The sequence below is a fragment of the Aquimarina litoralis genome (assembly GCF_039523995.1).
GTDB classification, from domain to species: domain Bacteria; phylum Bacteroidota; class Bacteroidia; order Flavobacteriales; family Flavobacteriaceae; genus Aquimarina; species Aquimarina litoralis.
On record NZ_BAAAGE010000001.1, the window covers coordinates 173,015 to 230,685 of the forward strand.

55 protein-coding genes (1 of these 55 cut by a window edge) are annotated in these 57,671 nt (G+C 32.6%); 30 read left to right on the top strand and 25 right to left on the bottom strand.

Going from position 1 to position 57,671, the window contains the following annotated elements; all coding sequences use genetic code 11:
- Positions 1–15 precede the first annotated feature (15 nt).
- The gene (locus ABD077_RS00540; RefSeq protein WP_343909448.1) at positions 16–1,686 is read right to left on the bottom strand and encodes an alpha-glucosidase; all 1,671 of its coding nucleotides are present in this window, start codon (positions 1,684–1,686) and stop codon (positions 16–18) included.
- 691 nt (positions 1,687–2,377) lie between these two features.
- On the opposite strand from ABD077_RS00540, the gene ABD077_RS00545 reads away from it, so the two are divergent.
- Positions 2,378–3,409: a LacI family DNA-binding transcriptional regulator gene (locus tag ABD077_RS00545; RefSeq protein WP_343909449.1), complete on the top strand. Its 1,032-nt coding sequence runs from the start codon at positions 2,378–2,380 to the stop codon at positions 3,407–3,409.
- 185 nt (positions 3,410–3,594) lie between these two features.
- Positions 3,595–5,643 carry a kojibiose hydrolase gene (locus ABD077_RS00550; RefSeq protein WP_343909451.1) on the top strand — a complete coding sequence of 683 codons (2,049 nt, stop codon included), beginning with the start codon at positions 3,595–3,597 and terminating at the stop codon, positions 5,641–5,643.
- Positions 5,644–5,645: 2 nt separating this feature from the next.
- Here the strand turns inward: ABD077_RS00550 and ABD077_RS00555 are convergent, their stop codons facing one another.
- The 4 genes from ABD077_RS00555 to bglX form a co-directional block, all read right to left on the bottom strand.
- Positions 5,646–6,659, bottom strand: coding sequence for a LacI family DNA-binding transcriptional regulator (locus ABD077_RS00555; RefSeq protein ID WP_343909453.1), 1,014 nt, complete (start codon positions 6,657–6,659; stop codon positions 5,646–5,648).
- A gap of 21 nt (positions 6,660–6,680) precedes the next feature.
- Entirely contained in the window at positions 6,681–9,467 is a 2,787-nt protein-coding gene (locus tag ABD077_RS00560) for a helix-turn-helix and ligand-binding sensor domain-containing protein (protein ID WP_343909455.1), read from the bottom strand.
- Positions 9,468–9,604: 137 nt separating this feature from the next.
- Entirely contained in the window at positions 9,605–11,926 is a 2,322-nt protein-coding gene (locus ABD077_RS00565; protein WP_343909457.1) for a glycoside hydrolase family 3 N-terminal domain-containing protein, read from the bottom strand.
- 7 nt (positions 11,927–11,933) lie between these two features.
- Positions 11,934–14,225: a beta-glucosidase BglX gene (gene bglX, locus ABD077_RS00570; protein WP_343909459.1), complete on the bottom strand. Its 2,292-nt coding sequence runs from the start codon at positions 14,223–14,225 to the stop codon at positions 11,934–11,936.
- A 643-nt stretch (positions 14,226–14,868) separates the two neighbouring features.
- On the opposite strand from bglX, the gene ABD077_RS00575 reads away from it, so the two are divergent.
- The 7 genes from ABD077_RS00575 to arsM all read left to right on the top strand — a co-directional run bounded on the left by ABD077_RS00575 (position 14,869) and on the right by arsM (position 20,063).
- Positions 14,869–15,204 (top strand): arsenosugar biosynthesis-associated peroxidase-like protein, encoded by a 336-nt coding sequence (locus ABD077_RS00575; RefSeq protein WP_299605680.1) that lies wholly within the window; start codon positions 14,869–14,871, stop codon positions 15,202–15,204.
- A gap of 45 nt (positions 15,205–15,249) precedes the next feature.
- Positions 15,250–16,305, top strand: coding sequence for an arsenosugar biosynthesis radical SAM (seleno)protein ArsS (gene arsS / locus ABD077_RS00580; RefSeq protein ID WP_343909462.1), 1,056 nt, complete (start codon positions 15,250–15,252; stop codon positions 16,303–16,305).
- A 2-nt stretch (positions 16,306–16,307) separates the two neighbouring features.
- On the top strand, positions 16,308–16,985 hold the full coding sequence (locus ABD077_RS00585; protein WP_343909464.1) for a TIGR04282 family arsenosugar biosynthesis glycosyltransferase: 678 nt from the start codon (positions 16,308–16,310) through the stop codon (positions 16,983–16,985).
- A 144-nt stretch (positions 16,986–17,129) separates the two neighbouring features.
- The gene (locus ABD077_RS00590; RefSeq protein ID WP_343909466.1) at positions 17,130–17,630 is read left to right on the top strand and encodes a rhodanese-like domain-containing protein; all 501 of its coding nucleotides are present in this window, start codon (positions 17,130–17,132) and stop codon (positions 17,628–17,630) included.
- A complete protein-coding gene (locus tag ABD077_RS00595) occupies positions 17,627–18,244 on the top strand; it encodes a TIGR04282 family arsenosugar biosynthesis glycosyltransferase (protein WP_343909468.1) in 618 nt (205 codons plus the stop codon). The genes ABD077_RS00590 and ABD077_RS00595 overlap by 4 nt, the downstream gene beginning before the upstream one ends.
- Positions 18,237–19,049 carry a purine-nucleoside phosphorylase gene (locus ABD077_RS00600; protein ID WP_343909470.1) on the top strand — a complete coding sequence of 271 codons (813 nt, stop codon included), beginning with the start codon at positions 18,237–18,239 and terminating at the stop codon, positions 19,047–19,049. The genes ABD077_RS00595 and ABD077_RS00600 overlap by 8 nt, the downstream gene beginning before the upstream one ends.
- A 45-nt stretch (positions 19,050–19,094) precedes the next feature.
- The gene (gene arsM / locus ABD077_RS00605; RefSeq protein WP_343909472.1) at positions 19,095–20,063 is read left to right on the top strand and encodes an arsenosugar biosynthesis arsenite methyltransferase ArsM; all 969 of its coding nucleotides are present in this window, start codon (positions 19,095–19,097) and stop codon (positions 20,061–20,063) included.
- 63 nt (positions 20,064–20,126) lie between these two features.
- Here arsM and ABD077_RS00610 read toward each other — a convergent pair whose 3' ends face one another.
- Positions 20,127–21,344: an NADH:flavin oxidoreductase/NADH oxidase family protein gene (locus ABD077_RS00610; protein WP_343909474.1), complete on the bottom strand. Its 1,218-nt coding sequence runs from the start codon at positions 21,342–21,344 to the stop codon at positions 20,127–20,129.
- A 210-nt stretch (positions 21,345–21,554) separates the two neighbouring features.
- On the opposite strand from ABD077_RS00610, the gene ABD077_RS00615 reads away from it, so the two are divergent.
- The 10 genes from ABD077_RS00615 (at position 21,555) to ABD077_RS00660 (ending at position 28,547) form a co-directional block, all read left to right on the top strand.
- On the top strand, positions 21,555–22,268 hold the full coding sequence (locus ABD077_RS00615; RefSeq protein WP_343909476.1) for a DUF547 domain-containing protein: 714 nt from the start codon (positions 21,555–21,557) through the stop codon (positions 22,266–22,268).
- 28 nt (positions 22,269–22,296) lie between these two features.
- Positions 22,297–23,007 carry a TIGR04283 family arsenosugar biosynthesis glycosyltransferase gene (locus tag ABD077_RS00620; RefSeq protein WP_343909478.1) on the top strand — a complete coding sequence of 237 codons (711 nt, stop codon included), beginning with the start codon at positions 22,297–22,299 and terminating at the stop codon, positions 23,005–23,007.
- Positions 23,008–23,031: 24 nt separating this feature from the next.
- Positions 23,032–24,147, top strand: coding sequence for a helix-turn-helix domain-containing protein (locus ABD077_RS00625; protein ID WP_343909480.1), 1,116 nt, complete (start codon positions 23,032–23,034; stop codon positions 24,145–24,147).
- 124 nt (positions 24,148–24,271) lie between these two features.
- Complete coding sequence (locus ABD077_RS00630; protein WP_343909482.1) at positions 24,272–24,661, top strand: hypothetical protein; 390 nt, start codon at positions 24,272–24,274, stop codon at positions 24,659–24,661.
- Between the two features lie 2 nt (positions 24,662–24,663).
- On the top strand, positions 24,664–25,152 hold the full coding sequence (locus tag ABD077_RS00635; protein ID WP_343909484.1) for a hypothetical protein: 489 nt from the start codon (positions 24,664–24,666) through the stop codon (positions 25,150–25,152).
- 7 nt (positions 25,153–25,159) lie between these two features.
- Entirely contained in the window at positions 25,160–25,735 is a 576-nt protein-coding gene (locus ABD077_RS00640) for a YceI family protein (RefSeq protein ID WP_343909486.1), read from the top strand.
- 74 nt (positions 25,736–25,809) lie between these two features.
- The gene (locus ABD077_RS00645; RefSeq protein WP_343909488.1) at positions 25,810–26,676 is read left to right on the top strand and encodes a helix-turn-helix transcriptional regulator; all 867 of its coding nucleotides are present in this window, start codon (positions 25,810–25,812) and stop codon (positions 26,674–26,676) included.
- Between the two features lie 89 nt (positions 26,677–26,765).
- Complete coding sequence (locus tag ABD077_RS00650; RefSeq protein WP_343909490.1) at positions 26,766–27,635, top strand: NAD(P)-dependent oxidoreductase; 870 nt, start codon at positions 26,766–26,768, stop codon at positions 27,633–27,635.
- A gap of 4 nt (positions 27,636–27,639) precedes the next feature.
- The gene (locus ABD077_RS00655; RefSeq protein ID WP_343909492.1) at positions 27,640–28,245 is read left to right on the top strand and encodes an FMN-dependent NADH-azoreductase; all 606 of its coding nucleotides are present in this window, start codon (positions 27,640–27,642) and stop codon (positions 28,243–28,245) included.
- Positions 28,246–28,343: 98 nt separating this feature from the next.
- Positions 28,344–28,547, top strand: coding sequence for a hypothetical protein (locus ABD077_RS00660; RefSeq protein ID WP_343909494.1), 204 nt, complete (start codon positions 28,344–28,346; stop codon positions 28,545–28,547).
- Between the two features lie 60 nt (positions 28,548–28,607).
- Here ABD077_RS00660 and ABD077_RS00665 read toward each other — a convergent pair whose 3' ends face one another.
- The 9 genes from ABD077_RS00665 to ABD077_RS00705 all read right to left on the bottom strand — a co-directional run bounded on the left by ABD077_RS00665 (position 28,608) and on the right by ABD077_RS00705 (position 36,846).
- A complete protein-coding gene (locus ABD077_RS00665; protein WP_343909496.1) occupies positions 28,608–29,579 on the bottom strand; it encodes an alpha/beta fold hydrolase in 972 nt (323 codons plus the stop codon).
- 23 nt (positions 29,580–29,602) lie between these two features.
- Complete coding sequence (locus ABD077_RS00670) at positions 29,603–30,013, bottom strand: DUF1348 family protein (protein ID WP_343909498.1); 411 nt, start codon at positions 30,011–30,013, stop codon at positions 29,603–29,605.
- 54 nt (positions 30,014–30,067) lie between these two features.
- Entirely contained in the window at positions 30,068–30,628 is a 561-nt protein-coding gene (locus tag ABD077_RS00675; RefSeq protein ID WP_343909500.1) for a TetR/AcrR family transcriptional regulator, read from the bottom strand.
- Positions 30,629–30,713: 85 nt separating this feature from the next.
- Complete coding sequence (locus ABD077_RS00680) at positions 30,714–31,976, bottom strand: POTRA domain-containing protein (protein ID WP_343909502.1); 1,263 nt, start codon at positions 31,974–31,976, stop codon at positions 30,714–30,716.
- 58 nt (positions 31,977–32,034) lie between these two features.
- The gene (locus tag ABD077_RS00685; protein WP_343909504.1) at positions 32,035–33,297 is read right to left on the bottom strand and encodes a POTRA domain-containing protein; all 1,263 of its coding nucleotides are present in this window, start codon (positions 33,295–33,297) and stop codon (positions 32,035–32,037) included.
- A gap of 62 nt (positions 33,298–33,359) precedes the next feature.
- A complete protein-coding gene (locus tag ABD077_RS00690; RefSeq protein WP_343909506.1) occupies positions 33,360–34,097 on the bottom strand; it encodes a hypothetical protein in 738 nt (245 codons plus the stop codon).
- Positions 34,090–35,088 carry a glycoside hydrolase family 113 gene (locus tag ABD077_RS00695; protein ID WP_343909508.1) on the bottom strand — a complete coding sequence of 333 codons (999 nt, stop codon included), beginning with the start codon at positions 35,086–35,088 and terminating at the stop codon, positions 34,090–34,092. Before ABD077_RS00695 ends, ABD077_RS00690 begins: the two co-directional genes overlap by 8 nt.
- 45 nt (positions 35,089–35,133) lie before the next feature.
- Positions 35,134–36,069: a hypothetical protein gene (locus ABD077_RS00700; RefSeq protein WP_343909510.1), complete on the bottom strand. Its 936-nt coding sequence runs from the start codon at positions 36,067–36,069 to the stop codon at positions 35,134–35,136.
- A gap of 66 nt (positions 36,070–36,135) precedes the next feature.
- The gene (locus tag ABD077_RS00705; RefSeq protein ID WP_343909512.1) at positions 36,136–36,846 is read right to left on the bottom strand and encodes a DUF547 domain-containing protein; all 711 of its coding nucleotides are present in this window, start codon (positions 36,844–36,846) and stop codon (positions 36,136–36,138) included.
- 310 nt (positions 36,847–37,156) lie between these two features.
- Between ABD077_RS00705 and ABD077_RS00710 the strand changes: the two genes are divergently transcribed.
- Together ABD077_RS00710 and ABD077_RS00715 are read left to right on the top strand one after the other, a co-directional pair.
- The gene (locus tag ABD077_RS00710; RefSeq protein ID WP_343909514.1) at positions 37,157–38,458 is read left to right on the top strand and encodes an NAD(P)/FAD-dependent oxidoreductase; all 1,302 of its coding nucleotides are present in this window, start codon (positions 37,157–37,159) and stop codon (positions 38,456–38,458) included.
- A 3-nt stretch (positions 38,459–38,461) separates the two neighbouring features.
- Positions 38,462–40,099 (top strand): 4Fe-4S binding protein, encoded by a 1,638-nt coding sequence (locus tag ABD077_RS00715; RefSeq protein ID WP_343909516.1) that lies wholly within the window; start codon positions 38,462–38,464, stop codon positions 40,097–40,099.
- A 77-nt stretch (positions 40,100–40,176) separates the two neighbouring features.
- On the opposite strand, the gene ABD077_RS00720 is transcribed toward ABD077_RS00715, so the two are convergent.
- Together ABD077_RS00720 and ABD077_RS00725 are read right to left on the bottom strand one after the other, a co-directional pair.
- Positions 40,177–41,454, bottom strand: coding sequence for a sensor histidine kinase (locus ABD077_RS00720; RefSeq protein ID WP_343909518.1), 1,278 nt, complete (start codon positions 41,452–41,454; stop codon positions 40,177–40,179).
- A 439-nt stretch (positions 41,455–41,893) separates the two neighbouring features.
- On the bottom strand, positions 41,894–43,168 hold the full coding sequence (locus tag ABD077_RS00725; protein ID WP_343909520.1) for a sensor histidine kinase: 1,275 nt from the start codon (positions 43,166–43,168) through the stop codon (positions 41,894–41,896).
- Between the two features lie 214 nt (positions 43,169–43,382).
- On the opposite strand from ABD077_RS00725, the gene ABD077_RS00730 reads away from it, so the two are divergent.
- Genes ABD077_RS00730 through ABD077_RS00755 form a run of 6 tightly spaced genes read left to right on the top strand, consistent with a single transcriptional unit; the run spans position 43,383 to position 48,677 of the window.
- Positions 43,383–43,880: a toxin-antitoxin system YwqK family antitoxin gene (locus ABD077_RS00730; RefSeq protein ID WP_343909522.1), complete on the top strand. Its 498-nt coding sequence runs from the start codon at positions 43,383–43,385 to the stop codon at positions 43,878–43,880.
- Positions 43,881–44,573, top strand: a complete 693-nt coding sequence (locus ABD077_RS00735; protein WP_343909524.1) for a glycosyltransferase family 2 protein — start codon at positions 43,881–43,883, stop codon at positions 44,571–44,573.
- The gene (locus ABD077_RS00740) at positions 44,573–46,045 is read left to right on the top strand and encodes a cellulose synthase family protein (RefSeq protein WP_343909526.1); all 1,473 of its coding nucleotides are present in this window, start codon (positions 44,573–44,575) and stop codon (positions 46,043–46,045) included. The genes ABD077_RS00735 and ABD077_RS00740 overlap by 1 nt, the downstream gene beginning before the upstream one ends.
- Positions 46,045–47,427: an MptA/MptB family glycosyltransferase gene (locus ABD077_RS00745; RefSeq protein ID WP_343909528.1), complete on the top strand. Its 1,383-nt coding sequence runs from the start codon at positions 46,045–46,047 to the stop codon at positions 47,425–47,427. Before ABD077_RS00740 ends, ABD077_RS00745 begins: the two co-directional genes overlap by 1 nt.
- 41 nt (positions 47,428–47,468) lie before the next feature.
- Positions 47,469–47,840, top strand: a complete 372-nt coding sequence (locus tag ABD077_RS00750) for a hypothetical protein (RefSeq protein WP_343909530.1) — start codon at positions 47,469–47,471, stop codon at positions 47,838–47,840.
- A complete protein-coding gene (locus ABD077_RS00755; protein ID WP_343909531.1) occupies positions 47,841–48,677 on the top strand; it encodes an alpha/beta hydrolase in 837 nt (278 codons plus the stop codon).
- Positions 48,678–48,681: 4 nt separating this feature from the next.
- On the opposite strand, the gene ABD077_RS00760 is transcribed toward ABD077_RS00755, so the two are convergent.
- From ABD077_RS00760 to ABD077_RS00770, 3 genes are read right to left on the bottom strand one after another with little or no spacing between them, the layout of a single operon-like run.
- Positions 48,682–49,419: a protein phosphatase 2C domain-containing protein gene (locus ABD077_RS00760; protein ID WP_343909533.1), complete on the bottom strand. Its 738-nt coding sequence runs from the start codon at positions 49,417–49,419 to the stop codon at positions 48,682–48,684.
- Positions 49,420–49,449: 30 nt separating this feature from the next.
- A complete protein-coding gene (locus ABD077_RS00765; protein ID WP_343909535.1) occupies positions 49,450–50,289 on the bottom strand; it encodes a pseudouridine synthase in 840 nt (279 codons plus the stop codon).
- Positions 50,290–50,340: 51 nt separating this feature from the next.
- The gene (locus ABD077_RS00770) at positions 50,341–51,297 is read right to left on the bottom strand and encodes a carbon-nitrogen hydrolase family protein (RefSeq protein WP_343909537.1); all 957 of its coding nucleotides are present in this window, start codon (positions 51,295–51,297) and stop codon (positions 50,341–50,343) included.
- A gap of 452 nt (positions 51,298–51,749) precedes the next feature.
- Between ABD077_RS00770 and ABD077_RS00775 the strand changes: the two genes are divergently transcribed.
- Positions 51,750–52,094, top strand: coding sequence for a hypothetical protein (locus tag ABD077_RS00775; protein ID WP_299605580.1), 345 nt, complete (start codon positions 51,750–51,752; stop codon positions 52,092–52,094).
- Between the two features lie 83 nt (positions 52,095–52,177).
- Here ABD077_RS00775 and ABD077_RS00780 read toward each other — a convergent pair whose 3' ends face one another.
- The 3 genes from ABD077_RS00780 to ABD077_RS00790 are packed head-to-tail and all read right to left on the bottom strand — an operon-like array spanning position 52,178 to position 55,170.
- Positions 52,178–53,086 (bottom strand): geranylgeranylglycerol-phosphate geranylgeranyltransferase, encoded by a 909-nt coding sequence (locus ABD077_RS00780; RefSeq protein WP_343909540.1) that lies wholly within the window; start codon positions 53,084–53,086, stop codon positions 52,178–52,180.
- Between the two features lie 15 nt (positions 53,087–53,101).
- Positions 53,102–54,037 (bottom strand): mevalonate kinase family protein, encoded by a 936-nt coding sequence (locus ABD077_RS00785; protein WP_343909542.1) that lies wholly within the window; start codon positions 54,035–54,037, stop codon positions 53,102–53,104.
- 47 nt (positions 54,038–54,084) lie between these two features.
- Positions 54,085–55,170 (bottom strand): diphosphomevalonate decarboxylase, encoded by a 1,086-nt coding sequence (locus tag ABD077_RS00790; protein ID WP_343909544.1) that lies wholly within the window; start codon positions 55,168–55,170, stop codon positions 54,085–54,087.
- A gap of 101 nt (positions 55,171–55,271) precedes the next feature.
- Here ABD077_RS00790 and ABD077_RS00795 point away from each other — a divergent pair, with 101 nt between their 5' ends.
- Together ABD077_RS00795 and ABD077_RS00800 are read left to right on the top strand one after the other, a co-directional pair.
- Positions 55,272–55,745, top strand: coding sequence for a TspO/MBR family protein (locus tag ABD077_RS00795; protein ID WP_299605570.1), 474 nt, complete (start codon positions 55,272–55,274; stop codon positions 55,743–55,745).
- A 27-nt stretch (positions 55,746–55,772) separates the two neighbouring features.
- A complete protein-coding gene (locus tag ABD077_RS00800) occupies positions 55,773–56,330 on the top strand; it encodes a TetR/AcrR family transcriptional regulator (protein WP_299605567.1) in 558 nt (185 codons plus the stop codon).
- Positions 56,331–56,406: 76 nt separating this feature from the next.
- On the opposite strand, the gene ABD077_RS00805 is transcribed toward ABD077_RS00800, so the two are convergent.
- Together ABD077_RS00805 and ABD077_RS00810 are read right to left on the bottom strand one after the other, a co-directional pair.
- A complete protein-coding gene (locus ABD077_RS00805; protein ID WP_343909546.1) occupies positions 56,407–57,186 on the bottom strand; it encodes a hypothetical protein in 780 nt (259 codons plus the stop codon).
- 74 nt (positions 57,187–57,260) lie between these two features.
- Positions 57,261–57,671 carry the 3' portion of a DUF1697 domain-containing protein gene (locus ABD077_RS00810; protein WP_343909548.1) on the bottom strand. The gene runs 147 nt beyond the window's last position, so 411 of the gene's 558 nt are visible here — the last part of the coding sequence; the start codon falls outside the window, past its right edge; the stop codon is at positions 57,261–57,263.

The window sequence follows — 57,671 nt, forward strand, 5'->3', positions numbered from 1 at the left end:
TGTTTTAAAATTATATTAATCTATATCTAAAACTAAACCCTGATAAGGTCTAAGGATTAATTCATTTTCTTTAGTATTAAGATCTGCATAATTATTTATCAAAACTTTGTACTCGTTCGCCACACCAGAAGCTTTAAAAACCTGATCCGATTCTGTAAAGTTAAGAGCAACTATGATAGACCTATTTTCCAAGGTCTTTTTGTAGATATATAGATTAGGGCTATTAAATTCTATTTCCTCAAATTCTCCAAAAACGAACACATCATGTTCTTTTCTAGTTTTAAGCAAGGATCTATAAAAATTCAGAATAGAATTAGGATCATTATCTTGATGCTTAACATTTATTATTTCACTATTGGGATTTGATTTGAGCCAGGGATCTACTATTGAAAATCCACCATTAATTTCATCATTCCACTGTACCGGAGTTCTAGCATTATCTCTTCCTTCTTTATTAATCATTTCCAGCGCCATTTCCTCAGAAAATTTAGAATTAATTAAATTTTCTTCATAAAAATTCAAAGACTGAACATCTTTCACCTCTTCTATAGTTTCTAAAGTTATATTGGTCATACCAATCTCATCTCCTTGGTAAATATTCAAAGTGCCATTTTGGGTAGCTAACATTGTTATTAGCATTTTTGCAGACTCTGAATGATACTCCTTATCATTTCCAAATCTTGATACCATTCTAGCGAAATCGTGATTTCCCATAGCGTTTGCAATCCACCCGGTATTATGTACTGCTTCCCTCCATTTTTTAAAAATTCTTTTCATTTGCACTAAATCGAAAGGGGAAACCTCTTCAAATTTCCCATTGACAATTGTACATTCAAGGATATCAAAATGATACAACATATCTAATTCCTTTCTGTCTGTGTTTACATACAAACCGGCTTTAGTTTCATTAATACCAACTCCTTCAGCTAATGAAAACGCATCATACTTACTAATCACCTTCTCATTCATTTCATTCAGATACTTATGAACAGTTGGCCCATTGGCATATACCTCTTCTATAATTTTTCTAAAACCGACTTCTGGAGCATCTGGATACCCTTTTGGTTTAGATATTAATGGAATCACGTCCATTCTAAAGCCATCCACTCCTTTATCCAACCAAAACCTCATGGCATCGTAAATCTCCTCTCTTACTTTAGGGTTTTCCCAATTTAAGTCAGGTTGCTTTTTTGTAAATAAGTGGAGATAATATTCTCCAGAAGCCTCGTCCCATTCCCATGCACTTCCTCCAAAGAATGACTTCCAATTATTCGGAGGACCTCCATCATCCGCAGGCTTATGCCAATGAAAATAATCTCTGTATGGACTATCCTTAGACTTTTTAGCTTCCTCAAACCACATATGTTCATCAGAGCAATGATTCGCAACCAAATCCAATATTAATCTCATACCCCTATCATGAATTCCTTTTAATAGCTCATCAAAGTCTTCCATGGTTCCAAATTCAGGCATAATTTCACGATAATCACTTATGTCATATCCATTATCATCATTTGGTGAACTAAAAATTGGACTTAACCAAATAATATCAACATTCAAACTTTGAATATAATCTAGCTTCTCTATGACACCTCTTAGGTCACCAACTCCATCATTATTACTATCATTAAAACTACGAGGGTATATCTGATAGATCGTACCTTTTTTAAACCAAGTTAGTTTCACTTAAATCTGTATTATGTTTTTAAATAATTTCATTTTACTAGTCTTATTCGTTTTGGTATTGAAATCCTTCAAAAACACACCTAACAATCGATTTAATAAAAAAATAGTTAAAAAAATCTAGTATTACTATTTATTACATCGTTTGATTACCAAAACTACAATATTATTTATATAGAATTTCAAAAACACAAATCTTTACATTACCTATACAATGCCAACCTAACAACCTTATTAATATTATAACAATTTATTTATCAGATACTTAACTATTAATTTCAAAATAAAGAATTCAATAACAAATAAAGAATTCAATCGATTAAGTATAGATTTTATATAGACAAGTGCTTTACAAATTTCTATACAATTAAGAGAAAACAAACAATAAGCATCTTATCAAACCTATTTTCAATTTCTCTAAGAAACATATGCTTTAATTTTATTTATCATAAATTAGCGTAGGTGGTACAAATACAAAATTTGACTATTTATTTTGGGGAAGGTTGTGTAAAATGTGCGTTTTATAATACTTTACTTAATGTTAGCTTAGTACACTTTTTTACGTCTATACAAAATACATAACAAATAATCTCCTTAGAAAGTAAATCAAGAACAAATAATAATACAAGCGTTTGTATTATTATATTTTTAGCAAAATTAAAATTTTATTGATAATTTTTTAATACTTAATTTGATGGTTTTTAAAAAAAGAAGGGTTAAACTTGAAGATATCGCAAGAAAACTGAATATTTCTATTGCAACAGTATCAAGAGCATTGGATAAAAACCCTAGAGTTAAAAAGAGTACTCAAGAAAAAGTATTTAAAACTGCTGAAGAAATGGGCTATATGCCCAATCAGATAGCTAAAAGTTTGAGCTCTGGAAAAACCAACATCATAGGAGTACTAATACCAAGATATGATGAACCTTTTTTTATCGAAGTGTGTAGAGGGATAGATCAATATGCTAGAAATCACAATTATAAAATTCTAATCAGTTCCTCGAGAAACTCGTATCAATTTGAAAAAGAAAACCTTATATCATTCGAAAGAGGCTTGGTTGATGGAATCATTTTATCCCCCACACATGAGACAGAAAATGTTGCCCATTTAAACGATCTTACAAGTAAAGGTATGCCTATGGTATTATTTGACAATATAAGAGAAGAAGTCTCAGGAGCAGATCATGTAATGATTGATGACATAAAATCGTCTTTTGATGCTGTAGAGTTTCTTATCAAAAAAGGAAGAAAAAAAATAGCTTTTATAGGAGGGATAAAACAAAAAAAAGTATTTCAAGATCGGTTTACAGGATACAAGTCTGCTCTTAACAAATACAAGATCCCTTTAAATGAAGAGTTAGTGTTACATTGTAACTCCTTGGACAGAGAGTTTGAGGATAGAGAAATACTAGATTTTTTTAAACATCTTACCACCACTCCAGATGCAGTTTTTACGTGTACTGACAATTATGGATTGTTAGCTATGAAAACGCTATTAAAGACCGAAAAAAAAATACCTGAGGAAGTTGCAGTAATTGGCTTTGGAGATTTGGGACTTGGAGAAGTCTTTGTTCCAACTCTAACCTGCGTATCACAACCAAGTTTCGAAATGGGGCAAAAGGCTGCTGAACTTCTAATCAAGCAACTAAATGAACCTGAGGACATACTTCATAAAAAAACAGTTGTTAAACTGGAAACTAAACTTACACAGCGAGAAAGCACTTAAAGCACATTCATTAGAAAATTATATAATTTTAATCAAATTCAAGATTCTTATTAAAAAATGATAATACAAACGCTTGTATTGCCATGCTAATTAGTTCAATTTCACTTTTCAAAATTTGTTTAGTAAATTGTGTATTCTATTTATTTTAAGATCACTAGATTCTTATTTCACAAAATATCCTAATTATGACACTAAAGAATTCAAAGGCTTTTCTTATCCAATTCGCATGCTTTTTTATCACTATATCTATTGCAGCACAAAGTGATGGATGGACAATTTCCACTACTGATAATCAAAATTACACAGGGATTGTATCTGCAAACGGAAGAATTGGAATACTACCGTCTTCCAAAATATTTGAAACAGACAAAATAATTCTGAATAACGTATACGATAAGGAGTCACCACTTGGTGTTAGCAGAATTCTTTTGGGAATGAATTTTGGAAATCTTGACCTCTATATAAACAACATAAAGTTAACCAATGAAAATATTAGTAACTGGAAACAGACGCTCAATATGAAAGAAGCTAGCTTTACCACAACCTTTTCCTATAATTCTATAGCAGAAATTTCTTATACCGTATACGCTCTTAGAAATGTACCCTATTCTGGTTATATCGATTTTGAAGTAACAGCAACTAAGGATATTGATCTAAAAGTTGTTGGAAAAATACAAACACCTACAGAATATTTACAACCTTTAAGCACATTTAGAGTTCTTAAAGATTTAGAAACCACAATGCCCATCTTACAAACTGTGGCAAAAAGCAGACTAGGAAAACATACAGTAGGCACTTCTGCTACGTTCATATGGCATGATATTAATTCTACAAGAGAAAATCAACGTCCAGAATTAGTACACACCAAACTTTCTGAGTACGACAATCAACTATCATTTGAAAAGAAGGTGTTTAAAGAAAAAAAATACAAGTTTGCGTGGACCGCAGCTCAATGTTCTACCCAAGACTTTTTTGATCCTCAAAGTGAAAGCGAGCGTTTTGTAATTTTCAATTTATTAACTCCTAGAAAAGACCTTCTATATCAACACACAAATTTATGGACTGATCTTTGGAAAGGTGATATCATTATAGAAGGTGATCTACAGTCTCAATTAGATGTTCGCTTAGCCCTATATCATTTATACGCTTTTTCTCGAGGAGACTCGGATCTTAGTATTGCTCCGATGGGATTAAGCTCTCAAAACTATAATGGTCATATTTTTTGGGATACGGAGTTATGGATGTATCCTCCTTTATTGGTACTTAATCAAGATATCGCTCGTTCATTAGTTAATTATCGATCAGATCGTCTTGATGTGGCAAAAAGGAAAGCAATCAATTTTGGATATAAAGGAGCTATGTTTCCTTGGGAAAGTGATGACACTGGGGAGGAAGCTACTCCCGCTTGGGCGTTAACAGGAACTTTCGAACATCACATCACAGCTGATATAGGTATCGCTTTTTGGAACTATTATCGAGTTACAAAAGATAAAAAATGGCTTCAAGAAAGAGGGTATCCTCTTCTAAAGGAAGTTGCAGATTACTGGGTTAGTAGATCCACAAAAAATTCTGACGGATCCTATTCCATCAAAAATGTTGTAGGAGCAAATGAGTTTGCACCTAATGTAGATGACAATGCTTTTACTAATGGATCTGCCATCACTTGTCTAAGATACGCTTCTGTAGCCGCAACTAAAATTGGAATCACTCCGAACAAGACATGGAATGAAGTAGCCGATAAAATAATCATTCATAAGTTTAAAGACGGAACAACAAAAGAACATAGCAAATACTCAGGAGATAGAATAAAGCAAGCAGATGTTAACCTGTTATCTTACCCTCTAGATATCATAACTGATAAAGAAACCATTTTAAAAGACCTAAAATATTACGAACTTAAACTCGCAGAAGAAGGTCCAGCTATGGCTCAGAGTGTGTTTGCCGTTATCTATGCCAGATTAGGTGATGCAGAGAATGCCTTTAGGCTTTTCAAAAGAAGCTATGAACCCAATAAAAGGCCTCCGTTCGGAGCGTTAGCAGAAGCAGCTACTAGTAACAATCCATATTTTGCGACAGGTGCAGGAGGAATGTTACAAACAGTTATTTTCGGTTTTGGCGGCTTATATCTTACCGACAATGGAATAATTCAAAAAAATCCAATATTACCTAAAACTTGGAAAAAACTTACGATAACAGGAGTGGGAATAGATAAAAAAACTTATGTAATTGACTAAAACTAATTTGTTGAATCTCTAAGAATCAATGAGGTTTTAACGATTTCTGTACTTGTTTTATAATTGTCCTCGGAAGTATTTAATAACCTATCCAATAGTATTCTCGCCGCCCTAGCTCCTAAATCTTCAGCATGCTGAGAGACTGTTGTTAATTTAGGATAGGAGTGCTTGGATAATATCCCATCGGTAAATCCAATTACAGAGATATCATCTGGAATTTTATATCCTAACTTATTAGCCATATTTATTGCAACTGCTGCTGCGGTCTCATCCAAACCGAGCACAGCATCAATTTCATTATTTTTAAGAAAAGACTCAATCTCCTTCTCTTCTAACTCAATATTATTTATAGGCAATTCAACAAGCGTAACACCATCATTTGCGGCAACTTCTTCATGAGCTCCTTCTAACCTTAATCTACCAACACTTAGATCAAAAATAGTAGAGATTATAGCAATTTTTCGACAACCTGTTTTAATCAAGTGTTGTACAGCCGTTTTGGAAGCATGCTTATCATCCACAATAACCTTATCACAATCCACTTCGGTACTTACACGATCAAACATCATAAGTGGCACATTATCACGCTTCAAATCTTTAAGATGATTCAATTTATTAAGCATCTGCGTTTCCTTACTCAAAGCTAAAATAAAACCATCTACACTACTATAATTAAGCATTTCTACATACTCTACCTCTTTCTCATAAGATTCGTTAGTAATGCAGGTTACGATTTTATACCCTTCTTTAGAAGCTTCTTGCTCAATCCCAAAAAGTACTTTAGCATAAAAATGATTAAGAATCTCGGGTAACAACACACCTATGGTATTAGTTTTATTACTTTTTAAACTAACGGCTAGTGCATTAGGTTTATAGTTGTAAAAGTTAGCTAACTCATGAACTCTATTTATGGTTTTCTGACTTATCTCCGAATCATTCTTTAATGACTTAGAAACAGTAGAAATAGATAGATTTAACTCTTTTGCAAGCTGTTTTAGGGTAACCTTTTTCCTCATGACTGTGCTATTAGAAATTCCTTATTTAAGACTGATAAGAATATTAGTCAAATTGTCTTTGGAGTCTAAATTAAGCTTTTTTCTTAATCTATGCCTGCTAACATCTACACTTTGTGAACTTATTCCTAATAGAGGTGCTATTTCTTTAGAAGAAAGGTTCATTTTCAGATACGCACACAGTCGTAAATCCTTGGAAGTTAGGTTAGGATAATTATTCGAAAGCTTTTCGTAAAATTCTTGATGTGATTTATCAAAATTAATTTCGAACAACTTGCTTTCTTTATCTGTAATATAATAATCCACTAATCGCACTAATTCATTGTAACTATTGGTTGGTAACTTTTGATCAGAAGCATCCTGAACCTTTACAATCTTATCCCTAATTTTTTTAAGAATTTTATTTTTATTCAAATTCACATAAGCAATCTGAGTCAGCTCTCTACTTTTTGCTTTTATTTCATCTTGTAATTTAGAATTATTAAGCTCGATGATTTTATGTTCTTGTTCTAATTTTTGCGCTCTATGTTCTTCCTCCTGTTTTTTTAATTTCATTGCTTTTTCTTCCAATAAAATCCTTTCCTGTTTTTTCATTTTATATCTATTGATCCCTCTTACTGAAACAATCAATATCAAAAACAAAATTAAATAAAGCATATAAGCCCAATGCGTTCTGTATATCGGAGGTTTTATACTAAAACTAAATGTTCCTAATCGATATTCTCCATTGTATTCTGCTCTTACTTTAAAAGTGTAATTTCCTTCTTTCAGGTTATAAAGCGTTCGCTCTGTACTCGTGGTTTTAGGACTCCAATCATCATCATTTAAGCTCGTCTGGTACTCTATTGCTTGCCCATAAATTGGTAATGCGTAGTTAATCTTCAGATCATTATCAGAAAATGCAATTTTATCCCCAACAACGTATGAATTTCCACTATTTACGGAAACAAAATTTCTAATTAGGATATCACTTTTAATAGTTTCCGAAATCGCATTATTCTTTTTGGAATACATCGCAAAACCATTAAAAACAGGAATTACAGTATTTGAATAATCAACAGGAAAAACATTCAAAACATCAGGCACCAATTGATCTTTTAATTCGTGAAGCACTATTGCATTTTCAGATTTTTTTACTGCAACTTTATCATTGCTTACATACCAAGTTTCTTCTCCATTTTTAAAAATCCTGGGAGCAGATCCTAGATTTGCTTGTATTTCCGTTTTAATAAAATCTTTGTTCTGATGAGAGTATGTGTATGTATGATAGTTTGAAGTTATTACTATTTTGTCATCTACCATGGAAAGCGCTATTCTATCACCTTCAAAATCACTTACAGGATAAAAAGCCACATCCTTTAATTGTTTTTCGTCATAGTCTAGCTCAAATTTAAACACACCATCACTATACAGTGCTACCCAAAGGTAATTTTCCTTATCTACCTCTAAATACCTACCGGATTTTTCAAAACCACTCAACTTAAACCCTTCCCATTTACCTTCTCTTTTTTGATATAGCGATATACCATTATAATTTCCAGAAACAATAACATCCTCTTCTTCTGAAAGTTTATATTTCCTGAAATTCCAAGCACCTAAATCTTCTCCCATTCGAGTTAAGACTTTACCCTCTACGGCATAAGCCCCTTTATCATGACCAACATAAACATCATCATCAACCTTTTCGATATTCCAAACCTGACCGTTTAATAGTAATTCAAAATCTTTATTAAAATCCGAAGAAGTGGTGTTACCCACATAAAGTCCTTGATTAGTTCCTAAGTAAGAAAGTTTTTGATCATTTACAATCGCGTAGGTAGTTCCCAACTCTCCAAAGTAATCATAATAATAGGTAAGAGGAGAGTTTAATTTTATATGATCCACTCCATAATCTAACGCTAACCAAAGGTTTTCCTCATAATCTTGATAAATGGATAGGATCGTATTGTTTTGGAGCCCGTTTCTCTTATTAATATTGTGAGTTTCTCCTGTACTTACGTCTAATAAGTATAATCCATTAGAAACTGTACCAAGAGCTATTCTATCATCATTAAGTTTAAGAAAAGAAAAGATCTGAGCTTTTTGAACTTCTTCTGACACAGAAAAAGTAATAGGTATGAGTTCATCATTTATTACTTTATATAATCCTTTAGTATCAGTTATAATAATTAAATTATCGTCAATTTTAGTAACGCCAACTATGTTTTCATTTAAAGTTGGATCACTTATTACAGGTATTAAATTGGTTTCCTGTAGTCTAAAAACCCCATACTTTAAATCATTTACATAGATCTGATTGTCGATACTATAACTCCACTTAAAAAGATATGGAGCGGGAATTTTGGTAATTATATTTCCTTGATTAACATATAAATTTCTGAAGGTTTGAAAAATGATCTCATTGTTAACAAAATGTGTTCTCCAATACTCTTCAATATCCGCAGCTACATCTTTTTTGTTATTTCTTAATGGCTGAATTGTATAATCCTCATATCCATTTTTAATCAACATCCCATGATGCTCATCAGCCCCAAAATATATCGTGTCTTTGTTCTTAACAAAAAGACTTCTATTTACCATTTCTGGATTGGTGTCTACTGAAGTCCAATCAGTGCCGTCAAAAATTAAAATCTCATTCCCATTAGCAATATATACTAAACCATTTTCATCTTGTTTAATATCCCAAGATTGCGCATTAAATCCCATGTTTTTGGTATCATAATGGGTTATCTTAGGAAGTGTTTTATTTTTTATGGATTGTGAAAAAATCGAAAATGATAAAAAATAAAATGTAATAAAAAGACGATACATGAGATGAGTTTTTACATAAGTAGGCTTATCAAATATACCATTAAAATCTTAACATACCTTATTTACACTTTGTTTATAAGATATCAATAAGCACCCTATACCTTTTAATCATAAAAGATGGGTATTAATTTTTTATATTATTTAAGCTTAATTTTCTTCTTTAAATCTCCAATACTAATCTCAAAATCTCCAGGCTCAGCAATAGTCTCTAACTCCTGATTTACAAAAGACAGCTCATCCTTAGTGATTGTAAAGGAAACTTCTTTAGACTCTCCTTTACTTAAAGCAATCTTTTCATATCCCTTCAAAGCTCTCACTTCAGGAGTAATACTGGCATACAAATCACTAATAAAAAGCAACACCGCTTCTTTTCCATCTCTACTACCAGTGTTTGTAACGGTTATTGAAACATCAATAGAACCATCTTCATTCATTTCTTCTGCACTTACGGATAGATTACTATATTCAAAAGTTGTATACGATAATCCATCACCAAACTCATATTGTTGATCATAGTCCGAATCATAATAATTTGGAATGGAAATGTTATCAGAGTGTTTGTGATTATAGTTTACAAATGCATGTGGATGTTTAGGATAATTTATTGGCAACCTTCCAGAAGGGCTTTCTAACCCATACAATAAATCTCCTAGAGCATCTGCTCCGTGGTTACCTGGCAAATATCCCATAAATACAGCATCTACTAAAGGCTCTATCTCGTTAAAGATGATTGGTCTTCCTTCTAGTAACACAAGCACTATTTTCTTACCTGTTTTTGCCAATGCTTTTGTTAGTTCTACTTGATCCTTTGGCAATAAAATAGAATTAATATTTCCTGGAGTTTCTGTATATGAGTTTTCACCTAAACATAATAAAATAACATCAGTTTGTTGAGCAGCCTTTACAGCGGCATCAATATTCTTTTGATCCTCGAAAGAAACCTCTTTTAATACAGTACTATCAATACCATTATCTTCTTTAAACGAAACTCCCTGAACAAATGTAGCGTTACCTAGGCCTACGATAGCTTCAGCAATTGTATTTTTATCTTTGGCATAGTTATCTGCTTCACTTCCTTGCCAATTATAAGACCATCCTCCATTTAGAGATCTCATGGTATTGGCAGTAGGACCTGTTACTAAGATTTTCGTTCCTTTTTCTAGTGGCAGAACATCTTCTTTATTTTTCAGCAATGTAAAAGACTCTAACGCTGCTTTTTTGCTTACTGAAGCAAATTTTTCTGATCCAAAATCAGGATAATCTTTAGGATCCGTGACTGGGCTTTCAAATAAGCCCAATTGCATTTTTACTTTTAATATTCTAGAAACTGCACTGTTAATTCTTTCCTCTGCTACACTCCCCTCTTTCACCAACTCTACTAAAAGTTCGGCAAACTCAAAATCATGAGGCACCATACTCATATCTACACCTGCGTTTATAGACATTTTGATTGCATCTTTAATTGTTTCCGCAACTTTATGTCTCGTATGTAGATAATTGATATCTGCCCAATCCGTTACTGCAATACCTTCGAAGCCAAGTTCGCCTCTAAGCACATCCGTTAACAAGAATTTGCTAGCATGTACAGGAACTCCATTTATTTCTCCCGAATTAATCATTAAGGTTACGGATCCTGCATCTACTGCTGCTTTAAATGCCGGCAAAAAGTATTGCCTTAATTCTCTTTCAGGAATCCATGCAGGTGTTCGATCTTTACCAGATAAAGGAACGCTATAGCCTAAATAATGCTTCATACAAGAAGCCACAGTATAAGGATCACCAAGTGTTCCCTGATAACCTTCTACCATTGCGACACCCATGGTCTTTCCTAAATAGACGTCTTCACCAAAAGTTTCCCATAACCTTGGCCATAAGGGATTTCTTCCTAATCCCAAAACAGGTGAAAAATTCCAAGGAATTGACGAAGCTCTTGTTTCATAAGCAGAAATCTTAGCAACTTCTTTTACCAAATCTCGATTAAAAGTTGCAGCCAATGCGATCTGCTGTGGAAATAATGTTGCTTCTGTAGTGTAATTAACACCATGAATAGCATCTATACCATATATAATAGGAATTTGCCTAGGTGTTTTCGCAGCCTCATCTTGAAATATCTTTATAGTTTTATACCAATCTTGTCTGGATAAAGGAATTCCTGGAGTATTTAATATAGAACCTACTTTATAAGTATGAATTGCCTTGCGCACTAAGGCAGAATCCAACTCATAAGGCAGAGCAGAACTATACTGATTATCTCCTTTGGTAACTACGTCTAAAGTAATTTGAGTCATCTGCCCTACTTTTTCCTCTAACGTCATTTCGGAAAGCAGTGAAGCAACTTTTTTATCAATCTCTGTATTCATAGAAGGTTTTTCCTTTATTGTTTTATCATTCTCTTCGGTTGATTTTGAGTTACAACTTAATACAAAAAGACTGAATACGATAATATATAATTTGTGCATCATTTAATTATTTAAAAGAAAAATTACTTTCTAGTTCTGTTTTTGAGCTACCTCCTATAAATACTTTGAAATCTCCTGGTTCTGCTTCCCATTTTTTATTAGCAGTGTAAAACTGAATCGTTTTTTCATCTATCGTAAAAGTGACTGTTTTACTCTCTTGAGGACCAAGTTCTATCAGTTGAAACCCTTTCAATTCTTTTACTGGTCGTGTTAAGCTACCTATTAAATCTCTAAGATACAGCTGTACCACTTCCTTACCTTTTACTTTCCCCGTGTTTTTAACTGTAACAGAGACCGATAATTTTCCTCCTGCACTAAATGTTGGAGCACTCACTTTTAAATCTTTATATTCAAAATCGGTATAACTTAATCCGTGACCAAAAGGAAACAAAGCATCATTCTTTTCATCAGTATAATGTGACCAAAACACCATACCATCCTGATTTACTGGTCTTCCTGTATTTTTAACATTATAATACAAAGGTGCTTGACCTCCATGTCTAGGAAAAGATACTGGTAATTTCCCTGAAGGGTTATAATCACCAAATAATACATCTGCTATTGCATTTCCAGAAGTCGATCCAAGATGCCAAGTTTCTAGTATTGCGGATGCTTTTTCAGCAATATTAGGAAGAGCCATTGGACGACCATTCATAAGCACAACTACAATATTTTTGTTTACTGCATAAACAGCATCAAACAACTTTTGTTGTGGCGGAGTTAATTCTATACTCACCTGACTTCTTGCTTCTCCAGATTGAAAAGCTTCTTCCCCTAATGCTAAGACAACTACTTCTGCTTCTTTAGCAACACTTACTGCGTTTTCAATTCCATCAAAATTATCTCTATTAACTTTCAAACTTCTAACGAAACTTCTTTCACCCACACCTATCTCAACTCCTTTTGCGTGTGAAATTTTTGCAGAACTTGATACAGCAGCCTTTATACCTTCTAATAATGATACTGCAGAATTCGGTGTTGCCATTCCTCTCCAACTTCCAATAGGAGTATCTTTATCATCCGCAAGAGATCCAATAACCGCAATACTTTTTGCATCTTTCTTGAGCGGTAATATATTACCATCATTTTTTAACAAAACAATTGATTTCTTGGCAACATCTCTAGCTATCTGTAAATGCTCCTTTGTATATATCTCTGTTTTTTCACGTTCTTCATTACTATATCTAAAAGGATCATCAAACAACCCTAATTCGAACTTAACTCGTAAAATACGTTTGGCTGCATCTTCTATAAGCTTTTCTTCTACTTTTCCATCTTTGACCAACTTTTCTAAACCAACTTCATAAGCTCTACCTTCCATATCCATATCATTACCCGCATGTATCGCTATATCAGCCGCGTGTGTTCTATCTTTTGCATATCCATGAAAAATCATTTCAGCAATAGAAGCCCAATCCGAAACGATAAAACCATCCCAGTTCCAAGTATTCTTCAAAATATCTCTTTGCAAACCTTTATGACCTGTTGCTGGAATTCCATCTATCTCATTAAACGAACTCATCATTGATGCTACACCAGCATCAACTGCCGCTTTAAAAGGAGGTAATACGGTATTGTGTAATTCATATTCTCCTATACTTACTGTGTTATAATCTCTTCCTCCTTCTGCAAAACCATAAGCAGCAAAATGCTTAGCACATGCAGCAAGTGTATTCTCTTTTGCTAAATCATCTCCTTGAAATCCCTGAATTCTCGCAACTGCTATTTTCGATGCTAAAAATGGATCTTCTCCTGCTCCTTCCATGACTCTTCCCCATCGAGCATCTCTAGAAATATCCATCATGGGACCAAATGCCCAATTAATACCAGACGCAGTCGCCTCCTTTGCTGCAATTTCTGAAGACTTTTTAATAGCCTCTAAGTCCCAACTTGCACTTTCACCAAGTGGAATAGGAAAAATTGTTTTAAAACCATGAATCACATCATATCCAAACAACAATGGGATTTTTAATCGCGAATTTTCCATTACCGTTTTTTGCAATTCTTTAGTACCTGCTACCGATGTAGCGTTAAGCATAGCCCCAACTTCTCCGTTGCGAAGTTTCTCATATTTTTCTTTATTACCAACATCCGATGGTGGTCCGGTTACATCCCAACTACCATTATATAAAACAAGCTGTCCTATTTTTTCCTTTAATGTCATTAAAGCAATAACAGAATCCACTTTCTGCTCAATATTTTTATTCTGAGAAAAACCCTGTAAAGGAGCACCTACAAACAACCCCAACAGGACAATACCACAAATATTATTTTTAGCATATTCTTTAATAATTCTCACCTATCTTATTTTTTAGTTACGTCAATTAAATTTATCTTACTTACTTTCTTAATATAAATCTGATTCGTTTTTCAAAAATCAGTAAATAAACACTTTAGATTTTTATCTCGAAATATTGATAAAGCTACAACATTACATTCTATTTTGTGCTAACTAGATAATCTTAACATTATCATTACATTTTAATTCAATTATCCCATTGACATTTATGCATATCTAAAAAAATCACTGTTAATCAACGAATTGAAAGATTTAATTGTTAAAATAATAGAAAGTTATCAGGAGTTAAAAATAAAACCTAATAAAGATTAAATAAATATATTATAACAAATTAGCTTAGGGATTAAGATCTAAAATGCAACAAATCTTTTAGTAAAAAAACATGCTTTTTATCTTAACAATTGAAGAGCAAAATAATTATAGATCAATATAATTCATAATTCCTAATAATGGTCGTCAATTAGTTATTTTGACGTGTATGATCGGTATATTTTTGACAAAAAAACTTAAATATTTAACATTCCCTTTTTTTTTATCTCCATAATGTTGATTTTAGACATAATGAATAAAAGGTAAATTTATTGTAAGTTTTAATCTATATCTTACGACATACAATAACTATCTGTTTTAAAACAACGATTATATGTCTAAAACATATTACGATCCTTCGGATCTTAGAAAATTTGGAAAAATTACTGAATGGAGCGAAGAGCTAGGAACTAAATTCTTTGATTATTATGGAAAGGTTTTCGAAGATGGCGCATTAACAGCGAGAGAAAAATCTTTAATTGCCTTAGCAGTTTCCCATGTGGTAAAATGTCCTTATTGTATTGATGCCTACACAAAAGATGGTTTACAAAAAGGAATTACTAAAGAAGAAATGATGGAAGCTGTTCATGCAGGAGCTGCTATAGAAAGTGGGGCTACACTAGTACATGGTGTACAAATGATGAATAAATACGAAAAGTTGTCTATGTAAGATTGAGGCTGATATCTTGAAAGACAATTTTAATAAAAATGATGTATGGCTACTAAGTCACTAAAAAAAAGAAATAACGAATTAGCAGATTCTAATAGGCAATTAGAAATACTAAACAATGGTATTTTTGCTAACGGTGAACTACCAAAATTTGCTGATAAAATTGCTGAAATTGGCAAAAACCCTTTACGTCCTAATAAACTTGAAATATTACAGATCAATGTTGGATACATGTGTAATCAAGTATGCGAACACTGTCATGTAGATGCTGGTCCTGATCGCAAAGAGATTATGACCAAAGAAACCATGCAACAATGCTTGGATGTTATAAGAAAAACAGGAGCGCACACGCTGGATCTAACTGGTGGTGCACCGGAAATGAATCCTAATTTTAGATGGTTTGTAGAAGAAGCAAGTAAAGCTGGAATTAAGGATTTTATAGTTCGTAGTAACTTAACGATCATAAGGGCAAACAAAAAATATTATGACTTGCCTGATTTTTTCAAAAAACATAATGTACATGTAGTGTCCTCAATGCCACATTGGACGAGAGGCAAAACCGATAAGCAGCGTGGAGATGGCGTTTTTGACAAATCCATAAAAGCGCTTCAAGAACTTAATGAGCGCGGATATGGAATGCCCGACAGTGATCTTCGACTGGATTTGGTATATAATCCTTCTGGTGCTTTTTTACCAGGTGATCAAGCTTCTATGGAAAAAGATTTTAAAAAAGCTTTGCTAGAAGATTTTGGAATTCACTTTCATAATTTATTTGCAATCACTAATTTACCCATCAGTAGATTTTTGGATTACTTAATTGCATCTGAGAATTATGAAGACTATATGTATGCTTTGGTAGAAGCCTATAATCCTTCAGCTGTAGCTAATGTTATGTGTACAAACACGATTTCTATAAGTTGGGATGGATGGCTCTATGATTGTGACTTTAATCAAATGTTAGATCTAAAAGTAGCAAGCAAGGTAAAACATATTAGCAAATACAACGAAGAATTACTTCAAAACAGAAATATTATCATTTCTCAGCATTGTTATGGTTGTACCGCTGGTGCTGGAAGTAGTTGCCAAGGAACAGTAGCTTAATTATGAATTTAAAAACCGCCATATTAGTTTTTGCAAACTCCTCTAAACAGGAGGTGCTCAATAAACCAATATTTGGAGGTGATAAACTATTCTCAGAGCTTAATAAAGCTACTCTCAAAATAGTACAAGGTACAGGGATTCCATTTTTTGTATGTACAGAGAGAGATCAGATTGGAAATAGTTTTGGAGAACGTTTTGTAAATGCAATTCAGAATATTTATGATCGAGGATATGAAAGTGTTATTACTATCGGTAATGACACACCTCATCTACAAAAACACCACTTAATTGAAAGTGTTAAGCAACTTAAAAATAATAATTTTGTACTTGGACCTTCTGCCGATGGTGGATTTTATTTAATGGGGTTACACAAATCTCAGTTTAATAAAAACACCTTTTTAAAACTCCCCTGGCAGTCTAAAAACCTGGCTAAGAGCGTGTCTCTTTTAATAAAAACTTCAAAAATCGAAGTTACTCAACTCGAAGTTCTTTATGATATAGATACGTTAGAAGATTTAAAAACTATTTCTAAAATTAGTTTTGATCTATCTAAAATGATTAAGGCCATTATCAATGAAATATTACGTCCTTTTGTTCAAATATTTCGTGGTGTAATAACAAATACATATACCTACCAACTATATTCCTTTTACAATAAAGGATCACCATTCTTCTCTTAAGACATTTATAAAGTCAATTTAGATGATTCCTATACCTTATTAGGAATTATAGCTGTTATAAAACTACAGCAGTCAAAAAGTATATCAACATTTTAGTATTGACCAATCAATCCCTTTGGGATTACAGCATTACAAACATCATATATGAAGAAAATAGCTCTTATATTTTTCTGTATACTATTACCCTTACTCGGAATAAGCCAAAATTCCTTAAAGGAGTTATTAACGCTACACAATAGTAAGAGTATCCCTTACATTACTGTGAAAGAACTGAAAACTTCTAAAAACGATGTCATCCTTTTTGATGCAAGAGAGCTTGTAGAGTACCAAACAAGTCACTTAAAAGGTGCTATTCATGTTGGGTATGATTTTTTTGAAATAAACAAAATAGTAAATCAAAATATTCCTAAAGATTCAAAAATTGTAGTGTATTGTAGTTTAGGAATACGATCAGAAGATATTTCAGAAAAGTTAAAGGAATTTGGTTATACCAACATATATAATTTATACGGCGGCATATTTGAATGGAAAAATGAAGATAATGAAGTGGTAGATATGATCGGAAAAGAAACTAACGAGGTACACGCATTTTCAGAAGAATGGGGAAAATGGTTGTATAAAGGAAAAAAAGTATACAAAAAGTGAAAGAAAAGAATCTATTATTAATTTTTACCCGAAACCCCGAATTGGGTAAATGTAAAACAAGATTAGCAGCTACCATAGGCGATCATGCTGCTTTAGAGGTATATCAAACTTTATTAAATCATACGGTAAGTATCACAAAAGATCTGGATATCACGAAAGAGGTACATTATTCTGTAAAAGTTAGAGAAAATGATATTTGGGATAACCATATCTATCACAAAAAACAGCAAGATGGTGAAGACCTAGGACAACGAATGAAAAATGCATTTCAGAATGGTTTTACTAATGGATATACCAATATCATCATCATTGGTAGTGATATGTATGATTTAAATCAGGAAGACATCGAAAACGCATTTAGAGCTCTCCAAGATCATGAATATGTAATTGGTCCTGCAATGGATGGAGGATATTATTTGTTAGGGATGAAAAGAATGACCTCTGAAGTTTTTGAAAACAAAGCTTGGGGTACTGAGACAGTCCTTCAAAACACATTAAACGATTTACAACAAACCAATATAAAATTACTGGAAGAACGAAATGATATTGACTATTATGAAGATATTAAAGACATCTCGGCCTTTCAACATCTATTAAGTTATCAAAATGATTAAATACATCAAAGAAACAACAGAGTATCTACAAGAAAAAGGATTTGAAAATCCAGAGATAGGAATCATCTTAGGAACAGGACTAGGACAACTACTTAATGAAATTGAAGTTCTAAAAGAAGTAAGCTATAATCATATTCCTAATTTCCCCACTGCAACGGTAGAATTTCATAAAGGGAAATTAATTTATGGAAATCTGGAAGGAAGAAAGGTTGTGGTAATGCAAGGTCGTTTTCATCTATATGAAGGGTATTCTCTTCAGGATGTTACTTATCCCGTACGTATCATGCAACAGTTAGGAATTAAAACATTATTAGTTTCAAATGCTTCAGGAGCCATTAATCTAAATTTCAAAAAAGGAGAGTTAATGTTAATTGATGATCATATCAACCTTCAGGGAGGATCGCCACTTGCATTTAAAGGAGTAGAACAATTAGGAACTCGTTTTACCGATATGAGTGCTCCGTATGATGCTAATCTTAATCATCAATTGGAGACCATTGCAAAAGAAAATAACATCACTCTGCACAAAGGCGTATATGCCTCTGTGGTAGGGCCACAATTAGAAACACGAGCAGAATATAGATACTTGAAGATAATCGGAGCAGATGCAGTAGGGATGAGTACTGTTCCAGAAATTATTGTCGCTAATCACTTAAATTTAAAAGTAGCAGCAGTTTCTGTACTTACGGATGAATGTGATCCTGATAATTTACAAGCTGTAGATATTGAAGAAATTATCGCTATGGCAGGAAAAGCAGAACCAGAAATGATTCTTTTATTTAAAGAACTAATAAAATCCTTGTAGAAGCATAAGATAAACCCCATTAATAGTAAAAAGAAAGTATAAAATATGAGTTATTTAGAAACCACACATGATGTTTATAAAGAAGCAGCATTAACTCCAGATGTTGGACTATGTTGTACCACAAATCCAATTTGGGAACTACCAGGATTAAAAATCCCAAAGATCATGCAAGAAATGAATTATGGATGTGGAAGTACTGTAAATGCCCGAGACCTTACCAACAATCCTAAAATTCTATACGTTGGTGTTGGTGGAGGAATGGAATTATTACAATTCTCTTATTTCTCACGCCAAAAACATGGTGTTATCGGTGTAGATGTAGTACAAGAAATGTTGGAAGCTTCTCGTAAGAATTTTAAAGAAGCTGAAGAACAAAATGATTGGTTCAAAAGTGAATTTGTAGATCTCCGATTTGGTGATGCTCTAAACCTTCCTGTTGAGGATAATAGCATCGACGTTGCGGCTCAGAATTGTCTATTCAATATTTTTAAAGAAGAAGATCTTAAAAAAGCTATTGAAGAAATGTATCGAGTTTTAAAACCGCATGGAAGATTAGTAATGAGTGATCCTACTTGTGAACAGCCAATGAATGAAACGTTAAGAAACGACGAACGATTAAGAGCTTTATGTTTAAGTGGTAGTCTTCCGATTGCAGAATATGTAAAAGCACTTACTGATGTTGGTTTTGGAACAATAGAAATTAGAGCACGTAAGCCTTATCGTATATTAGACCCTAAAAACTACGAAACGGATGAATTGATCTATATAGAATCTATTGAGGTAGCTGCTATTAAAGATCCAATGCCAGAGGATGGACCTTGCATATTTACTGGGAAAGCAGCTATTTATTATGGAGATGAAGACTATTTTGATGATAAAAAAGGACACGTTTTATTAAAAAACCAACCTCTTGCCGTATGTGACAAAACTGCTGCTGCTATTGCTGACTTGGGAAGAGATGATATCTATATTAGCGAATCTACTTTCCATTACGATGGTGGCGGATGTTGCTAAATTTATTAAATATGTAAGCATTCATATCCCTAGAACTTATTTTAGTTTTGGGGATATGTTTTTTTAGAACTTCTTCGACATTGCTTTTCTAAATTCATATATAATCAAAAACATAGAGCACCAAAGCGGACTCATATTGATTTTCAACCCTTTTCCTTTCGAAAACCTTATAATTTGTCTGGCATAAAACCCTCCTTCGGCTGCATCTTCAAATTGTTTAATTCCAGTACGCAAAACCAAGTTTTCTAGTCTAGGTAACTTCCCTTTTAGAAAATCCAATATCTCATCCCTATTCGTAATAAAAGGACGTGCCATGCCAATTAGATCTACCTCGCCGTTAGACAATACTTCGTTACAAAAATCATATGATCTAAAACCCCCAGTAATCATTAGCGGCAGCTGGCTAATTGATCTTATTTTCTTAGCAAAATCTATAAAATACGCCTCCCTGCGTTTTGTACTCTCTTTTAGTTTTCCATCTTCTTCATTCATAGTAAAAAAAGCAAGCTTTTCATAGGTTCCTCCAGATATCTCTAATAAGTCTATCTTTTCATTATCCAACATTCGAACTACCTCTAAGGATTCTTCCTCTGTAAAACCCCCTCTCTGAAAATCAGCAGAATTCAATTTTACGGCTATAGGAAAATCAGCTCCTACTACTTTGCGAACTTCCTTGATAATAGTTAGCAATAAACGACTTCTATTGTCAATACTACCTCCCCATTGATCAGATCGCAAATTGGTATTAGGTGACAAAAACTGACTCAATAAATATCCATGAGCAGCATGGATTTGAACACCAGTAAAACCAGCTTCTTTGGCTAATTGTGCAGCCTTGGTAAACCTTTTAATTACTTTTAGAATATCCTCTTCTGTCATAGCTTTAGGTTTACCAAAAAGCCCTAACTTTTTTAACTGAACTTCAGAAGGTGCTAAGGGTCTACCAGTTCCAAAACGATTTGTTTGTCGACCTGAATGTGAAATTTGAACCCAAATATGATTACCATGTTTTTTACCAGCTTCTGCCCATGATTTTAATTTTGGGAGCATATTTTCATCATCAAAACATACATTGCCCGCAGATTCTAAATGTTTTCTGTCGATAACTACATTTCCGGTTATTAGCAAGCCTGCTCCAGTAGCAGACCAATCTTCATACAACCGATTATGGCCTTTAACAGTTTCATAATCCCGATTACTAATACGTTCTGTCATCGCAGATTTCACCAATCTGTTTTTTAATACTGCTCCGCAAGGAAGTTTTAAAACTGTACTAATCATATAAAAATAGTTCGATTACAATAATACACATTCGAAAAGTAAGTTCCAATACAAGGAACTATGAATTACGAATAACATCTGTAAGGAATGGCACAGACTTTGGACTAACTTGGAGTATTTAACGAATATTTATATAAACATTTCGTTATTTGGAAAACAAGAAATAAATTAAGTGTCAAACCTAACCATTTGGAATAAAAAACATAAAAAATGAAGACCCCAAAACTATTTGTATTCGCAATTATTACTTTCATATCGCTACAGACTAAAGCGCAACAAAAATTAGATCACGGTATCTGGGATCAGATATTATTGATCAATGTATCAGAAGAAGGAAAAGTAGATTATAAAGGATTTATGAGAGACAGTGCAGAACTATATAAATACTTCAACTATCTTTCTGATAATCCACCTGCAGAAAATTGGAGCAAAGAAGAAAAGTTAGCGTACTGGATTAATGCTTACAATGCCTATACGATCAAGCTTATCATTGATAACTATCCTTTAAAAAGTATTAAAGACATTAAAAATCCTTGGGATAGACAGTTCTTTAAAATTAATGGTGTATTACACAGTTTAAATGAACTAGAACACAAAATTCTTAGAAAACTAGGAGAACCTAGAATTCATTTTGCTATCAATTGTGCTTCTTTTTCTTGTCCAATAGTATGGAATAGAGCTTTTACAGCGACCAACGTTGACGATGCTTTGGAAACACTTACTGGAAACTTTATCAATGACCCTAAAAGAAATACCATTACTGAAGAAGTAGTAGAGGTTTCAAAAATATTTAGTTGGTTTAAAAAGGATTTCAAGGTAGATGGTGAAGATGCAAAATCTTTTATCAATAAATACGCTAAAGTTAAAATTGACAAACAAAAAAAGAAAGGATATAAGAAATATGATTGGAGTTTAAATGAGTAACTTTATACCATAAACAATAGCTGACCTTTTGAAAATTTCTATCGTCATTCCTATTCTTAATGAAGCGGCTTCTATATGTAAGCTGCTTTCGCATTTGATACAAGTTTCTTATGCTAAAGACACCATTAGTGATATTATCATTGTCGATGGTGGAAGTACCGATAATTCAAAAACCGTGGTACAACAGTTTGCAGAAAGCCAAGAAGTAAAGATTAAATTAGTAGATTCCGACAAAGGTCGTGCTAAGCAGATGAATACAGGAGCATCAGTTGCTACTGGTGAAATTCTGTATTTTTTGCATGCTGATTCTTTTCCTCCAAAACATTATGATAAGGATATCATAGCAGAAATACAAAAAGGTAATGAAGCTGGATGTTTTCGGATGAAGTTTGATTCAAATCATTGGTGGTTGCGATTTCTAGGGTGGCTTACAAAATTTGAAAGTAAACGCTGTCGTGGTGGTGATCAAAGTCAATTTATAACAGCATCATTATTTAAAGAAATAGAAGGGTACGACGAAAATTATATCGTTTATGAAGATAATGATCTCGTAGATCGTCTTTTTGCGATTAACAAATTTGTTATCATTCCTAAATACGTCATTACTTCTGCAAGACGTTACAGAGAAGTCGGAGTTTGGCGATTGCAATACCACTTCTTAAATATTCATATGCGACGATGGCTGGGTGCCTCATCAGAAGATTTATATAGGTATTATAAGAAAAAAGTTGTTTCTTAAATCTACTTCTTTATCTTTAGGGAAGTGGAAACAATACCAATACTTTTAGTTGTTTTACTCCTTATTGGAGCTATTCAGGGAATAATTTTCGGAACCATATTATGGCAGAAAAATGGATTACACTATATAGCTAATAGGTTTCTGGCTACCATTTTATTCTTCTTTTCTTACCGACTTATCGTAGAGACATTAAATATATTTGGTTTAGGTCGTTATGATGTTTGGTATCATATTTTGCTAGAATATAATTGGATTTACGGAACGCTTATTTTCTTTTTTGTAAAAAGTTATGTGAATCCCAAATTTGAATTTAAACGGAAGGATTGGATTCATTTTTTACCAGTATTCATTGAATTTGCCTGGAGCTTTTTTATCAAAGCTCAAAACTTTTACTGGGATGGAACCAGAGAAAGCCTTACTTGGTTAGGATATTGGGGATATGTAGTATGGATGCATTATCCAACGATGTTTGTTATTTCTGGAGCACTCATTATTTTTTATAGTAGCAAAGCCGAAAAAATACTAAGTAATATGACGAGTGTCGAAGGATATAAGATCATTCCAGGAAAACTCGACTGGATCAAAAGAGTAATTTTAGTGATGAAAATATTCTCTATTATTTATGTTCTTGGAATTTTAATAGACTTTTTCTTTTTCAATTTTGCCAGTAATTTTTTCTACGGTCACCCTGTATTTATAGGCATGGCAATTATTACCTATTGGTTAGGACTAGAAGGGTTTTCTCGCAGAAAAGAAAGTGCATTTAAACCAACAACAACTGTCTCAGATAAAGAAAAAGAACAACTTGTAACTATTAGTAATGCTTTAAAGCTCAAAATGCAAGAAGACCAATTATTTAAAGATCCTGAACTTACCTTAGCTTCCCTATCCGAACAATTATCTGTAAAACCATACTTGGTAACCAAGTGTCTTAATACCATCTACGAGAAAAAGTTTAATGACTACATCAATGAACTTCGTATTGAAGAAGTAAAAAGGTTAGTAAATGACTCAAAAAATAACAATTTTACCCTTTTAGCATTAGCTTATGAAGCGGGTTTTAACTCTAAAGCTTCTTTTAACCGAGCAGTTAAAAAAATAACCGGTAAACCTCCTAGTGCTTTAAAATCAAATAGTTAAATAGTCTCAATTAAAAAATTGAGCCCTTAACTTTCTTCACAATTCGTCTCATTTAGCGAATTGAAACGATTTTGGTTATTAAATGATCAATATTTGTCTCGAACAATTCTAAAATCAGAACAACATGAGACAATTAATGACATTTACAGTATTCGTATTAATAACATCTTTCTATAGCTTTTCTCAAGAACGTACTAATGATCTACAACAATTAGTTGGTGAATGGAAACTGGATATGAGCCCGCAAGATAACACAGATTCCAATTTTGCTATGATGCGTATCGATAAGATTACTTCCAAATCCGTAGAAGGAACATTTTACAGAGAAGGTGTAAAAATGAGAGAAGGAAGAGTAAACACTCAATTAGATGTGATTTATGTAGCACTTATCTCTGGTGACAATAGTGGTGACTATAATACCACATTTTACTACAAAAATGGAAAACTTTATGGATCTACACATGCTATAAAGAAGGACTTTTTAGCTGTATGGACTGCAGAAAAAATAAAATAATCATGAAAAAAGCAATCTTACTATGCGCTGTTATGTATAAGTTCTTACTAACAGCGCAAACTAAATATGGAACACCCATAAATGATAAATTGCCTGAGAAATTAAGCAGTTTACGCAGAGCTATCTCCGTAAAAAATTTTCCTAAATCAATTGATGCAATAAAAATTGATGATCGATATTACTGGAAACATAATACCGCTATTCTATGTAAAGAAAGTGAAATAACAATTATTGAATACGGTGCATATCTATTCTATAATGATACTTGGAATTTAAGAAAATCATATCCACTAAAAGAATTAAACAAAAATTTCAAAACCAAAAAACAGGTAATGAAACAATCTCAACCTTATACCTGGGCAAACAATTGGCGAACAGATGATGCGCTGTTTGGTGGATGGGCCATGTGGTATTTCATTGGTATAACCGAAGATGGAGAAACTGTATGCGGTTATGAGAAGATTGAAACAACGGATAAACTTTTAAACTAAATCAATTATGCGAACATTAAAAAATATACTAATTATAAGTCTAATCATTTTCGGATTACCTGAGATACAAGCGCAGAATTACACTTTAGATGTAAAAAGTTCCGAACTATCATGGACAGGAAAAGCTGCCTTTAACTCGTACGCACTTACTGGAACTATTGCACCTAAAAATGGAACCGTAACGACCTTGGACAATACCATTTCTTCCTTACAATTAATCATTAACATGAAGAGTATTGATCACGAAAATAATGACCTAAAAAATCACCTTAAAAATGAAGATTTCTTTGAAGTAAAGAAATATCCAACAGCTACCTTTATCGTTAAAAACTCAGTCACATTAGAGAACACAGAAACTGTTTTAAAAGGAAGCCTTACGATTAAGGGCAAAACAAATACAGAAAATATTCCCGTTACTATTGAAACCAAAGGCGCTGATATCTTGATTACATTTAAATATTCGATAGATAGAACTAAATATGGAGTGAATCATAATTCTCCCAGTATTTTTAAAAGAATGAAAGAAAATGCGATCGCTGATGAATTTATTTTAGAGGGGAAATTATTATTTAAATCTAAATAAGTTCTGACCGAAAATCGTTATTTTTATGAAACAACAGTATTTTACCCAACGATTTTTTAAGATTTTTGTTTGTTATGAAAGTAGTTCCACAAGCATTCTACCAGCATCCAAAGATTGAAAAAGTCTTAGTAGATGGATTATCCTGTGTCATTCTTAAAAGCGTACAGCATTCAGACCTTCAGAATGAGCGTTATTTAGCATCGCATGCATTAACATTAGTGTTAAACGGTGGATTACGAATTGAAACCAAAGAAGGAGATCTTTCGATTGTAAACAAGAATCAAATGATACTTCTCCCAAGAGGGCTTTATATGATATCCGATATCATTCCAAAAAATGAATCTTTTGAGGCTATTGTATTCTTTTTTGATGAAGAAATTACAGATGAGTTCTTACAAAACTTTGAAGTCTCAGATATAACAAACTCTAACAATAGCATCATTTTAGCATATGATCAAAATATTAGATTATTCACGGACACGCTCATTACCTTATATAGAAATAAAAATCAACATCAATTTACCAAACCGAAATTACTCGAATTATTGCATTTAATTAGCCTTTCTGATGCAGGTGAAGCCTTTGTAAATAGATTGCAACATCACAAAAGAAGAGCTAAAAAAGACATTAAAGCTTTTATGGGTGATAACTATGACAAACCATTGGATATAGAAGATTACGCATATCTAACAGGTAGAAGTATTTCGACTTTCCGTCGAGATTTTAAATCCAAATTCGGAGTTTCCCCTAAGAAATGGTTAGTTCAGAGACGAATGGAAAAGGCAGCGCTCTTATTAAAAGATACTCCTAGTTCGGTAACAGCTATTGCACAACAAGTTGGTTATGAAAACACATCACACTTCATAAAAATATTTCAAAATAAGTTTAGCCTTTCGCCTAAACAATTTCAAATCAAATATCGAAAAGATATCCTTTTATAAAGTTTTGACCGAAAAACACTATTTTTTGTTTTTTTGAAAATTTAGCACATTTATTTTCCTAGACATTTGTACAAAATAAATATGTACAGATGAAAAAAATAGGATTCATAGGACTTGGTATTATGGGCAGTAGAATGGCAGCCAATCTCCAAAAAAAAGGATATGATCTGGTTGTATATAACCGGACCAAAAAAAAAGCAAAACATCTATTGCAAAACGGTGCAGCTTGGGCTACTTCACCCAAAGAAGTTGCTAAAGAAACTGATGTGATAATTACAATGCTTTCTACTCCTGAAGTAGTAAGAGAAGTAGCTTCGGGAAATCAAGGTTTTCTCTCTTCACTTAAGGATAATAGTATTTGGTTGAATTGCAGCACGGTAAACCCTTCCTTCACTAAGGAAATGGATATCATATCAAAAGAATTCAGAGTTCGCTATCTGGATGCTCCGGTAGCAGGAACAAAAGCACCTGCAGAAAATGGAGAATTGCTTTTTTTAGTTGGAGGAGATACTGCTTCGGTAAATGAAGTATCACCATTATTAACCATCATGGGCAAAAAGACATTGCACCTAGGAAAAGTTGGAAAAGGTGCAGCCATGAAAATGCTAATCAATCAATTATTAGGGCAATCGATGGTTGCTTTTGCAGAAGCAATGGTGATGGGAGAGGCATTGGAATTAGAAAAAGAAACACTCTTTAATGTGCTTCTAAACACTCCAGTAGTAGCTCCTGTTATTTCGAATCTACGTCATAAACTCGAAAATTCGGATTATGAAGCTAATTTCCCTCTAAAATGGATACAAAAAGATCTTCACCTATCTAGTATATCAGCGTATGAAAACAATGTAGCTGCACCTAATCTAAATAGTACAAAAGAAATTTTTGCACAAGCAAAACAACAAGGATATGGAAACTTGGATTTTAGTGCAGTATATGAATTTTTAAACTCTAAAAAATAAAAAAATGAAATTATTACGAATCGATGCTAGTTCTAGAATTGAGAATTCAGATAGCAGAAAAATGGCAGATTTATTTCAAAAACAATGGCAACAAAAAAACCCAAATAGCACTTTAGTTGCAAGAGATATTATCAATACTCCAATACCTCATATCCAGCAAAAAACCATTGAAGGATTTTACACTCCAACTGATCAACTTAGTGATGATTTAAGTAAAGCTATTAGATTATCTAACACCCTAATTGCTGAATTAAAAGAAGCAGACATCTTGTTGATCAGTACGCCCATGTATAATTTTAGTATTCCTTCTGCTCTAAAAGCCTGGATTGATCATATCGTTAGAATCAATAGCACTTTTGGAGTCAATGAAGAAGGTGGTTTTTATGGAAAAATTGAAGGGCTGAAAGCCTATATCATCACCTCTGCTGGAGCTGTGTATGACTCTCAGGAAATGAAAGCCTTAGATTTTCTTCAGCCATATTTACAAACTGTTTTAGGACTTATTGGAATTACCGATATAACATTTCTGCCTTTGGAAGGTACTACTATGAACGAAGAAGTTTTTGTAAAAACAAAAGAAAGTGCCGAAGAAATAATAAACCATTTATAAAAAGCAACAAATTCCCCATTTTTTCGTTCTCAATTTCATAGACATACACCTCAAGTGTCTCTAAATGTTTGGGGAAATATTATCTTAAAACCTTAATCATGTTAAAAAGCATTTTAAATTTAAAAGACACTCAGACCCTTAGTAAAGAAGCGCAAAGGTCTGTAAATGGTGGAGCTGTAAGAGCAACTTGCCCAACATATTCTCCTCAAGAATGTCAGGCATGTGGTGGATATCCACTACCAAATGGTTGTTGTTTAGGAACGAGAGAAACGCATATGTGTCTAACAGGTATACTTCCATAATAAACAAACAAGGATCTAGTTTTAATTACTAGATCCTTGTTCCTCTCAAATAACTATTATTTATAAAACCTTATGTAAAAATGCTCTCATTTTTTTAATAATGGATTCGCTCTCTTCTTCTAAAGCAAAGTGTCCAGTATCATAGATATTATAATCAATATTCTTTACATCTCTTTTATAAGCTCTAGCACCGCTCTCGGGAAAAAAAGCGTCGTTCTTACCCCAAACAATTAATAATGGAGGTTGATTATCTCTAAGATATTTTTGCCATTTAGGATATAACTTAATATTATTTTGATAATCATAAAACAGATCTAAATTTACCTTGTGAGCATTCGGTCTAGACAATCGTAAGTAATCCAAATGCCAAGTATCCGGGTTTACATTTTCGGGATTTCTTGTTCCATGAGTATATTGCCATTCCAATCCTTTTAACGAGAATACTGGTAATAATGCCTCTTCGGTTGCTGAATTCCGATTAGCCCAAAATACTCTAAGATCTTTCCAAGCAGGTCCTAATCCTTCTTTATACGCATTCCCATTTTGATTGATAATTGCGGTTACTCTTTCTGGATGTTTGGTAGCTAATCTAAATCCTACAGGAGCCCCATAATCCTGAATCATTAATGCATACGAAGTTAGTTCCAACTTTTCTAAAAAAGTATTAATAGTATTCGCCAGATTATCAAATGTATATTCATAATCAGTTTCACTAGGGAAGTCGCTATTACCAAAACCTGGATAATCAGGTGCTATCAAATAGAATTCATCAGATAATTGATTTAATACCTTTCGATACTGGTGTGAAGAAGCTGGAAAACCATGTAATAATACCACTGCTGGATTTTTTGGATTACCCGCTTCGCGATAGGCTACTTGTACCCCATCTACATTAATTTTTTTATATTTCACACTATACGCTTCAGTAACTACATTATCATTGCTAATAAAGCTTAGGTCAGACCCCAACATGCTACTTGTAATAGCGAATATTAGGATTAAAACTAGATGTTTTGTTGTTTGAATTTTCATTTTGTGTATATATTTAAATTAAATTATAATTTTCTGTCAGATGCTGATATCTCTAGGTCATTGATACTAGCGTATCTCTTTTTCATAAGACCGTTTTTATCAAATTCCCAATTCTCATTACCATAAGCTCGAAACCATTGTTCCTTATCATTTTTATATTCATATTCAAATCGAACTGCAATCCTATTTTCTGTAAAAGCCCACAGTTCTTTTTTCAATTTATATTCCTGTTCATTCTTCCATTTATCGGTTAAAAAATCTTGTACTTCTTCTCTTCCATTAATAAATTGACTCCGATTTCTCCACTCGGTATCTTCGCTATATGCTTTTGACACTTTAATTGGGTCTTTTGAGTTCCAGGCATCTTCTGCCATTTGCACTTTCTGTTTTGCTGTCTCCTCTGTAAAAGGAGGTAAAGGATACTTTTTTTCCATGATGATTTTATTTGTTACCGAACGTTCGGTATAATTATTATTTAAAAAAATATGTTACCGTATATAGTATTTTCTTATTTCTTCTAAAGTTTCTAAGAATAATGAATTATCCGACATTGCATTAGACACCACCAAACTTCCTTGTATACCAATAAGACCTTTTCTCGCGATCTTAGAAGATACCTCCTTATCTAAGCCAAACTCCAAACCAAAATCAGAAAAATGTTGAATCCAAGATTCCATTTCTGATTTTATTTTTTCACCAAAGATCTCCATTCCGGCTTCCATGGACAATGATCTTAATACACAAGTTTCTTTTCCTTGATCGTATAACTCACCAATTTTTTGTAATACTAATTCTAATCTTTCTTTTGGTTCTTTAGTCTCATCCAAAAGTACTTTGTAAAGATTTGTTTGCAGCCAATCCGAAGAATAAGACAGTACAGCTAAACCTATTTGTTTTTTACCTTCAGGAAATCTATGATACAAACTCGCTTTCTTAAGACCAGCTCCTTCCGCTAACTCATTTAAACTAGCACCTTCATACCCTTTAGTCCTAAATACTTGATTCAGGCCTTCTATTAACTGTTGATCATCTACTTTTACTGGTCTCATAACGTTACAAATGTAGCCTTTTTTAGTTTTTTACCAAACGTTCGGTTTATTATTAACTTGTTTTTAACACTAAAACATTATTCTTCTAAAAATATTGACCTATTCCGAATACAAAACCGTTAGTAGCATCTTCCGTAACTCCATATCCATAATCGATTCTAAAAATTGCATTAAAAATTCGCTTATGCATAAAACGTAACCCTACACCTGGATAGACTCTAAAGTTTTGAGTATCTCCAAAATCTCCAAAATCTCCTCCTGGATTTCGCCAACTTCCTCCATCGACAAAAACATTACTTTGTAAAACAAACCAGTCTTTATCCATCAACGTATGCCTATACTCTGTATTGAGAACTATGACTCCAGTACCTCTATCAATAGTATTACCAACACCTCTAATATTCAAATTGTTATCCACCGCAAATGGCGCAAAGGGCGATTCATCGTTACTGGCCAATCCTACACGTAATCTCGATGCCCAGTTTCCTTTTTTACCAATTCTATGATAATACATAAAATCGTTCCATCCTATTAAAAAATCAGGAAGTACCTCTTCTGTACTGATCACATATTGAAAGTTTGCAACGCTTCTAAATCCAGAAACATATTGGAAATAAAAATCTAGGTTATTGTATTCGTAAATTCCTTTGAAAAGTAATTTATTTACGTCAAAATCTAAGGGAACATCCGGTGCTGTTGCTCCAGTTCGATATGTATAATCTTCATTAAAATAGTTAACACCTAATTCAATCCTATTTTGAAAGTTAAACTGGTATAACCCTAATAGTTCATAAGAAGTATTGTTGTATTTATAATCTGCCGTACCGTTATCCAAAAAAACAGGTTCTTGCGTAGTAAGACTCTGATAATTAAATGCTAAACCAAACTTTTTACTAAATAAAAAAGGGGCTCTTATATTTACCCCAAACGAACTATAAATATCATCTTGGTAGAAACCTCCCAAAGCCACATTTTGCCCGAACAAATTAAACTCATACAATCCAACTCTAAAGGCAAATTCATCATTATTAGTAGTGTATACATTGGCACTAGGAATGATCGTGAAATTTTCTTCTACTCCATACACTACCTTATAACCATTTTCCTGTTTATGTACCTGATAATACGCATGTGCTATACTTGGCAAGCGTTTTAATCGTTTGATATCTTCTTCTATTTGAATAGAATCTAGCACATCACCTTCTCGAATAGAATTCAATTTTGCAATCGCTTTCGTTTTTGTCTTTTTGTTTCCCTGAATAACGATTTCAGAGATTACATTTTCCTGAGCGTAGCCTAAACAACAAAAACAAAAGGTTATGAAGACAAGGGTAAGTCTTATTCGCATTTAGTTGTAAGTATTTGAAGCAATTTTCTAACAAAGGTACGTCTTATTACACTGCAAATCAAAAATATTGGCCAATTCCAAAGGTAATTCCGTTGGTTGCATCATTTCCAATTCCGTAACCGTAATCTAATCTAAAAACTGCATTAAAAATTCGTTTATGTATGAGTCGTATTCCTGCTCCAGGATAAAACCGTAAGGTACTACCATCTACCAGTTCCACTAATTCTCCTCCTGGGTTTCTCCATGTTCCGGTATCTACAAAAACATTACTCTGAACCACAAACCATCCTTTTTCATATAAAGTATGCCTATATTCTGTATTTAATACAATAGCGGCAGTACCTCTATCAATCGTATTTCCAGCTCCTCGTATGTTTAGTTGATTATCCACTGCAAAAGGCGCAAAAGGGGTATCATCATTCGACGCATACGCCAATCTCAGACGATTCGCCCAGTTTCCGCGTTTTCCGATTCTTCTAAAATATTCAAAATCATTTCTTCCAATAAAAAAATCATCCAACAAGCCTTCTCCACCAGTTACAAAACGGAAATCCAATAGACTTCTAAAACCTGAAACATACTGATAATCGATATCAATATCGTTATATTCATATTCTCCTCTATACGCAATTTTATTAGCAGAAAGACGGGTTGGAATTTCAGCAGGCAGATTCCCTTCTATAAAATCATATTCCTCTTTAGAAATATTAACACCAACCTCAGCTCGGTTATGAAAATCAAACTCATACAAAAAGTTCAATTCAAACGCTCTTGTATCAAACTTATAATTGATAGTATTATTATTTTCTAGAAAAATAGGTTCTTGAGAAACAAGATTTTTATAATTAATACCTATCCCAAATTTATTTGTAAATAGATATGGTGCTTCCCAATAACCTCCATAGGAATCAAAAACATCTCGCTGATAGAAACCTCCAAAAATTTGATTTCTTCCAAATAGGTTGAATTCGAAAAGTGAAACTCTATACGCAAATTCTCCATTATTATCTGTCGCAATACTTAAACCAGGAATAATGGTGAAATTTTCTTCAATAGCATACGTAATTTGATATCCGGAATCTTGATTTTGCTTCACTACAACTTCGGCATTTGCTACACCAGGAAGTCTTTTCAATCTCTCGATATCTGTTGCTACTCGTAAAGAATCATAGGTAGATCCTGGTTTTACTTTTACCAATTTCCTAATAAAGGATTCCTTGGTTCTTTTTAAACCGGTAATTTGTAATTCTGAGACAACAGTTTCTTGAGAAAAACTTCCGCAATACGCAAAGAAAATCAGTGCTATTAAGATGTTCTTCATAACATTTTTTACCATCGTAGACGCAAAATATGTTATGATCTTACAGGAAAATCTAAATAAAATTAAAGTTGAAATTCTTTTTGTATCAAAAGGTTTACCCAATTGTCTTCACTAACCCCCATTAGTGTGAAATTATAAGAGCTCATAGCTTCTAACGGTGGTGGTGTTCCCATAGTGATATTAAGCACTACATTTTCAGTTTTATAATACTGAAATTGTTTCTCGAAAGTATAAGTTCCCGAAAGTAGTTCGTTATCACTATCAGAAACTACCTGAAAATAAATAGCATTATCATCAAACACCCCATCTTGCCAAGAAAATACCGGCATGCTTTCTGTTGCCAAATCAATATTTACTTCACTTGTAAATTCCGTAGGTTTCGTCTTATGCTTTAATCGAATTGGATTCGATAAGTGTAGTTTTCCTTCTTCAAAAAAAGTAATAATTACCCATTTCTCTTCATCTGTATTTCTAGTAAACTTTCGAAGATAGCCATTAAAAAAATCCGTCGATTCTATGAGTATTCTTTGGTAATTACTATAATCGTTTTTATCTACATCGATATTAGAGGTTTCATAATATCTAATATCAGTTGCTTCGGGTCTTGGATAAACGTAAGCAATGATACTATTTTCATCAGATTCAGATCCAGAAGCACATGCAATAACATTATTTACTTCTATATCATTAGAACTTACTAAAGTCGCTAAAGAAGCATTCAATGCTATCGTATTTTCATCACTGTTGCAAGCATATAAAACGCAACATAGAAGACATACGATATAATTGTTTTTACTCATCTTTATACAACTTCCGAATTAGCTTTTCTGATGGTTTGTTTTGTATGGTAAATCTATTATTCTCTTCACCGCCTACCTTTTCATGATTGTGATACCATTTCCATAAAAAACCACCAGCAAACCAAGGTTCTTTCCAAAATTCTTCATACAATGCTGTTAATGCATTATTCTGACCTTGCAAATCTATATTTCCTTGTACTCTATTAGAATACCAAGGTTCTTTTCCTGTAAAATGTACACTTCGGTATCCATACTCTGTAAACAGTACAGGCTTTTCTATCTCAGCTTGTACATTTCCTATCTTCTTTTTATGCACCTGCCAACCTTTTCTTAATTCTTCTACAGTTGGTGTTTTGCTGTCAGATACTGGAAAATATGCATCAATCCCTATATAATCCAACTGATCCCAAAAAGGTACTTTAGCAAACTGATCCCAATTCTCTGCATAGGTCAGCTTTCCTTTGTAGACTTCTTTGATTTTTTGAATCAATTGATTCCAATATTTTGGTCTTTTCTGTACAAAACTGTGTAATTCGGTACCTATACATAGCAGAGGAACTTTAAGTTCCTCTGCTAGTTTAGCATATAGCATAATAAATGCTTCATAAGAGTTTTGTAAGGTTTTCCAGTCTTCTTCAGAATCCATAGAAATATTACCTGTAAATTCTCCTCTCCACACCCAAATCTGAGGTTTCAGCATTACTTTGATCCCTCGCTGATTTAGTAATTCAATCGTACGTTTTGCTCCATCTGCTCTTTCTCCCCACCATTGTCTCTCTATATTAAAAACTACTGTTGGTTCTTTTAGATTTTTCACAAACCCAAAGGGCATTACCGCAGCCCAATTTGCATTTACACTAACTACAGGTTCTATATGTGTTTCATCAATCTGATTTGGTGAGGCTACAAAACTTATCCCATTCATTTTTGGTTCCTGTCCAGAACAGCTACAAAAAAAAGCGAAAATCAGCGGTATAAAAAGATGTTTCATATCTGTTTTTTATCCCGCTGAAAATACAATATATTTTGTTTCTTACTAAAACAAAGCTCTTAAACCTAAGCTAAATGTTTGACCCAATCCTTGAAAATTATCTCCTCTAACAAACTTTCCAAAAGATGCCTCTACGTTAAGAACCTTTGTTAACTGATATTTTCCACCAAATCCTAATTGAGTTCCATTTTGGGCAAAATCATTTCCTAAGTCAATTAGAAAAGATTGTTGCGCATTTATAAACACTGTAGATTTTGAAGATGGAAAATAACTCAAAAAAGCACTTACTGGTAAAAACAAACTATTATTAGCAAAACGCTCAGAAACATTTTCTTGAGAAGGATCTGCTTCACTTGATTTTTCGCCAAAATTAAATTTAAAATCTATTTCAGTAAAAATTTGCCACTTATTCCCTCCGAAAGTTCTGTCATAGAAAAATTTAGTTTCCCAAGCTAAGCTTCTTTGATCCAAAAATGAAAAAACGTTATCATCCACAGAATCAGGTGTATCTTCAAAAACCGGAATAATAAGAGCAGAAGTAAATGAAAATGTAGATAAACTTCTAAAGGGCTGTATTCTTATTGCTGGTGCAATTGTTGTTAAACCCGATCTTCTATCATTTCCATTATCTTCGAAACTAAAAACATCCAAAGCACCTTGCCCATTTAAGGCATTTGATCTAACTTGAAAAACAGCACCTATATTTACACGAGAGTTTTTACTAATTCCGGTAAAGATTTCTGTTGTATTTGTAAAGAATGTTTGTCTATCTATAGTTACTGATTTACTACCAGAATCAGTCTGCTCCGTCTGTGTATAGATACTATTAAAAAATTTAATATCCCATTGTCCTTTTTTCAACAATTTAGAAGGTGTAAACTCTTGCACATTTGAAAGATCAGAATCATCATCCTGTGCAACAGCAAAAGAAACGGTTAACAAAAGGCAAAAAGCGGTTATAATGTTTTTAGTAAATTTCATGATTACAATAGGTTATTAAAAATTAGTTTAGGTTATTATTATATGTTAACCTTATATTATGATTTGTTATTTAATAATGTTTAAACTCCAGTTATATGGATAGTAAGAGATTCTCGCATTTGAAGGGATTTTTTCTTTTCTAAACTGATTTACGTAATCAATTTCTGATCCGTTCTGAGTAAAATCACCTTTATACCACTCGAAAATTTGGGACAGTTGCACCTTTTTTCCTTTTACTTTAATAAAATTCGGATTGTTTAATGCTATCGTGGTCTGACGTTGTAATTGTTTATCTAACAAAGCAGGCGTATACGCTTCAGATATTATTGGAGGACATCCTAACCCTGCACAAACTAATGCAAAATGGAAACGGGGTTCTTTTGGGAAATTTTTACGTAGTATCTTATTCTCCAAATCATTTAGCGTAGTTTCCTTACCAGCCAACTTATATTTAGTTTTATCAAAAAATCCTTTAATCTTTAGTGGAGATTTTGTTGGAAAATTATTTACGATTCCTTTTATAACAGATAAGTTGTACCCATTAATATAAAATGCCTGAAAGGTTTTTGGATCACTTTTAGAAATACTTATAGTAGCTGCCATATCTAATAGCTCATTAAGAGTTCCTGGATTACTTTTTATTGTCTTATAATCTACTCTACCATCTGTAACATGCTTTTTAAAAAAAGCATCCGATTTAGTAAAGAATTCCTTTGTACTTTGAGAAAAACTATTCGTTATAGTTAATAATGTTAGTATATAAAGTATTTTTTTCATGACTATTTTTTTTACTTCTTACATATGAAGTTGTGTTTACATTTAAGTTTATAATTTACCTTGGTAACGGGCATTGAGTCGAAGCCTTTCTGAGCTACTTACAAATTATTTTCAAAAAACTATTGGGAAAGTACACTTGTGTTTTATAAGGTAAATGCCGTTCGAATTCAAAAAGAAAACTTACAAAACCTCAGCTTTTTAGATTAATTCTAAATTATTGAAGCTGTTTAAGTTCTTATATTTATATACGACTTACGCACAGAAGCTTCATTTTAAGAACTAGAATTAAAATCAACTAACATAAAACTCTATGGAACATATTGCAATAATCGGCAACGGAATTTCTGGTGTGACAGCTGCAAGACACATCCGGAAAATGTCTGATAAAAAGATTACCCTGATCTCTGGCGAGACTGATTATTTTTTCTCCCGTACAGCTCTTATGTATATATACATGGGACACATGAAATTTGAACATACACAACCCTACGAAAACTGGTTTTGGGAGAAAAACAGAATAGAACTAAAGAAAGGATATGTTTCTAAAGTAGATCATGAAAAAAGTCAATTAATCTTCGAAAACGGAGAGAATCTGCAATATGATAAGCTCATCATAGCTACGGGATCTAAACCAAATAAATTTGGATGGCCTGGTCAGGACCTAGATGGAGTTATGGGGATGTATCATAAACAAGACTTAGAAAACCTGGAAAAATATGCTCCTAATAAAACTGTTTGTAAAAGAGCTGTTATTGTTGGTGGTGGACTTATCGGAATTGAATTAGCGGAAATGCTACATTCTAGAGGTATTCCAGTAACGTTCTTAGTTAGAGAAGATAGTTTTTGGAATGGTGTGCTTCCTGCAGGAGAGAGTGGAATGATTAATAGACATATCAAAAATCATCATATTGATCTTCGTTTAGGCGTAAATCTGAAAGAAATTAAGGCTGATGATCATGGAAAAGTAAAATCCATTGTAATACAAGAAACTGGTGAGGAAATTGAGTGCAATGTTGTTGGTTTAACGGCTGGAGTATCTCCAAACGTAGATTTTCTGAAAGATTCTGGTATAGAAATAGGGAGAGGTGTAAAAGTGAATCGTTTTTTGGAAACTAGCATTCCAAATGTATACGCTATAGGTGATTGCGCAGAACAGCATGAAGCAATTGGAAATAGAAGACCTATCGAAGCTGTATGGTATACCGGCAGAATGATGGGCGAAACTGTGGCGCAAACCATATGTGGAAACAAGTTAGAATACAAACCAGGATATTGGTTTAATAGTGCAAAATTTTTAGATATCGAATATCAAACTTATGGATGGGTATTTGGTAGACCCAAAGAATATGAAGCACAATTTCATTGGATACATGAAAGTGATACCAAATGTGTAACTGTGTCTTATCATAAAGAAACGAGAGAGTTTTTAGGAATTAACACTTTTGGAATTCGTATGCGCCATGAAGTATTCGATCGATGGCTAACAGAAAAGCGAGATGTGGATTATGTGATGGAGCATCTTCCTGAAGCGAATTTTGACCCTGAATTTTACAAACATTTCGAAAAAGATATTTTAAACGCTTTTCAGAAGCAACAAACCGTAAACGCATAAATCATGGCAGTAGAAAGAAATATGGCTTTAACAGGACAACCACCTAAAAGCCTAAATACAATACAAAAGATAGGTGTTCTTATCGGAATGTCTGGACTTTTAATCCTATTATTAGCAACTTTTAATGTTAACCTCCCAAATCAAGCATTATGGTTAACGGTATCCTTAGTAGCACTAACCACTGGTATTATTGTTTTTTCAAAAGGAGCTTACGATAAAAAACTGGAAGGAATAAAGAATGATGGAGTATGGTTTAAATCCATGTCTTCTCGTGGTGTTCTGGCTTGGATTGCAGGAGTATTCTTAACCGGTTTTTATATCGTGTTATATTTTTATGCAGAGCTTTTAGGTCTTGGACAAGGCGCCGATGGAGCTAATACCGGATTGATTGGATTATTTGATCCCTTAAGTTATGCCCTAAAGAACGAAAAAGCGAGCGAATGGTTTGTATATGGTACTTTATATACTGTTGCGATCATTGCATTTGGTATCAAATTTATGATGAAATACAAACATAATCGCTACGAGCAATTACGCACAGTTAGTGTAATGTTTTTTCAAACAGCATTTGCATTCGTGATCCCAGAATTAATGGCACGTTTAAATTCAGATGATTTTTCATTGCCTTATAATGATATAAAATTAATGTGGCCATTAAATTATTATGCCTTTGATCAATGGAGAGTAGATCAGTTTATTAACGCACAAACGATTGGACTGTTCTTTTTAATACTTGCTGTACTAATGGTTTTTGTAATCTCTCCTTGGCTTACTTATAAATATGGAAAAAGGTGGTATTGTTCTTGGGTATGTGGTTGTGGTGGATTAGCAGAAACTGCAGGTGATGCCTTCCGTCAGTTATCTGATAAAAGTGTTAAAGCTTGGAAAATTGAACGCTGGTTGATTAATGCAGTACTTGTATTTGCTGTAATTTTTACAACAGCTGTAATCTCTACCTATCTTGGATATGATAGTACTAAATATTGGTTTACAAAAAACAGCTTCCTTATATCCTCCGGAGCGTTCTTAGTTATTGTATTTGCGGCAGTTGCATATTGGAAACGTGACCAATTAAAAAGTGATGCTTTTATAGGAGCTACAGCATCTTTAATTATCACCTTAGGTTTCTTTGTTTTATTAGCTTTTGTAGATATTAATAACATAAAGATTAACGCAAGTTACTTGTCTTTTGGGCTAAACACCAAAGAATATGGACTTGCCGACGGTTTACGTAGTTTCTATGGTTTTGGTATTGGATCTATTTTCTCTGGTGTTATTGGAACTGGATTTTATCCAATACTTGGTAATAGAATATGGTGTCGTATGGGATGTCCAATGGCAGGAATTATGGGTATTCAACAACGTCTCTTCTCTAAGTTTAGAATTACTACCAATGGTGGTCAGTGTATTTCTTGTGGAAACTGTTCAACATATTGCGAGCAAGGAATAGATGTTCGCGCCTATGCTCAAAAAGGTGAAAATATCGTGAGATCTAGCTGCGTTGGATGTGGTATTTGTTCTGCAGTATGTCCTAGAGGAGTGTTGAAATTAGAAAATGATAGCTTAAAAGGCAGAATCAACTCTAACGATGTCTTATTAGGAAATGATGTTGATTTGATGAATTACGTAAATAACAAATAGTAGTTTTTAGATATAGAAATAAAAAAGCTGCATTATAAAATGCAGCTTTTTTTATCATCAGTTTTTTGGTTTAATTATTAAGCGCTCATTGTATGTGGAAAATAGAGATTAATTGTAGTTCCTTTATTATACTCACTTTCGATCTCTAAAACTCCATTCTGCTTTTCTACAAGTTTTTTAGCTATACTCAAACCAAATCCAGTTCCTTTTTCATTTTCTGTTCCTGCTGTAGAATTATTTTTATCTGTTGTGAATAGTCGAAATAAACTGTCGGTATCCATACCTACTCCTTTATCTTCTATCGCTATTCGTATCTTACCTTCCATTTTTTCTGACTTTACAATGATATAGGAACCTCTATGAGAAAATTTGATCGCATTGGCTATTAAATTTCTCATTACAGTTTCCATCATAGCAGGATTTATTGTAATTTTTAAATCTTCTGGAAGCTTATTAATGAGGCTGATTTCTTTGCGTTTTCGTTTCATATCCGAAAACTTAAATACTTTATCAACAATCGTTGACACTTCTTTATCTTCTAGCAATACCTGAGATTGCTCTTTGTACATATGTCCCCATTCTAATAAATCCTCTAACAATTGGTTTCCTTTACTTGCAGATTCTTTGATCATTGCTTTGATCTTAGTTTTCTCCAGTTCGTTTTCAGCTTGATCTACCATATCAATTAACCCTTCTAATTGATAAAATGGTGTTCTTAAATCATGTCCAATAATTCTAAATAGATCATCCTTAGATTGGTTCATTTCTCTAAGCTTATCATTCTTTATACTAATTAGTCTGTTCGCTTCTTTCAATTCTCGCGATAGTTTCACTAAAATTCGTTGACAGAAAAAGGCCATTAATCCGCCACCACTTACGATAACTGCATAAAAAGCAAGCTGAACCAATGGAAGTTCTGGATATCGGAATGCACAAAAACCTATAAATATGAAATTAAAAACCAGTAATGAAATGATATGTCTAAAATGTACTAGCATACCTACCGCAAAAAGTAATAATGATACTATAACTTCAACTTTAAGAAAAAAAGATTCGATAGCAAACGCTGGATCATTAACTGCCCAGAACATGGTTGACATCATCAATAACACTACTGAGTAGACCGATGTACCTAATAAAGTTGACTTTTTGATATGAGATGTAATATATAATACCAAGGCAATGGACACAATAATAAGATTTACCACACCACGATAAAAATATAAACTCACTCCTCCGTTATAATACTCTGCTAATGCATCAAGAATTACTCCTGGCATTACGATAAAGAGGGTCGTAAATAAAACTTTATCAAATTTGAAAAGACTTTTGGTTTTTTGGGGCGAAACACTCATAATCTTCTAAATTTTATTAGAAAGCCTTGATGATTGTGATAATATTACGACACTAATATAATGTGTTTATATTAAAAAACCAAATAAATTGTGTATTTCATCCTAATAAATATGTATTTCATCGATTAAACAAAAATAAAAATGTAAGAAATTTACTCTTAAAAAAATACGCAAATAACTATTAAGCAAACATTTACACCAATAAATAAATACAATTAAAGACGTGTCTTAATTTTTCTTATAATTTTATCTATAATTGAGAATCTCTTTTTTACAACAACATCCAAGTAAAAAAATATGAAAGTAAAATACACTATTCTAAAATATAGCTAAGTATTACTAGTTTTGATTAGACAAAATCTATTGAAATGAATAACATGAAAAACAATAAGCGTTTGATAGATACTAAACTATGATTACTTATATAAAGAAATAGAAATTAGGCGACCATCGGGAAAGTGAGAATTACCTTTGTACCTTTTTTTAATTCGCTATTAATAGATAAAGACCCCATTTGTTTTTCAACAAGCTTTTTTACAATGCCAAGTCCATAACCCGTGCCTTGCTCGTTCGCCGTACCTGATGTAGAAATAACTTGATCTTCTGAGAGTAATATTTTTAATTGATCAGAACTAATTCCCACTCCTCTGTCCTCTACAGAGATATCTACATAGTTATTCTTAATACTGCATTTAACGATGATTTTAGATTTTGGATGAGAAAACTTTATAGCATTACCTATTAAATTTCTAAAAACCGTTTCCATCATAGATGGACTAATTTTAAGCTTTATATTTTCGGGTAATTCATTAATTAGCTTAATTTCTTTGACACCACTTTTAACTTTAAAAAACTCAAAAGTTTTATCTACTACCTTGGCAATAGAAGTTTCTTCTAAACTAACTTGGGCGGTATCCATATTCTGTTTTCCCCAGTCTAATAAGTCTTCTAAAAGCTCACTTCCCTTGGTAGCGGATTCTTTGATTAAATTGGCATATTGCTGGCGTTCATTTTCATCCTTACTTTCTGTAATCAATTCTACCAGTAGATTTAATTGATGAAAAGGTGTTTTAAGATCATGTCCAATAATTCTAAACAACTGATCTTTTGAAGCATTCATTTTCTTTAATTCGGCATTTTGCCGTTCTATCAAAATATTAGCAGCTTTTATTTTTTTGAAAAGTGATTGAACGAATTTCTTACCAGCATAAGCAATAAAACCACCTCCTGATACCAGTACTCCACAAAAGACAAATCTCCAAATTGAATAATCGACACCATAGGTTAGCGCACATACAACTATGAATATAATATTAATTGTATTTAATACGAAAAGATGTTTGGAGTGAATCAGCGTTCCTGCAGCAAATATTACCGTAGCAAAAATCATCTGCACGTGAATAAAATTATATTCAAATGCAAAATTAGGATCAAAATAAGCAATTATAAATGTGTAATCAATAGCTAATCTTATTGTATAAAGAGAAATAACTATTAATTGCTTTTTACTAATCAAAGAGAAGTTCAACAAAACAATTCCCATGATCAAGATAAGCACATTAATTACATCTCTAAAAAAATACTGGCTTACCCCAGTATTTAGATATTCCATATATCCATGTAGTGCTGTACCAGGTAATATAACAAAAAAGAAAGGTGCTAATATCCTGTCATATTTCTTTGTATTTATTAATCTTGATAAATTCCACTTCATAAATTTCCGCTAAAACTTCATTAACACAATGTAAATGCGCATTTTAATTGATCGACAAATATACCGAAATCATCGATAAAATACATTTTTTTCTTAAAAAAATGTGAATTAAAGTAAGTTTTTTACTTACAAAAATTAAGCTCTTCTTATTTTTTAAAAATATTTTGTAGGTATAGCTTTAGGTTTTCGTCTAAGCCCCTAACCAACGCTTATAATGATGAAATACCTGACATACTTAACTGTTACGATATTTCTTTTTTCGTTTCAAATACCTGCCAAAAAAGAATATCATAGAGAATTTTATGAAAACGGTGCTCTAAAAGCAGAAGGCTGGAGAGTACAAGATCAAAAAACTGCTTATTGGTATACTTATTATCCTAATGGAAATATTTCCGAGAAGGGACATTTCAGAAATAATCAAAAAGAAGGATACTGGTATTTCTATTCTTCTGACAAGAAACTAATAAAAGAAGGACACTTTATAAACAATAAAGCCGAAAAATGGTGGATTATTTACGATATTGCCACCAATAATAAAAAAGATAAGGTTACAAGAAAGTACCAATATCGAAATAACAAAAAAAATGGGTATTGTCTCTTATACAAGAATAACAAGCTCTTTAAAGCTGAAAAATACATTGAAAATCAAAAGATTGGAGAATGGACAGATGTTTCTAGCTTTAGAAAAGACAATCCCAATGCTTCTTTATAAATGAATCCTTTAATTAAAGTAATCATACCAGCCTTCAACGAAGAAGATTCTATAGGCCACGTAATTAGTGAAATTCCCGAAGTTGTTTCTGAAATTATTGTTGTAAGTAATAACTCCACTGATAACACAGAAGCTGTGGCTAAAAAAGCTGGGGCAACGGTCTTAAGAGAAGAAAGAATGGGATATGGTTACGCTTGTCTCAAAGGTCTATCACATATCGCTTCTCAAAAAACTGCTCCTGAAATTATTGTGTTCTTAGATGGAGATTACAGCGATTATCCAGAAGAACTACTAAAAATTATTGATCCTATAGTACATCAAGATATAGACATGGTTATAGGTGCTAGAGATAAAAAATTAAGAGAGTCTGGATCCATGACCATTCCTCAGATTTTTGGAAATTGGTTAGCAACCAGCTTAATGAGGTTATTTTTTGGAGCAAAATTTACAGATCTAGGACCTTTTAGAGCTATCAAATATGACAAACTTCTAGAATTAAATATGCAAGACAAAACCTATGGATGGACTGTGGAAATGCAGTTAAAAGCAATAAAAAAACAGTTTTCTTATACAGAAGTTCCTGTTAGGTACAAAAAGAGAATAGGTGTCTCAAAAGTTTCAGGAACCATAAAAGGTGCTATCTTTGCAGGCGTTAAGATTTTAAGTTGGATTTTTAAATATAGCTTTGCGTAATGGATATTACAATCATCGTTATTTACACGTTAGCACTACTTATCATTTTCTTATACAGTTTGGCTCAGTTGAACTTACTTTTCAACTATCTCAAATCGCGTAAATTAGATGATAAGTCACCTACTTTTGATCTTTCTAAAAAAGATGAAACACCTTACGTAACGGTTCAACTTCCTGTTTACAACGAATTATATGTAATGGAGCGTTTGTTGGATAATATCTCTTTATTAGAATATCCAAAGGACAAATTAGAAATACAGGTATTAGACGACTCCACAGACGAATCGGTTCATACGACTGCAGCTCATATCGAAAAATTACAAAAAACCGGATTAGACATTCAACATATTCGTAGAGAAGATAGAACTGGTTTTAAAGCTGGTGCTCTAAAAGAAGGACTTAAAATTGCCAAAGGGGAGTTCGTTGCTATTTTTGATGCCGATTTCCTTCCAGGAAGTAAATGGTTACTTCAAACAATTCCTTATTTCAAAGATGACAATATTGGTGTAGTACAGACACGATGGGGACATATTAATAGAGATTATTCTATCCTTACCAAAATACAAGCTTTTGCTCTAGATTTTCATTTTACGATGGAACAAGTAGGACGTAATTTTAAACACCATTTCATCAATTTTAACGGAACTGCCGGAGTATGGAGAAAAACGTGTATTGAAGATTCAGGAAACTGGCAAGGAGATACACTTACCGAAGATCTCGACTTAAGTTACAGAGCTCAATTAAAAAAATGGAAGTTTAAATATTTGGAAGATGTAGAAACTCCTGCGGAATTACCAGTGGTTATTAGCGCGGCACGTTCTCAACAATTTAGATGGAATAAAGGAGCGGCAGAAAATTTCCAAAAACTATATTGGAAATTATTAAAAGACAAGACAGTACCTTTTAAAACTAAATTTCATAGTTTCTTTCATTTGCTAAATAGTAGTATGTTTTTATTAGTATTATTGGTAGCAGTACTTAGTGTGCCTGTAATGTATATTAAAAATAGTAATCCTATGTTTAGTTGGTATTTTAATGTAATCGCCTTCTTTGCATTGAGTACAGTTATATTCTTCTTTTGTTATTGGCATACGTTCAAAAAGATTCATAACGGAGGTTTTTGGAACTTCATAGAATATGTAAAGATGTTTTTTACGTTCTTCTCTATTGCTATGGGATTCTCCGTTCATAACTCTATGGCTGTTCTAGAAGGTCATTTCGGAAAGAAGAGTGAATTTGTAAGAACTCCAAAATTCAACATTAATTCTTTAAAAGATTCTTGGAAAGGAAACAAGTATATCAATAAGAATATCTCTGGTAACACGATTATTGAAGCCTTATTAATGTGCTATTTCGCTTTTGCTTTATACAGTGCATTCAAACTACAGGACTTTGGATTATTCCTATTTCATATCATGCTATTTCTTGGTTTTGGATTTGTATTCTTTAAATCTGTTACCTCTAAACTGTAATGATTTTACAGCTATGGAAATACCATAAGTTTTCTATTTTATATGCAACTGCTTGTTTCCTATTTTATTGGAGTTTTGCTTATCAATTAGAACGTACAGACTTTATAAAAATGTTTGGTCTTTGGGCGGGATTATTCTTGTTTACTTATAAAATTATTAAAATTAACCCAAATAACATCAAATTTTTAGCGGGATTAGCATTAGTATTTAGAATCCTTTTTTTGTTTGCTATCCCAAATCTCTCTCAAGATTTTTATCGATTTATTTGGGATGGAAGAATGTTATTAGAAGGGTTTAATCCATACTTATCATTACCCGAAAATTGGATTTCACAGGGTAATCCACCAATAGCTCAGGCGCAAGAGTTATATAATGGTATGGGAACTTTAAATGGTAGTCATTTTACCAATTATCCTCCAGTAAGTCAGTTTTGCTATCTAATCGCTGCAATATTTGGCTCTAGTAATATTTGGGGTTCGGCTATTGTATTACGCTTGTTGATTATTCTTTCTGATGTCGGAACTTTCTTTGTGGGTCGTAAACTATTACAGAGATTAGCTATTCCAGAAAAAAATATCTTTTGGTATTTATTAAACCCATTTATCATTATTGAACTTACCGGAAACCTTCATTTCGAAGCGGTAATGATTTTCTTTATTGTATGGTCCTTATATTTATTACAAAAAGGATATTGGTATTGGGCTGCAATTGCTTTAGCTCTTTCTGTATCAGTAAAACTGATCCCTTTACTATTTTTACCATTATTTTTCCAAAATTTCATCGTTGGACAAGATGGATTAACCATAACTCAAAGGTTTTTGAAATTAGTAGGTTTTTATAGTATCGTAATGATAACAACCATACTCCTTTTTGCTCCTTTCTTATCTTCTGAATTTATTTCAAATTTTAGCAAAACGATCGGCTTATGGTTCCAAAATTTCGAATTTAATGCGAGTATTTATTACGTTATAAGATGGATAGGATATGAAACTATTGGATGGAATATCATCGGTACCGTTGGAAAAATCCTACCATTAGTTACTATAACAATTCTTTTATTACTTACTTTTTTTAGAAAAAATAAAGAATTAGTTCAGTTAATTACTGTAATGATGATTGCGATCTGTAGCTATTATTTTTTATCAACTACAGTCCATCCTTGGTATATAGCAGTGCCTTTGATTTTATGTGTATTCACAAAATACAAATTCCCAATTTGGTGGTCATTTATTATTATTTGTAGCTATACTGCTTATATAGATCCTGATTTTAAAGAAAATTTATGGTTTGTTGCTTTAGAATATATTACTGTATTTGGTATTTTTATTTTTGAAGTACTTAAAAACACTTCAAGAGTTTCATTAAAATCCATCTATAGTTGATTTTTAATAGATATAAAAAAGTAACAATATTGTCATTCTTGATGCTTACTAGCTTTCTCTTTTCTCAAGATACGGAGGCTATTAGAGCATCTTTAGAAGATAACTGGAATTTTTGCAAATATGTAACAAGCAAACATTATTGCGAAAACAATGAAAGTAGATTGAATTGTGAATTTCAAATTACATTTTCTAAAAATGAGTATACCTTGTTAAGGGACTCCGTAGAAATAGATAACGGTACATTTGAAATAGATCATCGGTACGATGAAGTATATTTCATTAATTTTGATTCTGTACGACAAGGTGAAATTTTAAATATTCTAGGAATATCAGGAGTTCAACTTCACAATCAAGATGATGGTTTTATGCTCTTTGTGGAACAAACTTCTGATTTATATCTATTAAAAAAATAAATGATCAAATTGAGCGTCAATTTCAAAAAAATAGGAAGAAGATTATTACGAATCATTGCATTTATTTCCATATTAATTCTTTGTGGGTATATTTTCTTATATGTTAAACAAGAACGTTTCTTTTTTAACCCAAAAGTTTTAGCAAAAGATTACTCATATTCTTTCGATCAAGCTTTTGAAGAAATTAGTATTGCTGTTGAGGATGATGTAACGCTCAATGCGTTGTTGTTTAAAACAGACTCTGTAAGTAAAGGATTGATTTTATATTTTCACGGAAATGCCGGAGCCATCCATGAATGGGGAGAACGGGCATATCTATATACAGAAAATAAATTTGATGTATTGTTTGTAGATTACAGAGGTTATGGGAAGAGTGATAGTTTTTATGAAGAGGAATCTGAATTGTATAACGACGCCCAAAAAGTGTATGATTATGCGTTAACTCGATACAAAGAAGAAGATATTATTATTTTAGGCTTCTCATTAGGAACGGGATTTGCTTCGTATACTGCATCTGAAAACAACCCAAAGCTCCTTATTCTTGAAGCCCCATATTACGCATGGAATGAATTTATAGCAAATGTAGCTCCCGTACCTCAATCTCTAATCAATTATGAAATTCCTTCATATAAATTCTTAGAAAACGTAAAATGCCCTATTCACATATTTCATGGCGCTAGAGATTTTTTAATAAAACCCGAAGAGCACTCTAAAAGATTACAAGAGTTATATCCTAATAAAATTGATCTCTCCCTTATTAAAGGTGCTGGGCACAATGGTATTTATTTTTCTAAACAGTATTACGACGAACTCAAGGAGTTATTGGCTAGGTATTAAACTACTATTCCCGAATTATTCTGATAATAGCAATATCATCGGTTAGTACCTGATTGTATTCCAGTTCTAAATCACGGATTTTCTTTTCTAGAAAATTGTCGTAATTTTTTCCTTGCTGATCACGTAATAGAAACGCTATAATCTCCTGTTCTTTCTTTTGTTGATTTGGATTTTTAAAATTTTTAAAGGAATAAATTCCATCTGTAGAAATCGATAAATCCCTAAAATCTGTAATTGATAATCTTTGTTCTTGGGATTGATACCAAGTATCAAAATCTTCACCTAAATGATACCCTAAATAATCAGGCTTATCATTTTGTTCGTATTCTACTGAAATGTCATCATAATGAATCAATCCATCACCAACAGACAAAAACTCTGCATTTGATGTATCCTTATCTATTACACCTATTATTAGAGTAGATAACAATTCTTCTGTTTCTAGTCCTAGACTATTTTTAGTGATTTTTAGTTGTTGGAAAAGCTTTTCTAGAATTTCTTGTAATAGGACTGCTAATTCTTTGGAATTTTTATTCAAAAATTCTTTGTAAAATTCTTCTTTAGCTATATTTCTAAGGGTCTTACCAATCAGCATAGAGGCAAAAACAGATTCTTTGCTCATAGTACAACCATCCATAACAGCTACTATGAATCTGTTGGTACTAACGTTCTCGACTATTAAAAAATCTTCGCAATAATTGGTGTGAAAGTCTCCTATATTAAGAGTGGAATATATTTTCATAAAAATAACCCCACAAAAATAAAAAACTAATTACATCATCCTTAAATTAATTACTTCTTGTTCTGTAAGTATTCTCCAATGACCTCTAGGAAGGTCTTTTTTGGTCAATCCCGCAAAAATCACTCGATCTAATTTGACTACACCATAATTAAGATGTTCGAATATTTTGGTCACGATTCCATTTTTAGAAGACATTAACTGTATTCCTATTTCATTTTTAGAAGCTCCTTCGATATATGAGATTTCATCTATCTGGATAAAACCTTCCTGCAGTTTAATCCCCTTTTCTATTTTCTGAAAATCTTCAAATTTTAGATTACGATCTAATTCTACATGAAAGATCTTACGAACTCCTGTTTTATGATGGGTAAGTTTTTTTTCTAGATCCACATCATTTGTAAAAAGTAACAACCCAGTAGTATTTCGTTCTAATCGTCCTACAGGTTTTAGTCTGGTTTTGGAAGCATTTGCGACCAAATCCATAACGGTTCTAGTTTTTTCAGGACTTGTAGAGGTTACAAAACCTTTCGGTTTATTAAGCAAGACATATTCCTTTTTTTCGGGAGTAATGAGTCTACCATCAAACTTAACTTCATCCGTAAGCTTTACCTTATATCCCATTTCTGTAACTGGCTTCCCATTTACCCAAACACTACCGGTTTGAATATATAGATCCGCGTCTCTTCTAGAACAAACACCAGAATTAGCAACAAACTTATTTAATCTAATTTCTTCAGAATCAGACATCTTTTTTGGCCCATTACTTTTATTCCTTACAGCGGTATTACCTTTTGTATACGAATTTCTTTTAGGCTTTGCTCCTTTTTTCCCACTTCCTCTTCCTTTTTTGGAATTGTCTCCACGACTCATATCTTACATTTTTTGCAAAGATAGCTCTTTCGAATTTAGAAATAATGAAAATTAATCTTCATCTATCCAAACGGTACTCTGGCGCTCTCTATTTACACTTAATTGCGTAACATCAGGTCTGGAATAATGCCCTACAGGATCAAAATTCTGACGTTCTTGTAAGACACGATTAAAATCTAAGGTTTCTATAAGTAATCCTTCTTTATGGAGTACTGGTTCTAAAATCCATTCTCCATCTGGTCCCGCAATACAAGAACCTCCATTACCGAGAACATCTGGAGCCTTTTTAAGGATTTCGTTTAAATGTGGTGTAGTCGCTGGGAAATCTTCCTTTCTCATTAAACTAGAAACAGAAATCACATAAGATCTAGATTCACGTGCAATAAATCTGGTAATATCTTTGGTATTATAATCGCTACCAGGCCAAACAGCTACGTGCAAATTTTCTCCTTGACCATATAATGCCACTCTAGGCAAAGGCATCCAATTTTCCCAACAATTCAATCCTCCTACTGCAAAAGCTTTTAGCGGATGTACCCGCAATCCATTACCATCTCCAGGAGACCAGGTTAGACGTTCTTCGTAAGTTGGCTGTAATTTACGATGTACCGATTTTATCTCTCCATTGCTATTAATATAAACTAAAGAAGCATACAAACTATGCCCTCCACGATCTAGAGGTCGCTCAATAATCCCTAAATAAACAGCTAAGCTATATTCTTTGGCTAATGCACAGATAGAATCTAAATCACCTTTCTCTATAACTATAGCATTCTGTGCATAATGCGCATGAATTTCTTTTTGGATCTTGTTATCAAACTGCGCACCATCTGTAAGCGAAACCCAGAATGGATACCCTGGTAATAATGTTTCGCCAAATACGATAAGCTCCGCTTTTTTAGCAGCTGCTTCGGTAATTGAATTTTCTATTTTTTTTATAGTAGCATTTTTATCCAGCCAAACTGGTGATATTTGTGCTAAAGCAACAGTTAGTAATTGATCATTCATGTAGCATATTTATTTTATCTCGTATACCTCAAGTTTTTCCTATAATTCTAAAAGTATCGCAAAGTAGTTAACGAATTATTAACATTTAAAAAATTGAATTTCAATTAGTTAAACAACAAAACTAGCTTTACGGTTAAACCTTCACATAACATTAAGTTAACATTAGAAAACATCCAAAAATTAAACTATTCGCATACTTGTTCATTCCAGTACTGAGAATTTGATATCAAAAAATCTTATCCTCTTTCATACTTCTAAAGTAAACATATAAAAAGTACTTTTTATTCAAAGTTGAATTTATGTTAAAACCTACTAATTTTTACATAATGGTAAAGCTAACAATACATTATATTAAAATTTAAACTTAAAAAAAGCTGTTTTTCGGATCTACATTTGTCATGTAAAATTTAAACAAACAATATCTTAAAACTCAAATCAAAAACACGTAAAAAATGAAAAAATTAGTTGTATTAGCAGTCGCAATTTTAGCATCTACTCAGATCTTTGCAAACGACAAAAACACTGAAGAAACGAACGAACAAAAATTAAGAAGTGAAATCGCACTTCTATTAGAGAAACCACAGATCCAGTTGGATACTGATGAAATCAAAGCTAATATTGAGTTTATAGTAAACGGAAAAGGAGAAATCGTAATCCTATCTATTGATTCCGAAAAAGAAGCTATCGAATACTACGTAAAATCTAGATTGAACTACAAAAAAATAGGTAACGAAATTAACAAAACTGGTAATAAAATATTTAAATTAAGAGTAAAGGTATTAAACCCTGAAGCTTAAGATATTTTGAATATATAAAGGATTCATCCTTACCTAAAAGTAAAGCAGCTATATAATTCCATATAGCTGCTTTTATTTTATTACTACCAAAGTAGTCGGTCTAAAATCATATTTACATCAATCAGAATGATACTAAACACTCCAGCAACAATAATAAACTTCAGAATATTATGTAGCCAAACGTAATGTGTTTTTTTATTCGATTTCCATAGAGCAATCAAAAACGACAATAGCAATCCCAAACAAGCATAAAAATAAAAATTCATTAAACCAATTTCATAAGAGGTTAGTAACAAATAGATTGGAACACAAGAAGCCAGTACAAGAAGACTAATTATTTTCTTTGAACTAGATTCTCCATAAATAATCGGAATAGTCTTATAATTCTGAGCCATATCACCTCTAAGGTTTCCGAGATCTTTTACCATTTCTCTCATCACCAACATTAAAAACAAAAAAGTAGCGTGTACAAAAATTACTTCATCGAAGTTTTTGTAATAAATAAAAACAGCAAAAAAAGGGGTAATGGATAATATGGAAGCTACGAAATTACCTAAAAAAGGTTTTCTCTTGAGTTTATGTGAATAAAACCAGATTCCGAATACATATAAAGAAAAAAACAACACAGCTTTAAAAGAAACATAGCTAGCTAGAATTACTGAAAGAAAATTGAGCACAAAGTATCCTGTTAGTTTAGTTTGCTGACTTACCAAACGATCTAACATAGTTTTCTGTGGTCTATTGATCAGGTCTTTTTCTCGATCATAGAAATTATTAATAATATATCCTGCTGCAATCACACCTGCAGACGCTAGTACAATAACAAATAAATTGGGATCAAAAAGCACCTCTCTTAAAGGAATATCTGGTGCTAAAATGAATATGGACGTAAGATATTGAGCAAAAACAATAATAAGAATATTGTAACCTCTAACAATAGAAAACAGGCTCAATAACTTAAGAAGAATGAGCTTATTTTTTCTAGAAAACATCGTAATGGGATGCTTTTAGAAGTTGTATACGACTTCTAATTTATAATCTTTTAGTGCAGATTGTGCTTTATCTAAATCTTGTGTAAATCCCAAGATATAGCCGCCACCTCCAGAACCACATAATTTAAGATAATAGTCATTTGTTTCTATACCTTTTTTCCACAATTCATGGAATTGTTGAGGAATCATCGGCTTAAAATTATCAAATACTACGTTTGATAATTGCTTAATGTTAGAGAACAAAGATTTTATATCTCCTTTCAGGAAATCATCTACACAGGCATCAGTATGCTTTACAAACTGATTTTTGAGCATTTTTCTAAAACCTTCTTGCTTCATATTCTCCATAAAAATACTAACCATAGGTGCTGTTTCTCCTACGATACCACTATCTAATAAAAATACAGCTCCTTTTTTATGATCTACACTTTGGGAAGGAATCCCCGCAGGTTCAATATTATCTTTAGAATTAATTAGAATTGGAAGACTCAGATAACTATTTAATGGATCTAAACCGGAACTACTTCCATGGAAAAAGGACTCCATCAAACCAAAAATTTCTTTAAGCTTAAGTAATTTATCTCTTGTAAGGTTTTCTAAAACTGTAATTTTATCCTCTGCATACTTATCATAAATCGCAGCAACTAAAGCCCCACTACTACCCACTCCGTATCCTTGTGGAATACTACTATCGAAATACATTCCTGCTCCAACATCTTCCTTCAACTTTTCTAAGTTGAAACTGACTACACCTTTACCTTGCACTTCTTCAAGATAATTTGTGAACTCCTGTAGACTTTTATTAGATTTTACAGCTTCGTCACTAGGATTATCGGAAACTTTTAGAGCTCCTTTATAGAAATTATAAGGTATAGAAAGACCTTTAGAATCTTTAATGATTCCATATTCGCCAAACAAAAGTATTTTCGAGTAAAATAATGGTCCTTTCATCAGTTTATTTTCCTTTTTACTAATTTGTCTAATTATTTAGGATAAAGTTACAACAATTTGGCACCTAATCCTATTTTATCGCAAATATACTGCCCTTTCTCACAATACACAACTAACTCACTCTTAATGAAATCCATTACTTCATTTTTTTCTGAGTTTGGATATAACACATGTACATTTGCTCCCGCATCTAGTGTGAAACAAATCTTAGAACCTGTATCTTTTCTATACTTCCATATTTTATGTATTACGGATAACGTATTAGGCTTCATTAAAATAAAATACGGAAGAGAAGTCATCATCATAGCATGCAACGTTAGCGCTTCACTTTCTACAATCTCAATAAACCTATCCAAATCACCAGAAATAAGTACATCTTTAAGTTCCGTGATATTGGTATTTGCCTGAAGAAATCGCTGTTCCGAAAAAGGATGACCATGCATTAAATCATGACCTACAGAACTACTTACTTGTTTTTCTCCCTTATCCACGAGCAATATAGTATCCTGATAATTATTAAAATTTTCATGAATAGTATGTGGGAACTTCACTGCGTAAGCATCACTACTTCCTTCAATTTCGTTATGATTACCCCAAACGGTTATAGGACCTTCTATACTTCTACTAGCACTTCCTGACCCTAATCGTGAAAGAAAAGAAGCTTTCTTAAGAAACTCCATATCTGTTATTGAAGCATCCATCGATCTTTCTAAATGCATTATACAATACGCTAATGCACTCATTCCACTTGCAGATGAAGCAATTCCACTACTGTGCGGAAAAGTATTTTTAGTTTCTATTACAAACTTAAAGTCTTTTAAAAAAGGTACATAAGCTTCTATTCTTTGAAAAAAACTTTGAATTTTTGGCTTAAAGTCAGGCTTTGGTTTTCCTTCAAAAAGTAACTCGAATTGAAAATCTTCTGCTGGATTTTCCAACTTTTCATATTGCAACGTCGTTTCGGTTTTACAAACATCCAGAGTAAAACTAATGGAAGGATTTTCTGGCAATTGTATTGGTCGTTTCCCCCAATATTTTACTAGTGCAATGTTACTTGGTGAGGTGCAGGAAAAAGATCCTTTATTAGGGATATTTACACTTTTTTTTGCAATAAACTGACTATAATCGGCCATAATCTAAAAAATAATTTTGGCAAAGATACGTGGATAAGCTGTTTTAAGAGTAAGCTAGTAAAAATAAATTATTATTTTAGTGATTAACTAACTAATTCTAAATGAAGAAAAAATTACTACGTATAGGCGTTGCTGTCTTATTGTGTCTTTTAATTGGATTTTTAAGCAGCATTGCTACTCAAACATCGATTAGCACCTGGTATGTAGGATTGCAAAAACCATCTTTTACTCCTCCAAATTGGCTTTTTGCTCCTGTATGGACAGTTTTGTACATTTTAATGGGAATTGCTGCAGGTATTGTTTGGAGTAGAGGTTTTTATCATAAATGGGTAAAAACTGCGTTATATCATTTTGGGTTTCAACTTTTACTCAATGCTGCGTGGTCCATTTTTTTCTTTGGAATGCGCAATCCATTGATTGCACTTGTGGATATAATTGCCCTTTTTATCCTACTTTTGTTTACCATCAAATGGTTTAAAGTTGTAAACTCAACGGCCGCTTACCTACTTATCCCATACTTGATTTGGGTTGCTTTTGCGACTGCATTAAATTTTAGTATATGGCAACTTAACTAAACCAAGAATGAAGGAATAATTTTTTTTATGAACAAAAAGTCGATCGTCTTACAGACAACTTTAGAATTAATCACAAAACAAGGAATACGGGCAACTTCTCTCTCACAAATCATTAAAGAATCAGGTGTTGCTAATGGAACAGTATATCATCATTTTAAAAATAAAGAGGAGATTATCACTGAGCTATATTTAATGCTTACACAGGATTTCGGAACAGTAGTTATGAGAAATGTTCCGGAAGATGACATTAAAAAACAATTTTCGATCATGTGGCTCAACTTATTCCACTATTTCGTTAATAACCCTCTTGCTTTTATATTTTCTGAACAAATAGCAAGATCTCCAGAGATCCCGCAATCTTTAAAAGATAAAGCGAGACAATATTATGGAGACATTGAAAATTACTTTAAAACTGGTATTCGACAAAAAGTATTTAAGTCTTACAACACTCTAGTGATGGAGGAATTATTTTTTGGGAATGTAGTATCACTAGTAAAAATTCATGAAAATGAGAAGGTAAAACTACTTGACAAACATATCAATCAGGCTATAGAAATATCTTGGAAAGGCTTTTTAAGAGATTAAAAACACATGATAAGTTTTATAATAAATCCTACTCCATATTGCAGAGTAGGATTTATTATAAAACTTCTTTGATGTATTAGTTAAATATGACATTGACACAAGAATCTTTATACAGTTTTTTCACTGCTGCTTGTATCGCTTTTTTGGGTTCTTTCGTTTTTCCAATAGATTTTCCATTATAATAAACGCCTCCATTTCCTTTCCATGCAAATTCTTCGCTATGCGTTTTAATAACTCTTACTCCATCTTTCTTCGTTATCTGAAAAGACTCTAATTTCTGATCATATCCTAATCCTGCAGGAAAATATACTTCGGTAACAAATTTTGTATCTCCGTTTCCGTACATATAGCAAACACATTCACCAATATCTTTTGCTTCAGACACTCTCACCATATTATTCTGCACAATCTTCCATCTTTCATTTACTTTAACAGCAACCATATCCATTAACATAGTGCCTTTTTCGGCTAATTTTTTATCTATAAAAGATTCGAAATTAACTACTGCCGATATAATTCCGGCATTTTCTTTCTGGCTTTGAAAAACAATATTCTCTAACTTAAGTTTGAAACTATAATTGTCATCATTTATAATATCATCTAACTGGGAGGAAATATGTTTTTTATCGTACTCTTTTCGCACCAAAGCTCCTGATAAATTTACGTAGACCGTATTGCCGCTATATTTTTCATCAAATAGAAGTAAGACGCTATTTTTCTTAGCTCCTTTTTCTAAATTATTCATTTTAGCTATATAGTCCAGTAATAGCTTTTTGATAGGTTCATCATCTCCTGCTCTGGCTGTAAACGAACTTTGACAAATAAAAATAATAAGTAGTAGTATAATTTTTTTCATAGTATATAAGGTAATAGTTTAACCTCTTTAAGATACGAAATTTTACACAAATCTCTTGGGCGTTTATCTACAAATCAACTAACTAAGGAGCAAATTTCCAACAACTTACTTAACGTTTTCAGGTTTCTAGCGGTAGATTTATTTCCTAATTTCTTTTCAAAAAAATTATTGTGAAGTTTTGTTTTTCCATAACCATTTGCGGCATATAAATAGATGACGTCAGGTGTGATTATAAATTCTTCAGGAACTACCGAAAGCTTATTAAGTTCTATGATGGCATTTTCATTCGGAGCATTACAAAAGATCATGAAATATAATTTTTTGAGTTCGGTTTCATCTTTACTAAACCTCTCTTCGAAAGGATTTTTTGCTAAAACCTTCTGTAAAGTTTCTTGTGTGAGCACTACTACCGATATCTCTAAACCAAAGTTCTTTTGGATTACTTTCTTTATTTTTTCTTGTAATTCTTTAATGTCTTCAGATCC

Bases quoted from the DNA above. Each gene is read 5' to 3' on its own strand.
- ABD077_RS00800 (WP_299605567.1), top strand. From the start codon at position 55,773: ATGAACAAAAAGTCGATCGTCTTACAGACAACTTTAGAATTAATCACA.
- ABD077_RS00735 (WP_343909524.1), top strand. From the start codon at position 43,881: ATGAATCCTTTAATTAAAGTAATCATACCAGCCTTCAACGAAGAAGAT.
- ABD077_RS00770 (WP_343909537.1), bottom strand. From the start codon at position 51,297: ATGAATGATCAATTACTAACTGTTGCTTTAGCACAAATATCACCAGTT.
- ABD077_RS00805 (WP_343909546.1), bottom strand. From the start codon at position 57,186: ATGAAAAAAATTATACTACTACTTATTATTTTTATTTGTCAAAGTTCG.
- ABD077_RS00685 (WP_343909504.1), bottom strand. From the start codon at position 33,297: ATGAAGAACATCTTAATAGCACTGATTTTCTTTGCGTATTGCGGAAGT.
- arsM (WP_343909472.1), top strand. From the start codon at position 19,095: ATGAGTTATTTAGAAACCACACATGATGTTTATAAAGAAGCAGCATTA.
- ABD077_RS00635 (WP_343909484.1), top strand. From the start codon at position 24,664: ATGAAAAAAGCAATCTTACTATGCGCTGTTATGTATAAGTTCTTACTA.
- ABD077_RS00710 (WP_343909514.1), top strand. From the start codon at position 37,157: ATGGAACATATTGCAATAATCGGCAACGGAATTTCTGGTGTGACAGCT.
- ABD077_RS00655 (WP_343909492.1), top strand. From the start codon at position 27,640: ATGAAATTATTACGAATCGATGCTAGTTCTAGAATTGAGAATTCAGAT.
- ABD077_RS00575 (WP_299605680.1), top strand. From the start codon at position 14,869: ATGTCTAAAACATATTACGATCCTTCGGATCTTAGAAAATTTGGAAAA.
- ABD077_RS00675 (WP_343909500.1), bottom strand. From the start codon at position 30,628: ATGAGACCAGTAAAAGTAGATGATCAACAGTTAATAGAAGGCCTGAAT.
- ABD077_RS00660 (WP_343909494.1), top strand. From the start codon at position 28,344: ATGTTAAAAAGCATTTTAAATTTAAAAGACACTCAGACCCTTAGTAAA.
- ABD077_RS00695 (WP_343909508.1), bottom strand. From the start codon at position 35,088: ATGAAACATCTTTTTATACCGCTGATTTTCGCTTTTTTTTGTAGCTGT.
- ABD077_RS00610 (WP_343909474.1), bottom strand. From the start codon at position 21,344: ATGATTAGTACAGTTTTAAAACTTCCTTGCGGAGCAGTATTAAAAAAC.
- ABD077_RS00640 (WP_343909486.1), top strand. From the start codon at position 25,160: ATGCGAACATTAAAAAATATACTAATTATAAGTCTAATCATTTTCGGA.
- ABD077_RS00755 (WP_343909531.1), top strand. From the start codon at position 47,841: ATGATCAAATTGAGCGTCAATTTCAAAAAAATAGGAAGAAGATTATTA.
- ABD077_RS00550 (WP_343909451.1), top strand. From the start codon at position 3,595: ATGACACTAAAGAATTCAAAGGCTTTTCTTATCCAATTCGCATGCTTT.
- ABD077_RS00650 (WP_343909490.1), top strand. From the start codon at position 26,766: ATGAAAAAAATAGGATTCATAGGACTTGGTATTATGGGCAGTAGAATG.
- ABD077_RS00630 (WP_343909482.1), top strand. From the start codon at position 24,272: ATGAGACAATTAATGACATTTACAGTATTCGTATTAATAACATCTTTC.
- ABD077_RS00765 (WP_343909535.1), bottom strand. From the start codon at position 50,289: ATGAGTCGTGGAGACAATTCCAAAAAAGGAAGAGGAAGTGGGAAAAAA.
- ABD077_RS00560 (WP_343909455.1), bottom strand. From the start codon at position 9,467: ATGTATCGTCTTTTTATTACATTTTATTTTTTATCATTTTCGATTTTT.
- ABD077_RS00730 (WP_343909522.1), top strand. From the start codon at position 43,383: ATGATGAAATACCTGACATACTTAACTGTTACGATATTTCTTTTTTCG.
- ABD077_RS00680 (WP_343909502.1), bottom strand. From the start codon at position 31,976: ATGCGAATAAGACTTACCCTTGTCTTCATAACCTTTTGTTTTTGTTGT.
- ABD077_RS00720 (WP_343909518.1), bottom strand. From the start codon at position 41,454: ATGAGTGTTTCGCCCCAAAAAACCAAAAGTCTTTTCAAATTTGATAAA.
- ABD077_RS00760 (WP_343909533.1), bottom strand. From the start codon at position 49,419: ATGAAAATATATTCCACTCTTAATATAGGAGACTTTCACACCAATTAT.
- ABD077_RS00750 (WP_343909530.1), top strand. From the start codon at position 47,469: ATGCTTACTAGCTTTCTCTTTTCTCAAGATACGGAGGCTATTAGAGCA.
- ABD077_RS00670 (WP_343909498.1), bottom strand. From the start codon at position 30,013: ATGGAAAAAAAGTATCCTTTACCTCCTTTTACAGAGGAGACAGCAAAA.
- ABD077_RS00600 (WP_343909470.1), top strand. From the start codon at position 18,237: ATGATTAAATACATCAAAGAAACAACAGAGTATCTACAAGAAAAAGGA.
- ABD077_RS00700 (WP_343909510.1), bottom strand. From the start codon at position 36,069: ATGAAATTTACTAAAAACATTATAACCGCTTTTTGCCTTTTGTTAACC.
- ABD077_RS00555 (WP_343909453.1), bottom strand. From the start codon at position 6,659: ATGAGGAAAAAGGTTACCCTAAAACAGCTTGCAAAAGAGTTAAATCTA.
- ABD077_RS00715 (WP_343909516.1), top strand. From the start codon at position 38,462: ATGGCAGTAGAAAGAAATATGGCTTTAACAGGACAACCACCTAAAAGC.
- ABD077_RS00795 (WP_299605570.1), top strand. From the start codon at position 55,272: ATGAAGAAAAAATTACTACGTATAGGCGTTGCTGTCTTATTGTGTCTT.
- ABD077_RS00645 (WP_343909488.1), top strand. From the start codon at position 25,810: ATGAAAGTAGTTCCACAAGCATTCTACCAGCATCCAAAGATTGAAAAA.
- ABD077_RS00665 (WP_343909496.1), bottom strand. From the start codon at position 29,579: ATGAAAATTCAAACAACAAAACATCTAGTTTTAATCCTAATATTCGCT.
- ABD077_RS00545 (WP_343909449.1), top strand. From the start codon at position 2,378: ATGGTTTTTAAAAAAAGAAGGGTTAAACTTGAAGATATCGCAAGAAAA.
- ABD077_RS00780 (WP_343909540.1), bottom strand. From the start codon at position 53,086: ATGTTTTCTAGAAAAAATAAGCTCATTCTTCTTAAGTTATTGAGCCTG.
- ABD077_RS00705 (WP_343909512.1), bottom strand. From the start codon at position 36,846: ATGAAAAAAATACTTTATATACTAACATTATTAACTATAACGAATAGT.
- ABD077_RS00775 (WP_299605580.1), top strand. From the start codon at position 51,750: ATGAAAAAATTAGTTGTATTAGCAGTCGCAATTTTAGCATCTACTCAG.
- ABD077_RS00590 (WP_343909466.1), top strand. From the start codon at position 17,130: ATGAAGAAAATAGCTCTTATATTTTTCTGTATACTATTACCCTTACTC.
- ABD077_RS00745 (WP_343909528.1), top strand. From the start codon at position 46,045: ATGATTTTACAGCTATGGAAATACCATAAGTTTTCTATTTTATATGCA.
- arsS (WP_343909462.1), top strand. From the start codon at position 15,250: ATGGCTACTAAGTCACTAAAAAAAAGAAATAACGAATTAGCAGATTCT.
- ABD077_RS00585 (WP_343909464.1), top strand. From the start codon at position 16,308: ATGAATTTAAAAACCGCCATATTAGTTTTTGCAAACTCCTCTAAACAG.
- ABD077_RS00785 (WP_343909542.1), bottom strand. From the start codon at position 54,037: ATGAAAGGACCATTATTTTACTCGAAAATACTTTTGTTTGGCGAATAT.
- ABD077_RS00740 (WP_343909526.1), top strand. From the start codon at position 44,573: ATGGATATTACAATCATCGTTATTTACACGTTAGCACTACTTATCATT.
- ABD077_RS00725 (WP_343909520.1), bottom strand. From the start codon at position 43,168: ATGAAGTGGAATTTATCAAGATTAATAAATACAAAGAAATATGACAGG.
- ABD077_RS00790 (WP_343909544.1), bottom strand. From the start codon at position 55,170: ATGGCCGATTATAGTCAGTTTATTGCAAAAAAAAGTGTAAATATCCCT.
- ABD077_RS00565 (WP_343909457.1), bottom strand. From the start codon at position 11,926: ATGCACAAATTATATATTATCGTATTCAGTCTTTTTGTATTAAGTTGT.
- ABD077_RS00615 (WP_343909476.1), top strand. From the start codon at position 21,555: ATGAAGACCCCAAAACTATTTGTATTCGCAATTATTACTTTCATATCG.
- ABD077_RS00690 (WP_343909506.1), bottom strand. From the start codon at position 34,097: ATGAGTAAAAACAATTATATCGTATGTCTTCTATGTTGCGTTTTATAT.